The organism is Saccharopolyspora sp. NPDC002376, assembly GCF_053593195.1.
In genome coordinates this window covers 1-42,959 of record NZ_JBSFBZ010000064.1, presented here as the reverse complement: position 1 = coordinate 42,959, position 42,959 = coordinate 1, and the positions used below count along the sequence as shown (strand labels likewise).

42 protein-coding genes and 3 pseudogenes are annotated in these 42,959 nt (G+C 68.7%); 16 read left to right on the top strand and 29 right to left on the bottom strand.

Features of this window, described 5'->3' with window-relative positions:
* Positions 1–435 precede the first annotated feature (435 nt).
* The 3 genes and pseudogenes from ACWCO2_RS31235 (at position 436) to ACWCO2_RS31225 (ending at position 4,528) form a co-directional block, all read left to right on the top strand.
* Positions 436–1,654 (top strand): annotated as a pseudogene (locus ACWCO2_RS31235) (IS110 family transposase).
* Positions 1,655–2,564: 910 nt separating this feature from the next.
* Positions 2,565–3,572, top strand: coding sequence for a sporulation protein (locus tag ACWCO2_RS31230; protein WP_450131377.1), 1,008 nt, complete (start codon positions 2,565–2,567; stop codon positions 3,570–3,572).
* A 290-nt stretch (positions 3,573–3,862) separates the two neighbouring features.
* Positions 3,863–4,528 carry an ion transporter gene (locus ACWCO2_RS31225; protein ID WP_450131376.1) on the top strand — a complete coding sequence of 222 codons (666 nt, stop codon included), beginning with the start codon at positions 3,863–3,865 and terminating at the stop codon, positions 4,526–4,528.
* A 146-nt stretch (positions 4,529–4,674) separates the two neighbouring features.
* Here the strand turns inward: ACWCO2_RS31225 and ACWCO2_RS31220 are convergent, their stop codons facing one another.
* From ACWCO2_RS31220 to ACWCO2_RS31210, 3 genes are all read right to left on the bottom strand, one after another.
* Complete coding sequence (locus ACWCO2_RS31220) at positions 4,675–6,018, bottom strand: MFS transporter (protein WP_450131375.1); 1,344 nt, start codon at positions 6,016–6,018, stop codon at positions 4,675–4,677.
* 215 nt (positions 6,019–6,233) lie between these two features.
* A complete protein-coding gene (locus tag ACWCO2_RS31215) occupies positions 6,234–6,779 on the bottom strand; it encodes an N-acetyltransferase family protein (protein ID WP_450131374.1) in 546 nt (181 codons plus the stop codon).
* A 208-nt stretch (positions 6,780–6,987) separates the two neighbouring features.
* The gene (locus ACWCO2_RS31210; RefSeq protein WP_450131373.1) at positions 6,988–7,479 is read right to left on the bottom strand and encodes a copper resistance CopC family protein; all 492 of its coding nucleotides are present in this window, start codon (positions 7,477–7,479) and stop codon (positions 6,988–6,990) included.
* A gap of 155 nt (positions 7,480–7,634) precedes the next feature.
* On the opposite strand from ACWCO2_RS31210, the gene ACWCO2_RS31205 reads away from it, so the two are divergent.
* Complete coding sequence (locus ACWCO2_RS31205; RefSeq protein WP_450131372.1) at positions 7,635–7,991, top strand: ArsR/SmtB family transcription factor; 357 nt, start codon at positions 7,635–7,637, stop codon at positions 7,989–7,991.
* 305 nt (positions 7,992–8,296) lie between these two features.
* Here the strand turns inward: ACWCO2_RS31205 and ACWCO2_RS31200 are convergent, their stop codons facing one another.
* Genes ACWCO2_RS31200 through ACWCO2_RS31190 form a run of 3 tightly spaced genes read right to left on the bottom strand, consistent with a single transcriptional unit; the run spans position 8,297 to position 10,422 of the window.
* A complete protein-coding gene (locus ACWCO2_RS31200; RefSeq protein ID WP_450131371.1) occupies positions 8,297–8,650 on the bottom strand; it encodes an arsenate reductase/protein-tyrosine-phosphatase family protein in 354 nt (117 codons plus the stop codon).
* 33 nt (positions 8,651–8,683) lie between these two features.
* Complete coding sequence (locus tag ACWCO2_RS31195) at positions 8,684–9,427, bottom strand: ABC transporter permease (RefSeq protein ID WP_450131370.1); 744 nt, start codon at positions 9,425–9,427, stop codon at positions 8,684–8,686.
* A 41-nt stretch (positions 9,428–9,468) separates the two neighbouring features.
* Positions 9,469–10,422: a S1C family serine protease gene (locus ACWCO2_RS31190; protein WP_450131369.1), complete on the bottom strand. Its 954-nt coding sequence runs from the start codon at positions 10,420–10,422 to the stop codon at positions 9,469–9,471.
* A gap of 137 nt (positions 10,423–10,559) precedes the next feature.
* On the opposite strand from ACWCO2_RS31190, the gene ACWCO2_RS31185 reads away from it, so the two are divergent.
* Both ACWCO2_RS31185 and ACWCO2_RS31180 read left to right on the top strand, forming a co-directional pair.
* Entirely contained in the window at positions 10,560–11,120 is a 561-nt protein-coding gene (locus tag ACWCO2_RS31185) for a GNAT family N-acetyltransferase (protein WP_450131368.1), read from the top strand.
* 187 nt (positions 11,121–11,307) lie between these two features.
* The gene (locus ACWCO2_RS31180) at positions 11,308–12,957 is read left to right on the top strand and encodes a multicopper oxidase family protein (RefSeq protein WP_450131367.1); all 1,650 of its coding nucleotides are present in this window, start codon (positions 11,308–11,310) and stop codon (positions 12,955–12,957) included.
* 363 nt (positions 12,958–13,320) lie between these two features.
* On the opposite strand, the gene ACWCO2_RS31175 is transcribed toward ACWCO2_RS31180, so the two are convergent.
* The 4 genes from ACWCO2_RS31175 to ACWCO2_RS31160 all read right to left on the bottom strand — a co-directional run bounded on the left by ACWCO2_RS31175 (position 13,321) and on the right by ACWCO2_RS31160 (position 15,893).
* On the bottom strand, positions 13,321–13,485 hold the full coding sequence (locus tag ACWCO2_RS31175; protein ID WP_450131366.1) for a hypothetical protein: 165 nt from the start codon (positions 13,483–13,485) through the stop codon (positions 13,321–13,323).
* Between the two features lie 218 nt (positions 13,486–13,703).
* On the bottom strand, positions 13,704–13,952 hold the full coding sequence (locus ACWCO2_RS31170; protein WP_450131365.1) for a hypothetical protein: 249 nt from the start codon (positions 13,950–13,952) through the stop codon (positions 13,704–13,706).
* Positions 13,952–14,425 (bottom strand): oxygenase MpaB family protein, encoded by a 474-nt coding sequence (locus tag ACWCO2_RS31165; protein ID WP_450131379.1) that lies wholly within the window; start codon positions 14,423–14,425, stop codon positions 13,952–13,954. Before ACWCO2_RS31165 ends, ACWCO2_RS31170 begins: the two co-directional genes overlap by 1 nt.
* Before the next feature lie 265 nt (positions 14,426–14,690).
* Complete coding sequence (locus tag ACWCO2_RS31160; RefSeq protein ID WP_450131364.1) at positions 14,691–15,893, bottom strand: dipeptidase; 1,203 nt, start codon at positions 15,891–15,893, stop codon at positions 14,691–14,693.
* Between the two features lie 103 nt (positions 15,894–15,996).
* Between ACWCO2_RS31160 and ACWCO2_RS31155 the strand changes: the two genes are divergently transcribed.
* Positions 15,997–16,236, top strand: a complete 240-nt coding sequence (locus tag ACWCO2_RS31155; protein ID WP_450131363.1) for a hypothetical protein — start codon at positions 15,997–15,999, stop codon at positions 16,234–16,236.
* Here the strand turns inward: ACWCO2_RS31155 and ACWCO2_RS31150 are convergent.
* Positions 16,223–16,705, bottom strand: coding sequence for a MarR family winged helix-turn-helix transcriptional regulator (locus ACWCO2_RS31150; RefSeq protein ID WP_450131362.1), 483 nt, complete (start codon positions 16,703–16,705; stop codon positions 16,223–16,225). The two genes, ACWCO2_RS31155 and ACWCO2_RS31150, sit on opposite strands and share 14 nt — an antisense overlap.
* A gap of 99 nt (positions 16,706–16,804) precedes the next feature.
* Between ACWCO2_RS31150 and ACWCO2_RS31145 the strand changes: the two genes are divergently transcribed.
* On the top strand, positions 16,805–17,209 hold the full coding sequence (locus ACWCO2_RS31145; protein ID WP_450131361.1) for a DUF5313 family protein: 405 nt from the start codon (positions 16,805–16,807) through the stop codon (positions 17,207–17,209).
* A gap of 2 nt (positions 17,210–17,211) precedes the next feature.
* On the opposite strand, the gene ACWCO2_RS31140 is transcribed toward ACWCO2_RS31145, so the two are convergent.
* The 9 genes from ACWCO2_RS31140 to ACWCO2_RS31100 form a co-directional block, all read right to left on the bottom strand.
* Positions 17,212–17,505: a hypothetical protein gene (locus ACWCO2_RS31140; protein ID WP_450131360.1), complete on the bottom strand. Its 294-nt coding sequence runs from the start codon at positions 17,503–17,505 to the stop codon at positions 17,212–17,214.
* A 34-nt stretch (positions 17,506–17,539) separates the two neighbouring features.
* Complete coding sequence (locus ACWCO2_RS31135; RefSeq protein ID WP_450131359.1) at positions 17,540–18,493, bottom strand: pyridoxal-phosphate dependent enzyme; 954 nt, start codon at positions 18,491–18,493, stop codon at positions 17,540–17,542.
* Between the two features lie 46 nt (positions 18,494–18,539).
* Positions 18,540–19,661 (bottom strand): zinc-dependent alcohol dehydrogenase family protein, encoded by a 1,122-nt coding sequence (locus ACWCO2_RS31130; protein ID WP_450131358.1) that lies wholly within the window; start codon positions 19,659–19,661, stop codon positions 18,540–18,542.
* A complete protein-coding gene (locus tag ACWCO2_RS31125) occupies positions 19,661–19,951 on the bottom strand; it encodes a putative quinol monooxygenase (protein WP_450131357.1) in 291 nt (96 codons plus the stop codon). Before ACWCO2_RS31125 ends, ACWCO2_RS31130 begins: the two co-directional genes overlap by 1 nt.
* A gap of 241 nt (positions 19,952–20,192) precedes the next feature.
* Positions 20,193–20,810, bottom strand: a complete 618-nt coding sequence (locus ACWCO2_RS31120; RefSeq protein ID WP_450131356.1) for a glycerol-3-phosphate responsive antiterminator — start codon at positions 20,808–20,810, stop codon at positions 20,193–20,195.
* Between the two features lie 28 nt (positions 20,811–20,838).
* Positions 20,839–22,392: an FAD-binding oxidoreductase gene (locus tag ACWCO2_RS31115; RefSeq protein WP_450131355.1), complete on the bottom strand. Its 1,554-nt coding sequence runs from the start codon at positions 22,390–22,392 to the stop codon at positions 20,839–20,841.
* The gene (locus ACWCO2_RS31110; protein WP_450131354.1) at positions 22,389–24,062 is read right to left on the bottom strand and encodes an FAD-dependent oxidoreductase; all 1,674 of its coding nucleotides are present in this window, start codon (positions 24,060–24,062) and stop codon (positions 22,389–22,391) included. The genes ACWCO2_RS31115 and ACWCO2_RS31110 overlap by 4 nt, the downstream gene beginning before the upstream one ends.
* Entirely contained in the window at positions 24,056–25,573 is a 1,518-nt protein-coding gene (locus ACWCO2_RS31105; protein WP_450131353.1) for an FGGY family carbohydrate kinase, read from the bottom strand. The genes ACWCO2_RS31110 and ACWCO2_RS31105 overlap by 7 nt, the downstream gene beginning before the upstream one ends.
* A gap of 12 nt (positions 25,574–25,585) precedes the next feature.
* A complete protein-coding gene (locus ACWCO2_RS31100) occupies positions 25,586–27,010 on the bottom strand; it encodes an MFS transporter (protein WP_450131352.1) in 1,425 nt (474 codons plus the stop codon).
* Positions 27,011–27,200: 190 nt separating this feature from the next.
* Between ACWCO2_RS31100 and ACWCO2_RS31095 the strand changes: the two are divergent.
* Positions 27,201–27,290, top strand: a pseudogene (locus tag ACWCO2_RS31095) (transposase); the annotation flags it as partial.
* 235 nt (positions 27,291–27,525) lie between these two features.
* Here ACWCO2_RS31095 and metX read toward each other — a convergent pair.
* The 4 genes from metX to ACWCO2_RS31075 all read right to left on the bottom strand — a co-directional run bounded on the left by metX (position 27,526) and on the right by ACWCO2_RS31075 (position 30,587).
* Positions 27,526–28,662 (bottom strand): homoserine O-acetyltransferase MetX, encoded by a 1,137-nt coding sequence (metX, locus tag ACWCO2_RS31090; RefSeq protein WP_450131351.1) that lies wholly within the window; start codon positions 28,660–28,662, stop codon positions 27,526–27,528.
* Positions 28,659–29,963, bottom strand: a complete 1,305-nt coding sequence (locus tag ACWCO2_RS31085; RefSeq protein WP_450131350.1) for a bifunctional o-acetylhomoserine/o-acetylserine sulfhydrylase — start codon at positions 29,961–29,963, stop codon at positions 28,659–28,661. Before ACWCO2_RS31085 ends, metX begins: the two co-directional genes overlap by 4 nt.
* A 126-nt stretch (positions 29,964–30,089) precedes the next feature.
* Complete coding sequence (locus ACWCO2_RS31080) at positions 30,090–30,152, bottom strand: putative leader peptide (RefSeq protein ID WP_450131378.1); 63 nt, start codon at positions 30,150–30,152, stop codon at positions 30,090–30,092.
* A gap of 60 nt (positions 30,153–30,212) precedes the next feature.
* Positions 30,213–30,587, bottom strand: a complete 375-nt coding sequence (locus ACWCO2_RS31075) for an MmcQ/YjbR family DNA-binding protein (protein WP_450131349.1) — start codon at positions 30,585–30,587, stop codon at positions 30,213–30,215.
* 297 nt (positions 30,588–30,884) lie between these two features.
* On the opposite strand from ACWCO2_RS31075, the gene ACWCO2_RS31070 reads away from it, so the two are divergent.
* Positions 30,885–31,100, top strand: a complete 216-nt coding sequence (locus ACWCO2_RS31070) for a zinc finger protein (protein ID WP_450131348.1) — start codon at positions 30,885–30,887, stop codon at positions 31,098–31,100.
* Complete coding sequence (locus tag ACWCO2_RS31065) at positions 31,097–31,315, top strand: hypothetical protein (protein WP_450131347.1); 219 nt, start codon at positions 31,097–31,099, stop codon at positions 31,313–31,315. The genes ACWCO2_RS31070 and ACWCO2_RS31065 overlap by 4 nt, the downstream gene beginning before the upstream one ends.
* Positions 31,316–31,331: 16 nt before the next feature.
* Here ACWCO2_RS31065 and egtD read toward each other — a convergent pair whose 3' ends face one another.
* Genes egtD through egtA form a run of 4 tightly spaced genes read right to left on the bottom strand, consistent with a single transcriptional unit; the run spans position 31,332 to position 35,635 of the window.
* Positions 31,332–32,303, bottom strand: a complete 972-nt coding sequence (egtD, locus tag ACWCO2_RS31060; protein ID WP_450131346.1) for an L-histidine N(alpha)-methyltransferase — start codon at positions 32,301–32,303, stop codon at positions 31,332–31,334.
* Positions 32,300–33,055, bottom strand: a complete 756-nt coding sequence (gene egtC / locus ACWCO2_RS31055) for an ergothioneine biosynthesis protein EgtC (protein WP_450131345.1) — start codon at positions 33,053–33,055, stop codon at positions 32,300–32,302. Before egtC ends, egtD begins: the two co-directional genes overlap by 4 nt.
* Positions 33,056–33,058: 3 nt before the next feature.
* Positions 33,059–34,384 carry an ergothioneine biosynthesis protein EgtB gene (egtB, locus tag ACWCO2_RS31050; RefSeq protein WP_450131344.1) on the bottom strand — a complete coding sequence of 442 codons (1,326 nt, stop codon included), beginning with the start codon at positions 34,382–34,384 and terminating at the stop codon, positions 33,059–33,061.
* An 18-nt stretch (positions 34,385–34,402) separates the two neighbouring features.
* Positions 34,403–35,635: an ergothioneine biosynthesis glutamate--cysteine ligase EgtA gene (gene egtA / locus ACWCO2_RS31045; protein WP_450131343.1), complete on the bottom strand. Its 1,233-nt coding sequence runs from the start codon at positions 35,633–35,635 to the stop codon at positions 34,403–34,405.
* Positions 35,636–35,843: 208 nt separating this feature from the next.
* On the opposite strand from egtA, the gene ACWCO2_RS31040 reads away from it, so the two are divergent.
* From ACWCO2_RS31040 to ACWCO2_RS31030, 3 genes are all read left to right on the top strand, one after another.
* Positions 35,844–36,455, top strand: coding sequence for a TetR/AcrR family transcriptional regulator (locus tag ACWCO2_RS31040; RefSeq protein WP_450131342.1), 612 nt, complete (start codon positions 35,844–35,846; stop codon positions 36,453–36,455).
* Positions 36,456–36,499: 44 nt separating this feature from the next.
* On the top strand, positions 36,500–38,581 hold the full coding sequence (locus ACWCO2_RS31035; protein ID WP_450131341.1) for an FUSC family protein: 2,082 nt from the start codon (positions 36,500–36,502) through the stop codon (positions 38,579–38,581).
* A gap of 101 nt (positions 38,582–38,682) precedes the next feature.
* The gene (locus ACWCO2_RS31030) at positions 38,683–40,197 is read left to right on the top strand and encodes an alpha/beta hydrolase (RefSeq protein ID WP_450131340.1); all 1,515 of its coding nucleotides are present in this window, start codon (positions 38,683–38,685) and stop codon (positions 40,195–40,197) included.
* A 98-nt stretch (positions 40,198–40,295) separates the two neighbouring features.
* Here ACWCO2_RS31030 and ACWCO2_RS31025 read toward each other — a convergent pair whose 3' ends face one another.
* On the bottom strand, positions 40,296–41,771 hold the full coding sequence (locus tag ACWCO2_RS31025; protein ID WP_450131339.1) for a peptide MFS transporter: 1,476 nt from the start codon (positions 41,769–41,771) through the stop codon (positions 40,296–40,298).
* 253 nt (positions 41,772–42,024) lie between these two features.
* On the opposite strand from ACWCO2_RS31025, the gene ACWCO2_RS31020 reads away from it, so the two are divergent.
* Together ACWCO2_RS31020 and ACWCO2_RS31015 are read left to right on the top strand one after the other, a co-directional pair.
* The gene (locus ACWCO2_RS31020) at positions 42,025–42,585 is read left to right on the top strand and encodes a TIGR03086 family metal-binding protein (protein WP_450131338.1); all 561 of its coding nucleotides are present in this window, start codon (positions 42,025–42,027) and stop codon (positions 42,583–42,585) included.
* Between the two features lie 194 nt (positions 42,586–42,779).
* Positions 42,780–42,959: pseudogene (locus tag ACWCO2_RS31015) on the top strand (hypothetical protein); the annotation flags it as partial.

Below are 42,959 nucleotides of genomic sequence, written 5' to 3'. Positions count from 1 at the left end.
TCCAGCACCACACGATCGCCGTATTTGCGCTGCCTGCCGCCCTTTTCCCGAGCCCGCACCGGCATCAACGGTCCCAGCACGGCCCACACCTCATCACTGAGACCGGACGGCGTGATGCGACCAGGCGGTCGTTTCGTCGTAGAGGGTGCCGGTCTTGAGGCAGCCGTGGAGGATGCCCGAGAACATCGCGGCTTGACATTTCAGCTCCTGGGATTTCCCTAAGGTGGATCTTGTTCGGGGTAAGTGCCCCGAATGCCCAGTGCGACGGGGTGTGGCTGCTGGGATGTTTGCCTCTGTCGTGGCTTTGAAAGAATGGCCGCCCCGTCGCTCTGGACGCCCTGGCCACTGATTCAGATCTGATGCGGACCGTCGCTGTTTAGGGACCTGTTGGCAGGGTTGTCCACGGGGTTGACCTGCAACAACAGGAGAACGTGAGTGAAGGTTCGGCCGCTGATCTGGGTCGGTATTGACGTAGGGAAGACCACGCATCACGCGTGCGCGATGGACATTGACGGAAAGGTCGTGTTCTCGCAGAAAGTGGCCAACAACCAGGCCGCGATCGAGCAACTCATCGCCCGTGCCGGGAAGTCGGCGGCCGAGGTGCGGTGGGCGATCGATCTGACTAGCAACGCCGCTGCGCTGCTGGTCACGGTCCTCGTCACGACCGGCCAGCCGGTGGTCTATGTGCCCGGCCGGGTGGTCAATCGGATGACCGGCGTGTTCCGCGGCGAGTCCAAAACAGACGCTAAGGACGCCCGGGTGATCGCCGAGACCGCGCGCATGCGCGCCGACCTCACCCCGGTCACCGCCCCGGATGAAAAAGTGGTCGAACTGACCCGGCTGACCGCGCACCGCGCACCGCGAAGACCTCATGGCCGACTGGGTCCGCGGGGTCAACCGGCTGCGCGACCTGCTCAGCAGCATCTTTCCCGGACTTGAAAAGGCTTTCGACTACTCCGCCCGCTCGCCACTGATCCTGCTCACCGGCTTCCAAACCCCCGAGTCCATCCGGGCTGCCGGCGAGACAGGGCTGGTCTCCTACCTGCGCGAGCACAAGGCTTGGGCCAAGGGGATCCCCGGCATGGCCGCCGCCGCGCTGGCCGCCACGGAGGCCCAAACCGTCCGCCTGCCGGGCGAAGCGACCACAGCGGTGCTCATCGCCCGCCTGGCCACGCAACTGCTCGAACTGGACCGGCAGATCAAGGACACCGACAAGCTGATCACCAGCCGGTTCCGGGAACACCCGCAAGCCGAGATCATCGAATCGCTGCCCGGCTTCGGCCCGATCCTCGGCGCAGAGTTCGTCGTCGCCACCGGCGGCACCTTGTCCGGATTCGCCACCTCGGGGCGCTTGGCCTCCTACGCAGGGCTCGTGCCAGTGCCACAGGATTCCGGTCGTGTCACTGGGAATCTGCGTCGGCCGAAACGCTACAACCGCAGATTGCGGCGCGTGTTCTACATGGCTGCGCTGTCCAGCATCAAGAGTCGCGGCCCCTCGCGCACCTTCTACGACAAGAAGCGCAGCGAACGACTCATCCACACCCAAGCCCTGCTCGCACTGGCCCGCCGCCTGGTCGACGTGCTCTGGGCCCTGCTGCTCGACAGACGAACCTTCAGCCCAGCCGGGCCACAAAAAGCTACTGCTGCAGCTTGACATGATCATTCAGATTCTTTCAGGCTCGGCGATGGCGAGGTTCTTGGGCAATTTCCATCACCGGCCACCCCGATCCGGGGCGCCGATCACGATGTGCGGTTGGCCGGGACCACGTCCCGGCCCGGTACTGCATCCCGGGATTGTGCCTCGGGCACTGGAGGTGTCACTCCTCATCATCGAAAGGGAGGAAAGGGACACTGAGCTATATCCCGAACGGAGTAGTCCCGCGGGAGCCGAAGTAGATCGAGATCACTGGAACGGGGCATCGAGAGCGTCACCCTCGTAGTCGCCACTTCTTTTCAGGCTCGGTCGATCACCGACCGCTAGGACCGTCCAGGTGGATGATGTTGCGTTGATCACCATAATTGCGGTGTTTGTCCGGAACTCATTGGTCTAGTGTTCCGTTGCTATGTGCACGGATGACGACCCTGGAAGTACCTGCCGCACCCCTCACAGCCGGATGGGTGCGAGGGGTGCGGCGACGCTGGAAAAGCACGTCAGCACGCCGAACAGCCCGATCTTCAGCTGGGGTGAGTTGAGTCCAGCCCACGATGGCGTTGCCGCATCGGCGGACGCGCGCGCACTCCTCCCCCATGGCATTCACCAGCCCCGCTTCCGCGCGCTGCAGCGGCTTTTCACGGTTGCGCGACGCGATGAACACGCGTGCACGAGAGGCCCAGACGTGGCCTTGGCCTTTTCCTCGTCCATGCCAGCGGCCCCGAAGAAGCTCCCGTTGTCCGCGCGACTCGCTCGCGCGGCGCAGACGTGCGCGAGTTCGCGGCTTCCGGGTCCTGCCCGACCGCACTAACTCCTGATCAGAGCAAGAAGCTCCACTACCGCTACCCGCAACCCATCGCCAACTACTCACCGCAACTGATCGACAGCGAAGAGAAGAGGAAGGGCCAGCAGAATGGTCTTCAAGAAGCTCCTGGGCGCGCTCGGCGTCGGCGGCCCGTCGGTGGACACCGTGCTGCACCACCAGCACGTCCGCCCGGGCGAGAACCTCGCCGGGGAAGTCCGCATCACCGGCGGGAACCAGGACGTCACCGTCGAGAACGTCGCGCTCGGCTTCGTCACGCGTGTCGAAACCGAACACGGCGGCCATGACGGGCATGCCGGCGTGGAGTTCCACCGCGCCGTGGTGGCCGGCCGGTTCGAGCTGCGCGAGGGCGAGCACAAGACCATCCCGTTCCAGCTGCCGGTGCCGTGGGAAACGCCGATCACCAGCGTCTACGGGCAGCACCTGCACGGCATGACGCTCGGCGTGCGCACCGAGCTGGCCATCGCCAAGGTCGCCGACAAGGGCGACCTCGACCCGGTGTCGGTGGAACCCCTGCCCGCGCAGGAGAAGGTGCTGGAGGCGTTCTCCCAGCTCGGTTTCCACTTCAAGAGCGCCGACCTGGAACACGGCCAGTTGCACGGCGTCCGCCAGGAACTGCCGTTCTTCCAGGAGATCGAGTTCTACCCGCCCCAGCAGTTCGCGGGGCGGATCAACGAGGTCGAGCTGACCTTCGTCGCCGGCCCGCACGGGCTGGACGTGGTGCTGGAGGCCGACAAGCGCGGCGGGTTCTTCACCCCGAGCCAGGACACCTTCGGCCGCTTCCACGTCTCCCACGAGGAAGCCCTCGGCACCGACTGGACCGGGCGGATCCACGGCTGGCTGGAACAGGCCGCCGAACGCCGCGGCGCGGTGGGCCACGACGGCGGCTTCGGCCACCACCCGGAGTACGGCCACCCGCACGGCTACAGCAACCAACCGCACGGCCACTACGACGACGATCATCACCACCGACGTGGATCCGGGATGGGCGGCATGGTCGCCGGTGCCGCGCTCGGCGCCGGCGCCGGATTCCTCGGTGGCATGGTCGCAGGCGAGATGATCGAGGAAGTTTTCGAGGACGACGAAGAAGAATTCTGAGCGCAGACAGGCACTCTTACAGCGGGCACCGGCGCCGACCGGTGCCCGCTGTGCGCTAACAGTCCGAGGATCGCGTACGACAAGGCGAAGATCTCTCGATATGTTGATCACTGACTTTTCGGCGGTCCATTCGGGAGCCCTGTGTGTTAGCGCGTGAACGCGTCCGGGCGATGGCGGATGCACCACTCACCCAGCGGGTGGTCATCGCGGTCATCCTCGTCAACGCCGTGACGCTCGGCTGCGAGACCTCCCCCGGCCTGGTCGCCAGCCACAGCTAGCTGCTCCACGCGGTGGACCGGGCCGCGCTGGCGGTGTTCGCGGTGGAGCTGGCCGCCCGCCTGTACGGCCACGGCTGGCGCTTCTTCCGCGACCCGTGGAACTGCTTCGACGCCGTCATCGTCGGCATCGCGCTGCTGCCCACCACCGGCGCCTTCGGAGTCCTGCGCGCGCTCCGCATCCTCCGCGCCCTGCGGCTGATCTCGGTGATCCCCAGCATGCGCCGCGTGGTCAGCGCGCTGCTCACCGGCGTCCCGGGGATGGCCTCCATCGCCGCCCTGCTGGTGCTGATCCTCTACGTGGGCGCGGTGATCGCCACCAAGCTGTTCAGCGCGGTCGCCCCGGACTACTTCGGCGACCTCGGCGACTCGCTGTTCACACTGTTCCAGGTGATGACCGGGGAAGCCTGGTCCGAGGTCGCCCGCGCCGTGATGGACGAGGAACCGCTGGCCTGGATCTTCTTCATCGGCTACATCGCGATCACCACGTTCACCGTCCTCAACCTCTTCATCGCCGTCGCCGTGTCCGCGATGGAATCCCAGGTGGGCCGGCAGCAACCCGAGCAGGAAGAACCCGAGACGATGCGGCAGCTGCTCGACGAAGTCCGCCAATTGCGTGCCGAAGTGCGGAGCCTCCACACCGCTCAAGACGAAGTGCCGAGTCGAACCGCTGCGACGTGATCGCTGAGACAACAGCGATCACGCGCGTGGACCGAGGCGCGACGGCACGGGACGCACCTGGAGCGAAGCTCGCCAGCGTCGATCCCAGCCAGCCAACGAGTGTGGCACTTACGTCAGCGGCGTCCCTACGACGACCGGGAACCCGGTCAACGGGGCCAGGTGTGGTGGAGTTCGTCGAGGCGGTAAGGGTGAGTGTGGCGCCACGCGCCGGTCGCGCCGACGAGCTCGGCGTTGTGAAGGTGTTCGTGCCCTTGAGCTAGATCGTGGTGGTCGTGTTCGTGCTCGTCGGGGTCGTGCGCAGGCCAGACGCGCGCGGCTACCACGGTGGCTGCGGCTGCCAGACCGGCCAGCACCGCAAGGGTCCACGTTGTTCCGGCCACGGCGGCGAGCCAGCCCGCAAGCGGGTACGTGATCAGCCAGCAGCCGTGGGACAGGGCGTAGTCCGCAGCGAACAAGGCGGTGCGCTGACCGCTGTCGGCGCACCGGCGCAGCAGGCGTCCGATGGGGGTGAGCACCAGAGATCCGGCCGCACCGATTAGTGCCCAGATCAGCAGAAGCCCGGGCCAGCGCCAGGCTTCGCCGCTGTTGAGCACCGCGATGGCCGTGACGAGGGCGGCTGCGCCGATTGCACTGCCGACGAGCATCAGCGGCCGTTCGGCGAAGCGCTGTAGGGCACGAGGCAAGGCGAGGGCGATCAGCAGCGACCCGATACCGTAGGCGCCGAGGGCCAGGGTGACGTCGGATTCGCTTCCGACGAGATCATCTCGCACGGTGGTGACGGTGTTGACCAGCACCATCGACCCGGTGGCGGATACGGCCATGTGCAGGGCGAGCAGGCCCCGCAGCCTGGGGACAGCGAGATATCGGCGTACACCGAGGGTGGTGCGGCTGAACAGACCGCCGGAGCGCTGAGCCGGGCGAGGACGGGGCAGCACTGTGGAGAGGACCAGCAGCGCCGAGGCTGCGAATCCGGCCGCTGTGCCGAGAAACAGCGTGTTGAGGCCGACGAGTGTCAGGGCTGCGGTGGCAAGGGCAGGACTGACCAGCCTTTCCGAGTCATAGGCCAGCCGGGACAGCGACAGGGCGTTGGTGTAGTCGTCCTCGTCGGTCAGCAGATCGGGAATCGTGGCCTGGAAGACCGGGGTGAACGCGGCCGACGCGGCCTGGAGCAGGAACACCAACAGGTAGATCTGCCAAATCTGGTCCACCCACGGCAACATCACGGCAGCTGCCGCCCGGACCACGTCCAAGGCGACCAGGACCGTCCGCCGGGGGAAGTGGTCGAGCAGGGCGGTGGCCACCGGCGCGATGATCACGTTCGCGGTCATCTTGATGGCCAGCGCGGTTCCGAGGACCACGCCCGCCTGCGCCCCGGCTATTCGATACGCGAGTAGTGCCAGCGCAACGGTGGCCAAGCCGGTCCCGAGGAGGGCGATGATCTGCGCGGTGAACAGGCGGCGGTAGGTCTGGTAACGCAGGACGCGCAGCATGGCTCTCCCCAGTCGTGTCGTCGTGATCGACCACAACATATGTGCTCATGTACGCACGCGACAACGCTGCAACAGCCGATCACTGGCAGCAACAACACCCTGGCGAGCAACCACCGCGGAGTGCCGGCCCCGCCACGAGGACAGGCACTCTGCGCCCCGAACGCTTTCAAGAGCGGGATCTGGCCGCGTACGCGCCCAGATCCCGCATCGGGGCGTCACAGCGGGGTCAACACCATGAGGATCTCGTCCCGATCATCATCCGGCGCCAGGCGCAACGCTCCTGGCCAGCGGCCGATCTCCTTCCACCCCAATCGGCCATAGAACTCCTCCAGCCCCACCCCGGCCCGCGCCGCGAGGTGGAGTTGCTCCAAGCCCATGCCGTCGCGGGCGACCTCCCGCGCGTAGTTCATCAGGGCGGCCCCGATTCCCCGACCGCGGAAATCGGTGTGTGACTGGACGTGGTGAACGGTCCCCCAATGCGCCACCAGTGGATCCATATCGCGGCGGATGTTGAGCCAACCCGCCAGAGCGCCCTCCGCCATCACGAGCACCAGGCGACTGCGGCGCGGATCGAGCGCAGCAATGAGCCGATCCGCGACAGGCCTGACTTGCGAAACGCGGACCGGCGGAAAAGGAAACCCCACCGCCCCACCGGCATTGCTGACGCTGGTCCAGCATTCGACGAGAGCGGTTGCCAGTTCCGGCGTGACGTCCTCCGCGCGGGATATCTGGCGGAGAGCAAGGGCATCACGAGTAGTCATGGCCGCGAAGTGTCGCACTCGGGGCTGACAGCCGGGTGCAACACTTCGCTCGCCTCACTTCCAGCTGGCCGGCATCACCGAGATGATCAATCCACTGTGGACAGTTCTGGTTTGCCGGCACTGCCTGGCATCCGGGATCAGTCCCGGAAACGGCGGATGAGAACGACTCCGACGCCGACCACGACGACAACCGCGATCCCGATCAAGGTCAGCACGACCGTTTGGTTGCGCCCTCATCGGGTGCAGCCTGCGGCGGCTGAGGCTGTTGCGACGGCACGACCGGCGCTTGGCTTGCGGCGGCGCCGGGAGCGGGGGCCAGCGTGAAGGTGCGCTTGCCGGCGACCGGATGCCCGCCGTCGGAGACCACGCGGAAGGCCAGCGTGTACGTTCCCGAATTCACCGCTGGGAGCAGGGGCTGGGACACCACGGTTTCGTTGACCGTGGGAGGGGCGGCAGCGACGTTCTCGCCTGCGGGGCCGGTAACGGTGATGGTGATGATCTTCGGGTTGACCGGCTGGTTGAACTGCAGAGTCGCGGCGGCCGGCAACTCTGCGACCTGGGCACCGTCGGCCGGGTCGGTGGACAGCAGCGTCGCGTCGGCGGCTGCCAGACCAGCAGTGGGAACGGCGCAGGCGCCGGCCATTGCCAAGGCTGCGGCCACACGTCCTGCGCGCACCGAGATCTTTCGCATCTTCGGCATGTGGATGTCTCCTGTTTGCACTGGGAGGCCAGCCCGCTCGCCCGACCCGGTCGAGAGCGAGGCGTGGCCGATTTTGGTGGTCGATGACGTACGGCTCGTGGGGTCCGCCAGCCGCCGATTGCATTGCGGCCGAACAGGCGGCAATGTGTGTGCTTATGTACGCACTTGAGGACGACAAGCTGGACGAGATGTGGCGGGCACTGCCCACGGACGACCACGTCGAGGCGGCCGTGACCGCGTTCCGCATGCTGTCCGATCCCACTCGCGTACGCCTGTTGTGGCTGTTGTGCGGAGCCGAGTACGACGTGACGACGCTGGCCGACCTGATCGGCGTCGCCCGGCCCGCTGTGTCGCAGCACCTGGCCAAGCTCCGCCTCGCGGGCCTCGTGTCCCTTCGACGGGACGGTCGGCGTGCGGTGTACCGGGCTCGGGGCGGACACGTACGCCGCCTGCTGGCCGAGGCCGTGGAAGCCGCTGACCACCACATCACCGGCGCCGCCGAGCACGACTGACCTGACGCCGAGGCACTGCGTGGCGGCTCGCCTTCCGATAGCTAGCCGCCACGCTCGGCGCGGCCCCCGCAGCCCAGCCGCTGGTCGAGAAGCGTCGTCACGAACGCATCAGGCGTCCGGCGAGCCGTTGGCTCCGCTGCTGCGGCGGGACCGCAGCAGCGCTCCGATCGCAACGCCGAGCGCGAGGGCTCCAAGGATCAGCCCGGCGCCACTGAGCCACACCGCGGTGCCGTTCTGCTCGACGTTCGCACCGGGCTCGGCCGCGGCGTGCGATCCGTGACCGTCCTTCGCCGAGCCGGCAAGCTTCAGCGTCGGAGCGGGCGACTCGGGCTTCGAACCGTCCGGGGCGGGCGAACGTCGTCGACGCCCTTTCCTGCTGGGTCGGCGAGTTCCCAGTCGAAGTAGCGCTTGCCGAGGAAGACAGGGCAGGCGTCGCCGCAGCCCATGGAGATGACGACGTCGGCGGCTTCGACAGCCTCGGTGGTGAGCTCCTTCGGGAACTCATGGGACAGGTCCAGGCCGAGTTCGTTCATGACCTCGAGCACGGCAGGGTTGATGCTGTCGACGGGTGCGGATCCGGCGGAACGAACAGTGACGCGGCTTTGGGCGTGGTGGTGCAGGAGGGCGCCGGCCATCTGGGAGCGGCCGACGTTGTGCACACGGTGGAGAACCTCAGGAGACCTCGACGGCGGTCACCAAAGTTCAACCCGGAGATGGGTCAAAAAGGGCCAAGAAGAGCACGAACGTTGCCCACGAGGTGGGGCGACCTGAATACCTTCGACCTGCGGATTTACTGAATGCCACCAGCAGAATCGGCGTAGAACCCACCTCCCCCTATCGGCACCTGGCAACGTCACCGTGCCCACGGTTCGGGTCTGGTCGAGCGCGGGCACCAACGCGCTACCGGCTGACGGTCGGGCGATCTCCAGCCGCGCGAGCCGGTCGGTCATGCCCAACGACAGTGCGGCCTCCACCTCTCCTCGCCGCTGCTGCAACTCGTCCAACAACCGCTTCCCGGCCAGCGCAGTGGCGACCATCGCGCCACCGATCAGCTGCCCCACCAGCGGAATCAGCACCAGGCCGGTCAACGGCACCGCACCGGTGACGACCAGCAACCCCACGGCAGGCGCGACACCGGCTGCGATCGGCAGCCCGGCCCACAGCCAGCTCCGGTCATCGGTGATCCGCCGACCCGCGGTGTACGCCGCCACCACGAACATCAGCACGATGAACAACGCCGCCAGCGCGGTCGACTCGACCAGGTAGGCGATCAGCAACGACACAACGGCCAGCTGCACCGCACCGCGCACCCCGGCGAACAGCACGTGGTGGAAGCGGGCCAGCCGACCGAGCCCGGAAACGGCTGCGGCGGCGATCAGCAGCAGTGCGATGGCAACGCCGAGTGCTGGTGTGACCGGTATGGATCCTGATGACACCGCCTGACCCTAGGCCGCTCCGCGACCGCGACGCCCGGCGGTCAGCGCGGGCTGTCGAGCAGCTCCACCGGCTCGGTGATCACGTCGACGAGCGCCCCGTTGCGGGTCACGGTGATCTGCAACGGGCGGCCGATGGCCTCGGCGAACATCAGCCGTTGCAGCCCCTGCGCGTCGCGCACCGGGTTGCCGCCCGCCGTGAGCACGAGGTCGCCGCGGTGGAGTCCGGCTCGCTCGGCCGGGCTGTGCCGGACCACGTCCACCACGCGCAAGCCGGTCTGCTGGCCGGCGCGTTCGACCAGCTCGTCGGGCAGCGGCGCGGGTGTCGTCACCAGCCCCAGGTAGGCGCGCCGGACCCGGCCGTGTCGGACCAGCGAATCGATGATGCGGCGGGTGGTGGCGTTGATCGGGATCGCCAGCCCGAGCCCCACCCCGGCGACCGCGGTGTTGATCCCCACCACGACGCCGTGCGAATCGGCCAGCGCCCCGCCGGAGTTGCCGGGGTTGAGCGCGGCGTCGGTCTGGATGACGTCCTCGATGATGCGGGCGGCCTGTCCGCTGCGCGCTGGCAGCGACCGCCCGAGCCCGCTGACCACGCCCGCGGTGACCGAACCGGCCAGCCCGAGCGGGTTGCCGACCGCGACCACGAGCTGCCCAACCACCAGCCGGTCGCTGTCGCCAAGCTGCACCGGCGGCGGCGTCTCCCCCACCGCGCGCACCACCGCCAGGTCCGACAGCGGATCGGCGCCGACCACGGAGAACGGCGCATCGGATCCGTCGGCGAAGCGCGCGGTCCCGCCATCGGCCACGCCGACGACGTGCGCGTTCGTGAGCAGGAAGCCGTCCTCGGTGAACACCACGGCCGACCCGGTCCCCTCGCCCCGCTCCCCGGCCAGGTGCAGGCTCGCCACGCTCGGCGTGATCGTGCGGGCCACCTCGGCCACGGTGCGCGAGTAGCCGTCCAGGGCGTCGAACGGATCTTGCGGATTCCCGGCCATCACGACCTCCAACCGGAGTTGTGTGCCAGCGCAACGCCGCAGGAAACCCCCGGATTCCCGCCGTTCGCCGTCGGCTTACCGCGAGACGAAGTCCGAAAACCGCCGGATCGGATCGCTCCAGCAACTAGGGTCACCACGTGCTCCCGATTGCCGACCCGATCATCACCGACCGCCTGCTGCTGCGTCCTTTCACCCTCGACAACGCCGACGACGTCTGGGCCTACCAGCGCAAGCCGGACGTCGCCCAGCACCTGCTGTGGGAGGCCCGCGACCGCGAGCAGACCGAAGCCGCGGTCGAGCAGATGACGCGGGAGAACGCGCTGACCGGGGACGGCGACTGCCTGAGCCTGGCGGCGGTCCTGCCGGACACCGGGCAGGTCGTGGGCCAGGTCGAGCTCGTCCTGCTCAGCCAGGCGAACCAGCAGGGCGAAGTGGGGTACATCTTCAACCCCGACTTCCAGGGCAAAGGTCTGGCCACCGAGGCCGTGCGGGCCGTGCTGCGACTCGGGTTCGAAGAGCTCGACCTGCACCGCATCATCGGGCGCTGCTCGGCGCACAACCTCGCCTCGGCGAAGCTGATGGAGCGCCTCGGGATGCGCCGCGAAGCGCACTTCGTCGACAGCATGATCATCGAGGGGACCTGGCGCGAGGAGCTCGTCTACGCGATGCTCCAGCGCGAGTGGCGCGCGACCGGCTGACCAGGCGCGCTGCTCGCCCGCACCGGTGCTTTCTCGTCACCCCAGGGGTTGGCGGGCTTCAACCCGGGCGGTGAACCTGCCGAATCTCCCGGCGACGGACACGCCTACCCCGGGACCAGATATGCGCGGCAGGAGTGCGGACCACCGGCGGCACGGGAAATCCCCGACGCTCACCAGATTGCTCGGCTTGAGCGGCGCGCTCGCGGTCGGTGCCGGATTGCTGGCACCGACCGGCCACGCGGAGGAACCAGCCGAGTGCGGACCTTCCCCGGTGCCCGCGTTCTTCACCGACGAGGCACGCCAGCTGCCGGTCGCCGAACCCGACGCCCCGGGCCACTACACCCTCACCGCGCGTCTGGGCCGCCACTCGTTCCACAGCGAATGGCCGGCCGTACCGACGCTGGGTTACCACGCTCCCGGTACCCCGGTGCAGTACCTCGGGCCCACGATCGCCACCGAACGGGGCAAACCGATCGACGTGACCGTGGTCAACGGACTCCCGCCGGCCGGTACCGCGATGTTCCCGTTCGACCAGCCGAACAACGACAACACCATCACCGCGCACCGGCACGGCGGCCTTCAACTGCCGGCCAGCGACGGCGTGCCCGAGCCCATCCAGCAGGTGATCCCGCCGGGAGGTTCGAAGACCAACCACTATCCGAACGTCCAGGCCGCGGCGCCGCTCTGGTACCACGACCACGATCACCACAACACCTCGTACCACGTCTACGAGGGCCTGGCGGGTTTCATCCCCAACACCGACCAGACCGAAGGCGCGCTCCCGCTGCCCAAGGGCGACTTCGCCAAGCAGTTCGCCATCCAGGACAAGAAGTTCAACGCCGACGGCTCGCTGTGCTACAGCCACGCCAACCCGGAGTTCCTCGGCGACCTCCCGGTCGTCAACGGCACGGTGGCGCCGAAGCAGTCCGTCGAACCCCGCCGTTATGCCTTCACCCTGCTCAACGCATCCGACACGCGTTCCTACCGCCTCAGCCTCCGGCAGACCGAGGGCCGCTCTGCGGATCGGCCCGCGATGACGGTGGTGGGCAACGACTCCGGCTACCTGCGGCATCCGGCACCGGTCGACGAGCTGCTCATCGCGCCGGCTGAGCGCTACGTGGTGGTCGTCGACTTCACCGGGCGCGAAGGGCAGAACTGGGTGCTGGCGAACACCGCGACGGCGGTGCTCGGCGAGATGAACGAGGTCGATCCCACCGGCGGCGGCATCTCGCAGCTGATGCGGTTCGACGTCGGCACCACTACCAGTTCGCCGGACGGATCCGCGATTCCGTCCGTCCTCGCTGAGGAGGCCCCACCGCCGTCCGCGCTGTTGGACGGGGCCCGGCTCCGAACCGTGCAGGCTGCCGAGGTCGTGAACGGTCACCCGCAGCTTGGCGACCGGGACCGGCTGTTGAAGTACCTCGATCCGCCGACCGAGACCCCGCAGCTGAACTCCACCGAGGTCTGGGCGATGCGCAACCGCTCGCCTGACGCCCATCCGATCCACGTGCACGAGGCCGAGTTCCGGCTGGTCGGACGCTGGCGGGTCGGGCAGTGGGACGACGACGGCAGACCGGTGCCGGGGACGATCGGACCGTTCGAGCCGCCGGCGGCGTACGAATCTGGGCCGAAGGAGACGTTCGTGTCTCCGCCAGGCCACATCACCGCCTGGGTTGGACGGTTCACCATTCCCGGGACCTCGGTGTGGCACTGCCACATCCTGTCGCACGAGGACGACGAGATGATGCGGCCGCTGGCCGTCGGCGACGATCCGCAGACGCAGCTGCCGTTGGTCCGCGACTTCGCGGAGCTTGATCGGTTGGTGCGGGAGCCGTGAGTACTCTGCCGATCTGTTCGCCGATGGCGTTGGGGGAGGTTTTTGCTGGTCTACTGGCTTTGGTGGGTGGTTGGAGCTTTTAGAGGTTTTGTTGTTGGTGGGGTCATCCCCGTGATTGGTGGATTTTGGGGGCTGTGACCCGGATGTCAAGCCCGGCCTGGCGGCCGCTCCTTCGGGGTTTCAGGCTTGACATCCGGACCACAGCCCCGTTTTGGCTTCATGTCACGGGGATGGCGTCGGGGGTTGCGCACTAATGGGCGTCGCCTGGCGCGTTGGCCCGGGGTTACTGGCGGGATTGGTGGTCCATATAGGACTGTTTAATGGGCCTTCGGGCTGGGCTTGAAAAATTTTTGTTTATCCTTCTCAGGTTTTTGCCTCGGGCAGGTCGCCCTCTTGTTTTTCTTGCCGTTGATGATCACACGCCACCGTGCTGGTGAGGTCGGAGAACTGCTGGTCGAGCATGCATTCCGCGAGTGTCCGGGTGACTTGGCCAAACTCGCCGACCGCATCCGCAACGCCCTCGATCACGACGGCGCCGCGCGCGACGAAGAAGCGCAGCGCGAGGCGCAGGACCCGCGCACCGACACGCCCTCCAACGGCTCATCCCCATGCCACGGAGACCAATGGAGGACGCACGGTGACACCCCCCGCGACGGTGGTGCGCTCCGCCGTGCCCGCACCAAGCCGTGAGCCAGGAACCTCAAGCACCTTGAAAACTCAACAGTGGAAGCAAAAGCTCCCTAAGCTCAGGTGGCGACGGGACAACTCCGCACTTGACGTCGAGCCTGCGACCGGTGGAAGGATTCAGGCCCGAGCTCGGAGATCTGGTAGCCGTTCGGATACGTCAGCGGATCCGGCTTGACCGGCCTGGAATCCGGTCGGACGGGACCAACTCTGATCAGCTGAGCGCGCAGCTTGAGACCGAGCTCTGCGGCTTTGCGCCCGGCGTGGGAGACCTGCGGGAATCCGAAGGCCGTCAGCAGGTGCGGATCCATCAGGAATCGCGCCGCGCGAGCAACCGCCGGGGACAACATCGACGGGTACCAGCTGCCGAACAGGTCAGCGTGGCGTCGGCTACTCGGCGACCGCCCTCGTCGAAATCGAAGTGGTCGCGCTCGTAGTCGTCGAAGAGGCGCTCGAACTCCGCGTAGGTCTCGGGGATTTCGGCGATCTCCATCCCCTCGCCCATGCGGCGCATTGTGTTGGTCAGCGCCTTCACCTCGTGCGGGTGGAGGCGTCGCCAGCCGAAGCGTTCGATCCAGCGGACCGGAGTCACCACGAACGTCGACAGGGTGTAGAGGTAGTCCTCGTTGCTGATCCGGTACCGGCCGTGGATGGCGTTGAGCTGGGCCAGCGATTCTCGGCCTCGCTCGCTTTCGGTGCCCCAGTGGAAGATCTCGTAGAGGACCATCAGGGTGTCGTCGTAGCGCTTCTGCGGGCACCTGGTGAACTCGCCGGTCCTGTCCAGCAGCCGGCCGATGCTCGGGACCGCGTAAGTGCGGAACAGCGCGAACTCCAGGGCCTTGGTGATGTCCCAGGGGAACTCGTACTCGGCCAGCAGCCGGTAGATCTCCTAGCAGTCGCGGTCCGCGTCGAGCGCGAGGATCCTTTCCAAGCGGTCGAAACGCCTCATCTTGGGCACACCTCGGCCTCGGGCGGACATTCCGGACTCGTCGAACGTATCGACCGGTGGGACACGTGGTCAACACATGTCCCACCGATCGACCAGGTCGTCACTGGGTGGGGGCGTCCAGCTGTTCGATCGTGGCGATCGACGGGGTTTCGGTGCGCTGCAAGTTCGCCGCCACCGACTCCGCGTCTCGCAGTACTCGGACTGCGTTGCGCCAGGTCAGCTTCGCCAGGTCTGTTTCCGACCAGCCTCGGTTCAGGAGCTCGGCGATCAGATTCGGGTAGCTCGCGACGTCTTCCAGGCCGTCCGGGGTGAACGCAACACCGTCGAAGTCGCCGCCGATGCCGATGTGGTCGACGCCCGCGACCTCGCGCATGTGGTCCAGGTGGTTGGCCACCGTGGACACCGTTGCGGTCGGCCTCGGGTTGGCCTCCTCGTAGGCCTCCAGGATCGCCTTCGCCTCCGGCGACGTGGCCAGGGCGTCGAAGCCTCGCTCTCGGAGGGTCGCTTCGGCCGCCTTCGTCCACTCGACCGCCTCCGGCAGGACGAACTTGGGCACGAAGGTCGCCATCGCCACCCCACCGTTGGACGGCAGCGCGGCCAGGACGTCGTCCGGGATGTTGCGGGGGTGGTCGCACACGGCGCGCGACGAGGAGTGGGAGAAGATCACCGGGGCTCGGGTGGCGCGCAGGGCGTCGCGCATCGTGCTCGGGGCGACGTGCGAGAGGTCCACCAGCATGCCCATCCGGTTCATCTCGCGCACCACCTCGACGCCGAAGGCCGTCAGGCCGTTCGCGGCGGGCTCGTCGGTCGCCGAATCGGCCCACGGGATGTTGTCGTTGTGGGTGAGCGTCATGTACCGGACGCCCAGCTGGTACAGCGCACGCAGGGTCGCCAGCGAGCAGTTGATCGAGTGGCCACCCTCGGCACCCAGCAGCGAGGCGATCCGGCCGGCCGCCCTGACCGCCTCCGCCTCGTCGGCGGTGCGGGCGAGCTGCAACTCGTCCGGGTAGCGGGCGATCAGGTTGTGCACGCAGTCGATCTGCTCGAGGGTGGCGCTGACCGCCTTGTCCCCCTGGTACTCGGCCTTGACGTAGACCGACCAGAACTGGCCGCCGACCCCACCGGCGCGCAGCCTGGCCAGGTCGGTGTGCAGCTGCCCGGACTGGTCCCGGGCGATGTCGCAGCGCTCCAGGTCGTAGCCGACCTTCTCGCGCAGCGCCCAAGGCAGGTCGTTGTGCCCGTCGAGCACCGGGTTCTCGGCCAGCAGCGCTCGGGCCCGCTCCACAGCTGCCACGTCAGTCATCAGAACACCTCAATCCGCGAGATCAGCACCCCGTCGACCCTATCCGCCCCACCCGGGTACAGATCGAATCGACTAATCCGCTTGCTGGCCGCACCATCGGAGAATGAACGAGATTCCCAGGCAGCAGGTCGGCGACGACCTGCCCAGCGTGCTCGCCGAGTACGGCCACCTGGCAGCGCAGCTGCCGGGCGCGTCCCGCCGGGGCGCCGAGGCGTTGCGCGCGCGCCTGGCCGAGCTGGACGAGCTGATCGACGCGCACATCGCCCGGCTTTACGGCACGCAGGAAGCGCCCGGCACCCGGGAGGCGAGCATCCGGGAGACCGACTCCATCAGCTGGTCGTAGCCCCATCGATCGGCCCGTCCAGGGCCTTCTTGGTGGCCGTGATGACCTGGCCGAGGGTGGTGTTCAGCCGCTCCAGGTCGGCCAGGTCCATATCCAGCAGCTCGACCACCCGGTAGGGGATCTTCTCGGCGTCCGCGCGCAGTTCCCGTCCCTTGTCGGTCAGGTCCACGGCGAGTTGGCGTTCATCGCTGCGGCTGCGCTGGCGCACCACGTAGCCGATCGCCTCCAGCCGCTTGAGCAGCGGGGACAGCGTCGCCGCCTCGGCGTGCAGCGCTTCGCACAGGTCCTTCACCGACCGCGGTGAGCGTTCCCACAACGTGAGCATCACCAAGTACTGCGGGTGCGTCAGGCCCATCGGAGCGAGCAGCTGCCGGTAGAGTGCGATGACGTTTCGCGAGGCCACCGACAGCGCGAAGCACACCTGACGGTCGAGGGCGAGCGGGTCCTCCCCCAGGTCGATCTGCTTCATCCGCACCCACCTTTCACCGCGATCCGTCATACGTTAATAATTAGTGTACTAAGCAATGTGGGCGGCGTTCCACGCACCGGAGAGAAAGGTGAGGATGCTGTGACCGGCACCAAACCACCACGCCCCAACCCGCTGCAGTGGATCTGGTACGCCTACGGCGGTCGTCTCCCCGAGCGGTACCGCGAGTGGGTGCTGCATGACATCACCTGCCGGACCTGGGTCCTGCGGCACGTCAGCCGCTGCCTGGTGCAGATCTCCCCCGGCCTGCTGTTCCTGCTGCTGCCCGGACCGCTGTGGATCCGCGCGATGTCGGTGCTCGGCGGGGTCATCCTCGCCGTCTGGTACTCGATGTCCTACATGGAGCACACCACCGAGTACCGGCTCTACAAGCACGGATATCCGCTCGGCGCGGGCAAGGCCACGCGGGAGGAAGCCAAGGCGGAGCAGCGCGCCACCAAGGCTTCCCGCTACGACGAGATCTACCGCAACGCTCCCGAGAGCTGAGCTCAGGCGACCGCTGCGGCGTGCACGGCACGGATCAAGCGTGCGTTCTCCGGAGCAGCACCGCCCGGGAACGCGAAGCGGCGACGGTTGTAACCGTAGGCGAGGCTGCTACGCGGGTCGGCGAAGGCCTGCGAGCCGGCGGCGCCGCTGTGCCCGAACGCACCCTGCCCCAGCACCGGATAGGTGTCGACGAGCGCGGCGAACCCCAGCCCGAACGCCTTGTGCGCGCGGGAAACGACGTCGTAGCCGACCGAGTGCAGCTGCGCGAACTCCGCCGCCGTGTCCGGCTTGAGCAAGTCGCGATCCGGCCCGAGTATTCCTGCTGCGGGCTCACAACCCGAAGCGCTGGGCCCAAGCGGTCACGTCGGCCGTGGTGGCGTTGCCACCGCAGACCATCAGCCCGAGTTCGGCGTCGCCGACCCGTTCCAGCACGCGACGAGCGGCGGGGAGCAGGGAACCCTCAGCGGGCTCGGCCCAGACCTTCGCGTGCTCCGCCAGATCCAGCACGCCCTGGACCGCCTCGGCATCGGAGACCACGATCACGTCGTCCACCAGCGCCGACACGTGCTCGTAGGTGATCGGTGAGACCGCCGGGGCGCTGAGCGTGGACACGATGGACGACAGCTCGATCTCGGTCGGCGCACCGGCCGCCAGCGCCGCCGACATGGCGTGCGCACCGGCGGTTTCCACGCCCCAGATCCGCACGTCGGGGCGGCGGGCCCGCAGGGCGGCGGCGATCCCGGAGATCAGACCGCCACCGCCGATGCTGACCAGCACGTCGGTCACGTGCCCGGCGTCTTCGGCGAACTCCAGGCCGACCGTGCCCTGCCCGGCGATGACGGTCGGATCGGCGAACGGGTGGACCAGCGTGAGCCCGCTGGCCTGCAGGTCCGTCATCAGCGCGAACGCCGCGGCCATGTCGTCGGTGAGCCGGACCTCGGCGCCGGCCGACTCGGCGACCGAGACCGCGCGGGCGGGTGCGGAACGCGGCATGATCACGGTCGCTTCGACGCCCAACACCCCGGCCATGACCGCCAGCGCGATGCCGTGGTTGCCGCCGCTGACCGCGACCACCCCGGCCGCGCGTTCAGCCTCGCCGAGCGACAGCAGCTTCGCGGCAGCCCCGCGCACCTTGAACGAACCGGTGCGCTGGAGCAGCTCCAGCTTCGCCGTCACCGGGACGCCGAGGAGGTCACCCAGCCCGGGGCTGGGCACCGTCGGCGTGCGCAGGACGTGTTCGGCGATGCGCTCCGCCGCTGCTTCGATGTCGGTGATGCCGATCAACTCGCTCGCCTCCGCCTGGACGTTTGATTCCCCGGAATCAAATCATCTAGAGGACCACGACCTGACGGACGGCGCTTCCACCGTGCAATCTGTCGAAGCCCTCGTTGATCTCGTCCAGCTCGATGCGGTGCGACAGCAGCCGGTCGACCGGGAGCGCACCGGAGCGGTACATCTCGATGAACCGGGGCACGTCGCGGCGGGGCACGCACGAGCCCAGGTAGCTGCCGCGCAGCGTCCGTTCCTCGGCGACCAGGCTCAACGCGGGCAGCGTGAGCTGGGCTTGCGGGCCGGGCAAGCCGACGGTGACCGTCGTACCGCCGCTGCGGGTCGCATCGTAGGCCTGCCGGAGTACCGGAGCGACACCGGTGGTGTCGATGACCTTCTCCGCTCCTCCGCCGGTGAGCTCGCGGATCTGCTCGACCGCGCCGATCCCGCCTGCCACGGCATGCGTGGCGCCCAGCTGGGTGGCCAGTTCCAGTTTGTGCGGCACGACGTCGACGGCGACCACAGTGGACGCTCCGGCCGCTTTGGCCATGAGCAGCGCGGCGAGCCCGACCCCGCCGAGCCCGAACAGTGCGACGCTCTCGCCTGGCTGGACCTGGGCGGAGTACCGGGCCGCGCCCGCACCGGTCAGGACTGCGCAGCCGAACAGCGCGGCGATCTCGAAGGGGATGTCGGGGTCGATCTTCACCGCCGACCGCGCCGACACCACGATGTGCTCGGCGAACGCAGACACCCCGAGGTGGTGGTAAGGCCGCGTTCCGTCGTCGGCGCGGAACCGCATGCCCCCGCTGAGCAGGGTGCCCTTGCCGTTGGCCGCCGCCCCCGGTCCGCACAGGGCGGGGCGTCCGGCCACGCACCGCTCGCAGTCACCGCAGGACGGCACGAAGGCGAGGACCACGTGGTCGCCGGGAGTGAACCCGGTCCCCTGCCCGGCTTCCACCACCTCGCCGGCAGCCTCGTGCCCGAGGGCCATCGGCAACGGGCGCGGGCGGGATCCGTTGATCACGGACAGGTCCGAGTGGCACAGCCCGGCGGCGCGGACCCGCACCAGCAGTTCGCCGGGGCCGGGCGGATCGAGGTGCAAGGTCGTGACCTCGATGGGTCGCGACTCCGCGTAGGGCTCGGGCCCACCGGATTCCCGCAGGACGGCCGCGCGAACCCGCATCACGCCTCCACCGGGGTGCAGCGGGTGACCTGCCGGTCGGCCACCAGCGGTACCACCTGACCGAGCACGATCCGCTGGAAGTGCTCGGATTCGCAGTGCCGGGCGAAGTCGGCTTCGCCGTCGTACTCCTCGACGAGCACCACCACGTCGTCCTCGACGCCGGCGTGCACGTCGTAGCGCCGACAGCCCGGTTCGGCCCGCGACGCCGACACCATCGGGGCGAGCAGTTCCAGCACCCGGTCCCGCTCGCCCGGTTGGACGACATAGCGGGCCACCACGACGAAACTCATGATTCTCCCAATCCCAGTGCCGGTCTTTGATCTTGGTTATTGGTCGTTGTCTTCGATACGCCGGAGGCGTTTAGCCCACCTTCGGCGCTTGCACCACCGCGGGTTCTCAGACGTCGCCTGGTGAGGACGGCCCCACTGCCGTGTATTGGCACATCAAGTTGGGCACCCGCAGTCCAGGCGGCGTTCCGACCCCCGCACCACTACGCAAAACGAGTACGTCAGACAGGCTCTCGACGGCTTTTCAGCCCCTCAGCTGGTCCCGGCGCAGGGACCAGAGCGTGTGGTCGGACGTCGCTGCCGCCACCGCACCCATCGCCAGGGAGTGCGCGACACCGGCGGCGTCCGTCACGAAACCCGCCGCCACGAACGGCGAGAGCACCCGGCGCGCCTCGTCCGGCATCCACGGGATGATCGGCGCGGGCATCACCTCGACCAGGTCCGGACTGCTGCGCCCGACGCCTTCCAGGCTCCGGTTGAGGTTGGACCGGTCGGTGACGAACACCTTCTGCATGGTCAGCATGTCCAGTGCCCGGGCCCGGTCGATGAGCGCGGCCCGGGTGCTGACCACGCCCTGCGCGCCGATCCCGGTGAGGAAGTCGATCGCGCCCCGGTCCTGCGCCAGACCGGGGCACGAGTCGATGTTGACGAACACGGTCTTGCCCAGGTGCACCAGGACGCGCACCGCGTTCGACAGCTCCCCCACCGGGATCGACGCCAGGACGCAGACCTGCGATGCCGCCGAGGCGAAGTCCTTGACCCGCGCGAGGCCCACCACGGATGCGCAGACCGGGACGTCCTGGAACGCCGCGGCCAACTGCGGCTTCAGCGGTCGGGGCTGCAGTGCGGCACGTTCGCTCATGACGGCAACTACTACTCCTCGGCTCAGCTCAGTCCAACGGTCCGGTCCCGAACGGGCTCGGCAGTCCGAGCTTGCCGGGGTTGAGCACCCCGCGCGGGTCCAGCGCGTTCTTGACCGCCTCGAACACCCCGAACCCGGTGCCCAAGGCGTCGGCCAGGTACGGCCCGCGCAGCAGGCCCGACCCGTGGTGGTGGCTCAGCGCCGCGCCGTGGCGGATCAGCACCGCGTTGGCCGCGTCCCACGCCGCCCGGTACCACTCGCGCCGGTTCTCCGGTTCGATGTCGCCGCGCAGCGAGAAGTACAGGCAGGCTCCGTCGGTGTAGGCGTGCGACTGGTGCGCGGAGGCCGCGAGGGTGCCCGGGACGCTGTTGATCGCGGCGCACACGTCGTCGTAGATGGCTGGCAGCTTCGCCCACGACCCGGCCATCTCCAGGGTGTCGGCGACGAATCCCGGGCCGGGTTTGAACCCGTCGGAGGACTTGCCGACCAGCATCCGCTCGTCCAGCCAGCGGTCGAAGATCGCCTGGCCGTCGAGCTCGGTGCCGATCGCCGCGCACACCTCGGCGCTGACCGCCATGCTCGCCTCCACCACGAGCGGGTCGCCCTCGTCGGCGATCAGCAGCAGGTTGGTGTCCGGGTGGCCGAAGTGGGTGCCGCTCTCCAGCTGGTCGTAGAGCCGCAGGACGGCCGGGGTCGCGCCGCGCTGCATGATCTGCCGGCAGGCTTCCAGGCCGTCGGCGAAGGTCTCGAAGCCGTAGGCGATGGCCTTGGCGTGATCCGGGAGCCGGTGGGTGCGCAGCCGGACCGAGGTGATGATGCCCAACATGCCTTCCGAACCGACGAACAGCTGCCGCAGGTCCGGACCGGTGGCCGCGCGCGGGTAATCGCCGAAGGTGACAAGGGATCCGTCGGCGAGGACCACGTCGAGCCCGACGACCATGTCCTCGATCTTGCCGTAGCGGGTGGACAGCTGCCCCGCGCCGCGGCAGGCGACCCAGCCGCCGACGGTGGAGATGGCGAACGCCGAGGGCCAGTGCCCGGTGGTGGCGCCGTGGGTCTCTTGCAGCTCCTGCTCGAAGAGGTCGCCGAACATGCCGGCCCGCACCTCGACGATCTGCGATTCGGCGTCGAAGGAGGTGATGCCGGTCAGCCCGCACACGTCGAGCACCACGCCGCCGAACACCGGCAGCGCGGCGCCGGTGACGTTGCTGCGTCCGGCCGAAACGGTCAGCGGAATGGTGTTGTCGTGGCAGAGCTTGGCCACCGCTTGGATCTGCTCGACGGTGCTGGCTTCGACCACCACCGCATCCGGAGTCGCCGGGCTGTCGGCGGTTTCACCGATCATCGAGCCCGCCCACCAGTCGCGGGTGCGCAGCACGACCTCGTCGTGGTCGGTGTGGACGGCATCGACGACGCTGCGCAGTTCGGTGACGACGGCAGCCGGCACTTCCACCGCCTTGGTCTGCAGCGACGCCGGGCCCTGGCCGATCTCGGTGCGCGCCGCGTAGCGGGGCGGAGTCGGGGCTCCGACGACGTAGTTGCCGCGGTTGAAGGGGTGGGTGATGGTTTGACGGCTGATCATGCCTGGTCTCCCAACAGGATCGACTTCTCGCGGGCGATTTCGGTCTGGTAGCTGCGAACCTGCTCGGCGACTTGCGCTTCGGTGAGGCCCAACTCGGCGCCGAGCAGCTCGCCGACAATCGGGGCGACGGCAGCGGAGGCGTCGCGGGCGAACAGCCGCAGGCGGGTGCGGCGGGAGAGCACGTCGTCGACCGAGCGCGCCATCTCGCAGCGAGCCGCATAGACGACCTCGGCCTTCAGGTGCGGCTGACCGGACAGCAGTGGTTCGCCGAGCTCGGGGTTCTCGTCGATGAGCGCGCTGACGAACCTGGCTTCGGTGCCGTAGCGACCGCCGAGGTGCGCAGCGGTGCCACCGGAGGCTCCGACGGCTTCGGCGTCGTAGCCCGCCCCGCCCAGCAGCGGGAGTTTCGCCGTGCGGCTGCGGGTCTTTCGGCCGAGCAGTCCGGCGACCTTGTTCACCACGAGTTCGCCCATGTGGCGGCTGGTGGTGAGCTTGCCGCCGGTGACCGTGACCATGCCGCTGGCGCCGACGTCGACGTGGTGGTCGCGCCGCATGTCCAGGGTCGCGCCCTCCTTGCCGCCGACCAGCGGTCGCAGGCCACCGTAGCTGCCGAGCACGTCGTCAGGACCGAGGTCGACGTCGAAGGCGACGTTGGCGCCGTCGAGCAGGAACTGCATCTCGTCGCGGGTGCAGTGCACGTCGTCGACGGAACCGTCGTAGTCGGTGTCAGTGGTGCCGAGCACGACCACGTCGCCCCAGCGGGTGCAGGTGGCGCGGCGGGCGCGGCCGGGGATCGGCACGGTGACCGTGCAGTCGTTGCGGATCTTCGACCACGGCACAACGATGTGCACGCCCTTGGCCGGGCGGACCTGCGGTCGGTGCGCGTCGTCGGCCATCGCATCCACGCCATCCGTCCACACCCCGGTCGCGTTCACCACGACGCGCGCCCGCACGTCGATCTGCTCGCCGTCGGCGTGTACTTCGGCGCCGCGCACCCGGCCGCCGGTCTTGAGCAGCCGCTCGACCTTCGCGCCGTTGGCGACGACCGCGCCGAGGTGGGCGGCGGTGCGCACGACGGTGAGGGTCAGGCGGGCGTCGTCGGCGCGGCTGTCGTAGTACATGAACCCGCCCTTGAGGTTCTCGGCGCGCAGCGTCGGCGCGTGCGCGAGCACCTCGTTGCGGGACAGACGCTGGTGCAGGCGGCCGATTCGCCAACCGCCCACCAGGTCGTATGTCCACAAGAGACCTTCGAAGGCCTTGGCGATGCGGGCGTCGAAAACGCCTTCCTTCTCCAGGATCGGGAACAGGAACGGCAGCCGCTGCACCAGGTGCGGGGCGTTGCGGCGGAACCGGTGGCGCTCCAGCAGCGAGTGCCGGACCAGGTCGACGTTGCCCTGCTCGATGTAGCGCAGGCCGCCGTGCACCATCTTCGACGACTTCGACGATGTACCGGAGGCGAAGTCGTCGCGTTCCACCAGCGCCACGGACAGACCGCGGGACACCGCGTCCAGCGCGGTGTAGGCGCCGGTGATGCCGCCACCGATCACCAGGACGTCGAACTCGGTGTCGCCGAGGCGCCGCAGCGCCCGCTGTCGGTCCAGCGTCACCGGCGCGCCGGGAGTTGCCTTGGCCGCGGCCGAATTCGGCCGCCTGCCCGGGATTTTCAGCATTTCGTTCCTTCTTCTGGCAGTGACTTCCGGAGCACGCGTCCCCATTGCGCGCGCAGCTCCTGCCGTTCGTCCTCGCCGATCGCAGGCTCGAAGGTGCGACCGGCGGGGAGTGCGTGGAGTGCTTCGTCGAGCGAGCCCCACAGGCCGAGGCGGACCCCCGCGAGGTAGGCAACGCCGCGCAGGCTCGCCGTGGCCGAATCCGCGGCCCGTTCGATGGCGACGCCAGACAGGTCGGCTTGGCTCTGCAGCAGTGCGTCGCTGGCCGCGAGACCACCGCCGACCCGTAGTCGGGTCAGCCCTGAAGGCGTCGCCGAGCCGACCCCGTCGACGGTGTCGCACACCGAGTGCGCGATGCCTTCCAGGACGGCGCGGGCGATCCCGGCTCTGCTGGTGGCCAGGCTCAACCCGGTCAGGCTGGCCCGCGCACCGGGCACCGCGACGGGCGTGCGGAGTCCGGCGAGAGTGGGCACGAACCACATCTCCCGTTCGCGCGGGTACTTTCCGGCGAGTTCGCTGACCTGCTCGGCCGAATCGAACAGCTGCAGGTCCTCGACCAGCCAGCGCAGCGCCGACCCGGTCGTGGCGGTGTAGGCCTCCAGGCTGAAGCGGGTGCGCCCGCCGGAGCGCCAGCCGGGCAACGCGAGCACCCCGGCCGCAACCGAAGTCGCGTCAGCGGGCTCGTCACCGGTCAGCGCACCGACGAAGGTGCCGGTGCCGTGCACGCACATGCCCTGCCCGGCTTCGAGAGCGCCCAACGCGATCAGGGATGCGTGCTGGTCCCCCATCGCCGCGGCGATCGGCACCCGAACGCCCAGCACGTCCGGGTCGGTCCAGCCGAAGTCGCCGTCGTCGTCGACCAGCGGCGGGGCCAGGCCGACCGGACAGCCCACCGCATCCAGCCACCCGGCGTCCCAGGCGTGATCGCGCAGCCGGTAGCCGCCGAGCGCGGCGGCGTTCGAGGTCGCGACACCGTGGCGGGTGCCTCCGTTGAGGTTCCAGCTCAGCCAGGTGTCGATCGGACCGAACAGCAACCGCCCGTCCGCCGCAGCGGCGGCCACCTGCGGGTTCTGCTTGATCTGCCGCGCTGCCCAGAGAAAGGGCGAGCGGCTGCCGACGGGACGACCGGTGCGCGCCAGCAGGACCGGATCCCACTGCGCCGCCAGCTCGTCGAGTTCCGCTGCGTAGCGGCGGTCCTGCCACACCACGGCCGGGGCCAGCGGCCGGCCGGTCTCGCGATCCCACAGCACCGCTGTCGCGCGCTGGGTGCACAATGCGACGCCGATGATCTCGACCGCGTTGTCACCCGCCCACCGCACCGCCTGCTGCGCTACTTCCAGGGTTCGCCGCCACAGTTCGTCGGCGTCCTGCTCGACGCGCAGCGGATCGGGGTGCAGTACCGCGATCGGCTGGTAGAAGGACTGGCCGCTGGCGCCGTCGGCGGTGACCACCGCGGCTCGGGTGCCGGTGGAACCTTCGTCGATGGACAGCACGCCTCGTTGCGTTCCGCTCATGTTCCGGCCTCCTCAGCGACCCGCGAGTGCGGGCGTCTTGAAGTCGATGTCCTCCTCGTCCGGGTCGATGCTGGAGCGCGTCGGGTCCCACTTGATGATCAAGCAGGTGATCAGGCCCAGCAGCGGCACCACGGACAGCAGTGCGATGGTCGGCCCGAGCCCCAGCGACTCCTTGATCTGCGGGAAGATGTAGAGGCCGATGACGCTGCCGAAATTGCCCAGCATGCCGGTGATCCCGGTGCCCAGGGTGCGGATGTCGCTGCGGTAGGACAGCGCGGCGATCGACTTGCCGTTGGCGCCGGGTCCGGCGGAGTGGAAGAAGATGAACAGGAACGGCACCGTGAAGGCCAGCACCGTGGGCAGGCTGCCGAAGCCGAGGCCCAGCGTCAGCAGCAGCGCGAACGCCATCGCGTAGCCCACCGCGGAGCTCAACCGCAGCCCCATTCGGCGGCCAACGTAGGCCGAGACCGCACCGCCGATGATGCCGGCCGCGTTGAACACCATCGATCCGACGGTGGCCTTCTCAAACTGCTCGCCGAAGATCGCCAGGCTGATCACCGGCAGGTACCAGCCGATGGCGAAGTACTGCATAGACTGGGTCAACGAGATCATCGTGGACAGCACGGTCCGCGGCAGGTACGGCTTGCGGAACAGCACCCCGGTGTGCCGGAAACCGATGGCGGGCTGCTCGGACCGCGTCTCGTCCCGCTCTCCGGCGACGACGTCGAATCCGTAGATGCGGCGCAGGCACTTCGCTGCTTCGGCGAGCCTGCCCTGGGAAGCCAGCCACGCCGGGCTCTCCACCAGGAACAGCAGCTGCAGGACGAACAGCGCAGCGGCGAACACCGCAGCCGAGCCGACCGACCAGCGCCAGATGTCGGTGCCGATGCCGAACTTGAAGAACACCAGCGTCAGCGCCAGGTTCATGGTGGTGGCGATGTACCAGACGCACTGCCAGAGGTTCAGCCGTCCTTTGAGCTTGGCCGGCGTGTACTCAGCGAGCATGGCCATCGCCACCGCGAAGTCGATGCCGTAGGCGATGCCCACCAGCGCGCGGCCGGACCACACGGTCGCGAAGGTGCCCGCGTAGGCAGTCAGCAGGGCACCGGCCACCGCGACGACCTTGGCCAGCAGCAGCGGTTTCACCCGGCCGATGCGGGCCGCCAGCCAGCCGCCGATCGGGTTGAAGAGGATCGCGATGGCCGGCGCGGTCGCGGTGAGGAGCCCGACCTGAGTGGCGGTCAGGCCTAGCTCCTCCACCATCGGCGAAAGACCCGCGCTCAGCGCGGCGTTGGAATAGGCGTCGAGGAACAGACCGCCCAGGATCAGATACCACAGCAGGTTCGCCTTGCCGGGCAACCGCTCCAGACCGTTGATCAACGCCGCCACGTGCGGGACGCCGGAGATTCTGTGCGCCGGATTCGAAGGTGCGGCCACGGATCGCCACCTCTCGGAGGTGAAGGCCGCTGACAGCGATCCAACGCGATGAAGGCACGACGAAGTCCGCTGACAGTGGCTCTTCGTCTATGCCTGTCGTTGAGGCGAGAGACTAACCCCGCCGCAGCCCGAACGTCAAGCAGATCCCCAAGCACCCTCTGGCACCGGGTTTTGTCGACCCACGCGCACCGTGCTGACGACCTTCCCACCCAAAGTCGCGGTCTCACGGCTGGTCAACAACCTCAAAGGCGTGTCGTCTCGGCGCATACGCAATGAGTTTCCCGAGCTGGAACACCACTGCCGGCATGCAAAGCGGTCCCAAAGCCATCCACCCGGCCTCGCTGGCCGAAGGGAGCAGCACCGGTCCGATGCCCTGCCAGTCGAAGTTCACGCCGCCAGCTCCTCGATCTCGGAGATCAGCGTGTCCACATCCAGCACAGCCGACTCGAAATCGTTTCAGAGTCTGGGTGGAAAAAACGGAATTTGCCTGCGCCCCAACGGTTGTGCTACGCGCGTCAAGCCAGCAACTCGCCGACGATTCGGCCTACCTGGTCCACCTCGATCAGGAAACCGTCGTGACCGTACGGCGAAACAATCGTGCGCACCGGAGCGGCTGCGGGAGTCTGCTCGGCCAACCATCGCTGCTGCTCCAGCGGGAAAAGCCGGTCGCTGTCCACTCCGGCGACGAGGGTGCGCGCCGTGATCCGGCGCAGCGCAGCTTCCACCCCGCCGCGACCGCGCCCGACGTCGTGACTGGACATGGCTTGCGCGAGCAGTACGTAGCTCGCCGCGTCGAACCGGCGCGCGAGCTTGTCCGCGTGATGGTCCAAATAGGATTCGACGGCGTAACGCCCGCCGAGCCAAGGGTGTTCGCCGTCCTGGGGCTGAGCGCCGAACCGCTGCTCCAGCTCCTGCGGGCTCCGGTAGGTGATGTGCGCGATCCGCCGCGCCACCCCGAGCCCCGCGTGCGGACCGCGACCGTCCGGAAGATCGTGGTAGTGGCCGTCGAGCCAGTCCGGATCGCTGCGAATCGCCTGGACCTGCACCCCGGACCAGGAGATCTGCTCAGCGGAGGCCACCGCGCAGCTGCTCAGCACCAGGGCCGCCGCCACCCGTTCCGGATGCCCAACAGCCCACTCCAGCGCGCGCATCCCGCCGAACGAACCGCCGAGCACGGCAGCCCACCGCCGGATGCCGAGCGCGTCGGCGAGCTGAACTTCCGCCTGCACCGAGTCCCGCACGGTGATCGCCGGGAACCGCCCGCCCCACGGCCGTCCGTCGGGCGCGGTCGATGCCGGACCGGTGCTGCCCTGGCAGCCGCCGATGACGTTCGGCGCGATGACGAACCAGCGATCGGTGTCCAGCGCGCGACCGGGGCCGATGAGCCCGTCCCACCAGCCGGGGCTGGGGTGTCCTTCATCGGCCGGACCCGACACGTGGCTGTCGCCGGTCAGGGCGTGCAGCACCAGCACCGCGTTGGAGGCGTCCGCGTTGAGCTCTCCCCAGGTCTCGTAAGCTAGGGAAACCTGCGGGAGCGCGCCGCCCGCCTCCAGCACCAGCGGCTCGGGCAGCTGGAACCAGCGGCGGCGACCAACAGGGCTCCCCTCCCGCCACGCACCGGTGGCGGGAGAGGCGCCGTGTGTCTGCGTCATCGCTCCAGCGCAGCCTTCGCTGCGCGGAAACCGGCTTCGAGGTCGGCCTTGAGGTCCTCGACCGCCTCGATGCCCACCGAGAGCCGCACCAGACCCGGGGTCACGCCCGCCAGCTTCTGGTCATGCTCGTTGAGCTGGCCGTGCGTGGTGCTCGCCGGGTGGGCGATGAGGCTGCGCACGTCACCGATGTTGACCAGGTGGCTGAACAGCTCCACGCCGTCGACGAACGCCCGTCCAGCGTCCACTCCCCCGCGCAGCTCGAACGCGACGATCGCACCCGCGCCGCCCGGCAGGTACTTCTGCCCGCGCTCGTACCACGGGCTGCTGGGAAGTCCCGCGTAGTGCACGGATTCAACCTCGTCGCGGGCGCTCAGCCACTCGGCGAGGTCCTGCGCGTTGCGGACGTGCCGCTCGAGGCGCAGCGACAGCGTTTCCAGGCCCTGCAGGATCAGGAAGGCGTTGAACGGCGAGATCGCCGGGCCGAGGTCGCGCAGGCCCTGCACCCGCAGCTTCGCCGCGAACGCGCCGTGGCCGAGGGCCGGCCAGTACTGCAGGCCGTTGTAGCTGGGGTCCGGGTCGTGGAAACCGGGGAAGCGGTCGGCGTTCGCGCCGAAGTCGAAGGTGCCGCCGTCGACGACGATGCCGCCGACCGCGGTGCCGTGGCCGCCGAGGTACTTCGTCGCCGAGTGCACCACGATGTCGGCGCCGTGCTCGATCGGCTTGAGAAGGAACGGCGTCGTCACGGTGTTGTCGACGATCAGCGGTACGCCGACCTCGTGGGCGACGTCGGCGACCGCGCGCACGTCCAGCACGTTGGAGCGCGGGTTGCCCAGCCCCTCCGCGAAGAACGCCTTGGTGTTCGGCCGCGCGGCGGCCCGCCACGACTCGATGTCGTCGGGGTCCTCGACGAAGCTGACCTCGATGCCGAACTTCGGCAGCGTGTGTTGGAACAGGTTGTGGGTGCCGCCGTACAGCGACGAGCTGGACACCACGTGGTCACCGGCCCCGGCGAGGGTGAGGATGGCCAGCGTCTCGGCGGCCTGCCCCGACGCCAGCGCCACCGCCGCCACGCCGCCTTCCAGCGCGGCCACCCGGTTCTCCAGCACCTCCTGGGTGGGGTTGTTGATCCGGGTGTAGATGTTGCCGGATTCGCTGAGGTTGAACAGGTTCGCCGCGTGCTCGGTGTCGCGGAAGACGTAGGAGGTGGTCTGGTAGATCGGCACGGCGCGCGCCCCGGTGGTGGGGTCGGGCTCGGCTCCGGCGTGCACCTGCAGGGTGTCGAAGGACCAATCGGAACTCACGGGGCAATCTCCTGTGCTGAAAGCGTGAACCTGCCGCGGCGAAGACGTGCAGGCGAGTACGGCGACGGGCGGAACCGCCGAGGAAAGTGCGGGGGTGCGACGCTCAGCGCGCGCGGCGAGTACGGATCAACAAGCCGAAGCGGTCACGCGGACGAGATCGACGTAGCGGCGAGCAACCAAGTGGATCACGCCCCGAAGCGTAATGCCTAGGCAACGCGGCGCAAGCACTGTTCACTAGGTGGGATCGGCTCAGCCGCGTTCGCTCAAGCCGCGCCAGCGCAGCTTCTCCTGCTCCCGCTTGGGCAGTCCGGCGACGACGAGGTCGTAGGAGTCCTCGATCATGTCCCGGACCAGCTCGTCCGGGACCGAACCGTCGAGCAGCACGGTGTTCCAGTGCCGCTTGTTCAGGTGGTACCCGCCGGTGATCGCCGGGTAACTCATGCGCAGCTGCACGGCCAGTTCCGGCTCGCACTTGAGCGACACTCGCAGTGGTTCGGCGCCCAACCTGCTGATCGCGAAGATCTTGCCACCGATCTTGAAAACGCTGTTGTGCTCGTCGAACGGGAACTCCTCGCGCGCACCGGTCATGCGCAGACAAGCGGCTTCGAGCTCCTGCGGCGTCATGCCGAGAACCTATCCGACCGCGATATAACGCGCGTATACCCGGCGCATGCCGGGGTGTAGCCTTGATCTCGCTGGCCGCGCGCCGAGGCACCTCCCCCCAGTGGCCAACGCGCGCGGCCAGCTTCACGGCCATTCTCACGGCGATCACGCAACGTGCACATTCGTCTGATCACTACGCCGTCCGAGTGGCCACCAGGTCCGTTTTGTCCGTGATCGTTGGGCCGAACGGGTCAACGTCGATGGATTGCTCGTCACCGATTCCGCGTGGACCAGTCTCAATCCGCGGAGGTGGGGAGAATGATCCAACTCGAACATCACTGGCAGCCGGCCGGCCAGCACTGCCACGCGATCGACGGGACCGTGCCGTCCGGACAGCACCACGAGGGCGAGCTGATCACGACGCTGTGCGGGAAGCAGATCGACGCCGCCGAACCAACGGCGTTGAACTGGTTGTGGCCGACGTGCGGGGATTGCCTGCGGGCTGCAGAGCGAATGCCGGGGGGCCCGTCATGAACAGAACCGTGGCCGTCCGGTACACGTTCGGCATAGTCGGCGAAACCCGCCGCGAGGCGCACCTGGCGACCACGCCGGGCACCGGGATCCCGGCCGAGTGGATGACCTTCTGCGGCGTGGAGATCCCCGCGAACCAGGCGGAGGTCTCCGAGAAACCAGCCGGGATGCCCTGCGTACGCTGCCTCGCCGGCGTCACCCGCTCGATCACGTCGTGAGAGCCCATCCTTCAACTCATCGCGCCACTGCCAGGGACAGGGCGAAGTCGCCGGCGTCGTCGAGCCACCAGTGCCGCAGCTCGAACCCGGCGGCGGTGAGCTCGTCCTGGACTCGTTCCCGCCGGAACTTCGCCGAGATCTCGGTGCGGATCTCCTCGCCCTCGTCGAAGTCGGCGGTCAGCGCCAGATCGGCCAGCTCCACGCGCATCGGCCGCTGGGCGCGCAACCGCATCTCGATCCACTCCTGCTCGGCGTTCCACAGCGCCACGTGCCGGAACGCCCCGGGGTCGAAGTCGGCGCGCAGTTCGCGGTTCAGCACGCGCAGCACGTTGCGGTTGAACTCCGCGGTCACCCCTAGCGAGTCGTCGTAGGCGCTGACCAACCGGCCCGGGTCCTTCACCAGATCCGTGCCCAGCAGCAACCATTCCCCCGGTCGCAGCGCGGAGCGGACCGAGGTGAAGAACCCGGCTCGTTCGGCGGGCAGCAGGTTGCCGATCGTGCCACCGAGGAACGCCACCAGCCGATCAGTACCCGCATCCAGCGCACCGAGCCCGCTGGTGAAGTCGTCGACCACACCGCGCACGAGCAGCTCCGGGTAGTCCAGCGCGATGGCATCCACTGCGGCCAGCAGCGCGGAAACCGACACGTCCAGCGGCACGAACCGGCGCAGCGTCCCGTGCTTGCGCAGGGCGTCGAGCAGCAGGCGGGTCTTCTCCGACGATCCCGATCCGAGCTCCACCAGCGTGGCCGCGCCGGTGGCCTCGGCGATGTCCATCGCGTTGCGCTGCAGGATCTGCTGCTCGGCCCGGGTCTGGTAGTACTCCGGCAACGTGGTGATCTGCTCGAACAGCTCGCTGCCCTCAGCGTCGTAGAACCACTTGGGGGACAACCACTTCGGCTCTTCGGTCATCCCCTCGCGAACGTCGGCGCGCAGCTCGCGGGCCGCGTCCTCAGCGGTGAATCGCACGATCAGTTCCGGTTCGCTCATCGCTCCCCCATCTCGGCCAGCGGCCGCACCTGAACGTCGTCGACATCTGCGACGACCACATTCCGGTCCGGGACTTCGCGCCACCCGACCCGCGCGCCGAACGGTTCGGACGCGACGGTCACAGCGGTGGAGCCCTGTCGCACCCACAGCGAGTGCGTCCACGTCGTGGCCACCAACCGGGTTCCGTCGCTGAGCAGCAGGTTCAGCCGCGAATCCGGTGCTGCAGCGACCACCTCGCCGACCAGGTCCGACACCGCCACCGCGGGCTCGGCCCCGGCGAGGAGCCGCTGCCGCAGCACCGCCCACAGCAGCGCCGAGTCGGTGACAGCCTCCAACGTCAGCAGGTCGACCACTTCCAGCCGCGCGGCCAGCTTGGCCACCGAGTCAGGCCAGCCGCTGACCCGCCCGTTGTGGCTGAACAGCCAGCTGCCGTCGGTGAACGGCGCGCAGGCACCGGGCACCACCGGCATCCCGATGGTCGCCGAGCGTACTGCCGCGACCACCGCACCGCTGCGCACTTCGCTCGCGGTGTCCCGGAAGGACTGGTCCGTCCACATCGGAACCGCCGAGCGGTAGCGGGCAGTGGAGCCGTCCGCCCGGTACCAGCCGACGCCGAAGCCATCAGCGTTGATGGTGCCGCCACCGCGCATGTCGGCGGGCGCCCACGTCTGCTCCAGCAGCGAGTGCTCGGGTTCCAGCAGCAGGTCGGCCAGCGCGACCGCCGGTCCCAGGTATCCCACGTGTCGGCACATGGTTCAGCCGTGCTCCCCCGCCCGCGGGGTGCGGGCGCAGCGGAACCCGGCGAAGATCTGCCTGCGGATCGGGTAGTCCCAGTTGCGGAAGGTGCCCCGGCAGGCGGCCCGGTCGGTGCCGAACGAACCACCGCGCAGCACCTTGTACTCGGGACCGAAGAACACCTCCGAATACTCGCGGTACGGAAACGCCGCGAACCCCGGGTACGGCAGGAAGTCGGTGGCCGTCCACTCCCACACGTCACCGATGAGCTGCCGCGCGCCGCAGGGCGCAGCACCGGCCGCATAGGCTCCGGCGGGCGCTGGCTGCAAGTGCTGCTGACCGAGGTTGGCGTGCTCCGGGCCCGGATCGTCGTCGCCCCACGGGTATCGCAGCGACCGGCCGCTGCTCGGGTCGAAGCGCGCCGCCTTCTCCCACTCCTGCTCGGTGGGCAGCCGCTTTCCGGCCCACGCCGCGTAAGCCTCGGCCTCGTGGAAGCTGACGTGCACCACAGGTTCCGCTTCCGGCACCGGTTCGACATGACCGAAGCGGCGGCGCAACCACCGGTCGCCGTCGCGCTGCCAGAACCGGGGCGCCTGCAGCTCGGCGCGCTGCCGGTACGTCCAGCCCGCCTCGCTCCACCAGTGCGGGTCGGCGTAGCCACCGGCGCCGATGAAGGCCAGGTACTGGCCGTTGGTGACCGGTGCGCTGTCGAGGTAGAAGTCGTCCACGTGCACCTGGTGCGCCGGGCGTTCGTTGTCCAGCGCCCACGGCTCAGTGGAAGTGCCCATGGTGAACGGGCCGCCGGGCACGAACACTTCGGACGGCAGGACGTCCACATCGGATGGTGGCGGTTCGGCGGTCAGCGCGGGTGCTCCGCTGCGCAGCTGGTGGGTGGCCAGCATCGTCTCGTCGTGCTGCTGCTCGTGCTGCACGATCATGCCGAAGGCGAAGGCCTGGTCGACCAGCCGCCGTCCCTCCAGCGGGGTGCGCTCCAGCAGGTCGAAGACCTTGTCGCGCACCGTTCCGACGTAGTCGCGGGCCTCGGCCGGTCCCAGCAGCGGTAGCCGCGGGCGGTCGGAGCGGGCGTGCTGGAAGGCGTCGTAGAGGTCGTCGATGTCCGGGCGGATCGCCTCGGCTCCCCCGACGTCGCGCACCAGCCACAGCTCCTCCTGGCTGCCCACGTGCGCCAGGTCCCACACCAGCGGGGACATCAGCGGCGAGTGCTGCTTGACCAGGTCCTCGTCGTCGACGGAGTCGGTCAGCTCGGCGCTGCGCTGCCGGGTGCGCGCCAGCTCCGCGGCCACGTGCGCGCGCAGGTCTTCATCGCTCAGTTCTGCCAGGTTCACCGGATACCTCCGCAGTGATCAGCGATCGCCGGTCGCGGCGATGCGCCGCGCCACGAAGTCGGCCAGCTGACCGGACAGCCCCGCCGGGACGTCCGGCCCGTCGAGCAGTCGGCAGGCCAGCTCGAAGACGTCCTCGGCGACGTGCGCCAAGGTCCGGTCGAGCAGGCCGTGCCGCGCCGCGTGCACCCAGCGGCCCACCGCCGGGGACGTCAGCGCCAACACCTCATCCACAGTGGACTCGTCGCGGAACAGCGCGATCAGCGCCGCGGCCGGGAGCATCCAGCCGTCGCCGGGCTGGGCGTCCAGGTAGCGGACCTCCAGGTAGCCGCGCGGCCGAACCGGCGGGAACACGGTGGTGAGGTGGTAGTCGAGGTCGTCGTGGGTGGGCGGGTCCGGCAGGGTGCCGTGGATCCACTCCGCGAAGCTGATCCCGCTGGGCACCGTCCAGTCGTCGCCTTCACGCCGCCGGCAGACCAAAGCGGTGTCCAGTACACGCCTGGCCCAGCTCCCGGCCGGATCGGCGGTGATCGAGCCCGGACGGGTGCGCGGCGGATCGGTGCGCAGCAGCGCGCGGGTGCGGGTCGACACCCAGCCGGTGCGCTCGCCGAACAGCTGCGGTGAATTGGCGAAGGTCGCCATCATGACCGGCCCGAGCGCGTGCAGCGCGGCCCAGCGAGCGGCCACCCGATCCGGTTCACCGGCGTCCAGACACACCTGCACCCCGGCGGTGCTGCACATCATCAACCGGCCGTCCAGACCGATGCGGTCGAAGGCGGTTTCCATCGCCGCATAACGCGGCACCCGCAGGATCCGCCGGGGATGCCGACACGGGTCAGTGCCCTGCTCGCCGAGCACCAGACCGGCACGGCCCAACCGGCGCGCCACGTGCGCGGCATCGGCGGCGACCACGGTGAACAGCGAGCGCATGGAAGTCGTGGGGAGGCTGGAGACCTCGACCTGGCCACCGGGTTCGACGGTGAGCACCGAACCGTTCGGCAGCGTGCGGTGCGGGCTGTCCGGGACCAGGGAGCGGGGCGCGTGTTCGCCGAGCGCGTCGATCAGCGTCGCGGCGTCGAGCGGTCGAGCTGGGTCGTCCTGATGGTGCACGGTCCATTCGAGTTCGATGCCCATCAATTTCGGTGGGCCGTGCTTGAAGCACACCGAGGCGACGTAGGCCTCGGCCTCCGCTCTGGTTCGAACGCGGGAGGTCGGGAAGTCAGCGGCGGCAGGATCGATCGAGACCGGCAACATGATCACCGTCCGTAATTGGCCGGTCACCGACGCTACCGCGCCCCCTTCATGGTCGCGACCCTTGTTCTCGATCGCGCCAAGTGTTAACAGGATTCGGGTTTTCCAGGGTCCATCCACCTGATCGGACGCGTGCCCGATCAGTGGGAGCTATATAGCAAAACGTACGTACGGATTGCAATCCTCTGGTGCGTCCTGGGACGATCAGGATATGCCTCGGGTCAGCCAAGACCACCTCGACGCCCGGCGCCGTCAGATCCTCGACGGCTCCCGGTCGTGCTTCGCGCGCTTCGGCTACGAAGGCGCCACCGTGCGCCGCCTGGAAGAAGCCACCGCGCTCTCCCGCGGAGCGATCTTCCACCACTTCAAGGACAAGGAGTCGCTTTTCCTCGCCCTCGCCGAGGACGACGCGACCCGGATGGCCGACGTGGTGGCCGAGCAGGGTCTGGTGCAGGTCATGCGCAACCTGCTCAACGCCTCCAGCACCGGCGCTCCTGCTCTGGGCGCGGACTGGCTGGGCACCCGGCTGGAGGTCTCCCGGCGACTGCGCACCGACGAGGAGTTCCGGGAGCGCTGGGCGCAGCGCTCCGAGCAGCTGACCACCGCCACCCGGGCGCGTCTGGAGTGGCAGAAGCAAGCCGGCAACCTCCGCGACGACGTCGACATCGACGTGCTGACCGCCTACCTGGAACTGGTGCTCGAGGGCCTGCTCTCGCACCTGGCGATGGGTCTGCCCGCGCAGCACCTGACCCCGGTTCTGGACCTGGTCGAGGAGAGCGTCCGGCGCCATCGCGCGCGCCCGCTGAGCGGAGATCCGGCGTAATCTCGCAGGCCTGATCGGCTGAGCGCGAAGGAGCCCGCGGCGCTATGTGGAGCGAGTGGTGGAATCGCTTCCTCGCCTCTGACCCGTCCATGCGCAGGCTGCGCACCGCGACGCGGGTCACCCTCTCGGTCGCGCTGACCATCGCGGTCCTGCTCCCGGTGCTGGCCTGGTGGGGTCAACCGCTGCCGCTGGCGATGCTCGGCGCCGTGGTGGCGATCAACTCCTCGCTCGGCGTCAACGATCCGCATCGGCGCCAGCAGCAGATCACCACCCTGCTGATGCCGCTGCCGGCGACGGCCGCGCTGCTGCTGGCGATCCTCACCGCGCGCTGGCCGCTGGTGCACGTCCTGGTGTTCCTGGTCGTGATCTTCGTGGCGGTCTACATCCGCCGCTTCGGCCCGCGGTTCTTCCCGCTGGGCATGGTCGCGTTCATGGGCTACTTCTTCGCGATGTTCCTGCCCCCGAAGCTGGCTCAGCTGCCCGCGCTGTTCGCGGCGGCGATCGCCGGTGCGCTGGCCGCGTTCGTGCTGCGGTTCCTGGTGCTGCGCGACTATCCCGAAGGCGTGCTCGAACGCGGTCGCCGGACGATGCAAGCGCAGGTGCACGGCCTGCTGCACGCCGTTCGGGACGTCGCCGAACAGCCCGAATCGGTGGCGCGGCGGCGCGAGCTGACCAATCGATCGGTGCGCCTCAACGAGACGTCGCTGATGTTGGAGAACGCCGTCGGCCAACTCGACTCGCTCGACGAAGCAGGTCGCGACCGCCTGCGCCAGCGCATCCTCGACGTCGAGCTCGCCGCCGAGAACCTGCTCACCCCGCTGCTGCGGCTGGTCGACCACCCCAGCGGCGGCGACACCGTGCCGCAGGCGGTCGGTGCGCTGCTGGCGGTGCTGCACGCCGACCCGCAGGACCTCCGGGTGGCCACCCGGAGCGTAGCCGAAGGGATCGAGCAGCAGGGCTCGGTGGCGGTCGCGATGGCGGTGCGACGGCTGGGCACCTGCCTGGCCGAGCTGTCCGACGCCACCGGCGAGCTCGACGAAGACCGCGCCGAGCCCGAACCCGAACCCGCCGAGGACTCGGATGCCGAACCCGCTGAACCGGTCGAAACCGGGTTGCAGCGCCCAGAAGTTCGGATGGCCGTCCAGGTCACCTGCGCGACGGCGCTGGCGATCGTGTTCGGCCAGCTGGTCTCGCCGAACCGGTGGTACTGGGCGGTGATCACCGCGTTCGTGGTGTTCATCAGCACCAACAGCCGCGGCGAACTGCTGGTGCGGGCGTGGCAGCGCACCGCGGGCACGGTGCTGGGCGTGGTGGCCGGGATCCTGGTCGCCGCGCAGATCTCCGGGAACCTGGCCGCCGAGATCGGCATGATCCTGATCTGCGTGTTCCTCGGTTTCTACTTCGCCGGTTTCTCCTACGCGGTGATGACGTTCTTCATCACCACGCTGCTCGGCGCCCTCTACGGCATGCTCAGCATCTTCGACGCCACCGTGCTGGAGACCCGGCTGTGGGAGACCGCCGTCGGAGCCAGCGCGGGCGTGCTGGCCTCGGTGTTCGTCCTGCCCACTCGCACGCGGTCCCTGGTGCGCACCAACACGGAGGACTTCCTTCTGGCGCTGCGGGACTTCCTGCGCGGCACCGGGACCGAGATCAGCGAGCGGGGCGAGGTCACCGGACTGCAGGAGTCGATGCGCGAGCTCGACGACGTCCTGCAGAAGGTCGTCCGCAGCACCCGGCCGCTGACCTCCTACCGGCTGCGGTCCCGCCGCAGCCAGGTGCAGCGGACCGTGACGATGATCAGCGGCTGCGCCTATTACGTGCGCAACCTGGCGGTGGCGCTTTCGGCCACCGCGGACATGGTCGACGACGACACCCGCACCCGCCTGTCCGAGCTGCTGTGGGCGCTGGCCGACGCGGTGGAGTCGATGACCGGCGAAGCGCAGGTGGACTTCACCTCAGCGATGGACTCCGCGCACCGCACAGCCGACGAGCTTCACGACATCGCCGAGTCGCTCACCGACGGCCCGACCTCGCTGCACCGCACGATCCGCTGGCTCGACCGCACCACCCAGATCATCGAAGACCTCGCCCGCGAACTCGGCACCGCAGCAGAACAGCGCGTTTGAACACCTCCGGGGAATCCCGAAACGGCGAGGTGCCGGGACCCGCGGCAGCCGATCGAATACGCTCCGGATCATTCCGATTCCGCTCCGTGAGGAGAACTTCAGTGAAGCGCTCGTTCGCACTCGGTCTGGCCGGTGCCGCAGTGCTCGCCAGCACCGCGGTCACTGGGACGACCGCGCAGGCCGCACCGGGCCTGCAGTTCGGGCCGTGCCCGGAAGACGTCAGCAAGCCCTACCCGCAGCTGCAGTGCGCCGAACTGCAGGTCCCGCTGGACTACCGCGACCCGTCCGGCGAGCAGCTGCGACTGCTGGTCTCCAAGCAGCCCGCGCGCAAACCCGAAGCCCGCCGCGGATCGCTGCTGATCAACCCCGGTGGCCCCGGCGGTCCGGGCGTTGGCTTCGCCGGATCGCTGGCCGCCCAGCTGCCCGCCGCGGTGCTCGACAACTACGACCTGATCGGCTTCGACACCCGCAACGTCGCGCACAGCACCCCGATCAACTGCGTCGACCCGGGCACCTACTGGAAGACGCCGCTGCCCGACCCGGACGCCCCGCAGGCCCGCGAGCAGAACTGGCAGCGCGCCCAGCAGTACGCCGACGGCTGCCAGCAGCGCGCCGGGAAGTACCTGCCGCACCTGAACACGCCGACCAACGCCCGCGACGTGGACCGGATCCGGGAAGCCCTCGGCGAGCAGAAGATCAGCTACCTCGGCTACTCCTACGGCACCTACCTGGGCGCGGTGTACGGGCAGCTGTTCCCGCAGCACGTGGACCGGATGATCTTGGACAGCATGGTCAACCCAGACACCTCGGAGATCTGGTATCGCAACAACCTCAACCAGGGCATCGCTGCCCAGGAGCGGGTGGGTTTGTACTTCGACTGGATCGCCCAGCACGACGACGTCTTCCACCTGGGCACCGAGCGCGGCCAGGTGCAGGCGGCGTGGGACGGCGTGCAGGCCGAACTGCGCAAGGCGCCCCACGGCAAGCTCGGCCCCTCGGAGTTCATCGACCTCACCTTCAACGTGCTCTACGGCGAGACCTCCTGGAAGCCGCTGGCCGAGGGGCTGGCCGACTTCCACCTCCGCAACGACGACAAGAAGCTCGTCGACCAGGTCAAGCCCAAGGACGAGCTGGCGGAGAACGGCAACGCCATCTACAACGCGGTGGAGTGCGCGGACGCGCCGTGGCCGACCCGGCAGCGCGAGTGGGAGCGCGACTCCGAGCGGCTGGCCGACGACTACCCATTGGCCGCTTGGTACAACAGCTGGACCGTGGCGCCCTGCCGGTTCTGGCAAGCGCCCCGGCAGGAGCCGCTGAAGATCACCGGTGCCGGCCTGCCGCCGGTCCTGCTGTTCAACTCCGAGCACGACGTGGCCACCCCGTACGAGGGCGCGCTGGAGATGCACCACTCGCTGCCGTCCTCGGTGCTGGTCACCGAGCGGGACGCGGGCAAGCACGGGGTGTGGGCGCTGGCCGGCAACGCCGAAGCGGATCGCATCGGCACCGACTACCTGGTCAACGGGACGCTGCCGTCCGACGACGTGGAGATCCCCGGGCACCCGGCGCCGGACCCGACGGCCCCGGCGACCAAGCAGAAGACGCTCGACCTGCCGTGAAAGCGCGGAAGGCCGGGCCCGAATCCGGACCCGGCCTTCCGCAACGCGAACGGCTCAGTGCCTGTCTTTGATACGCAAACCAGCCGTCAGACAGGTACTCAGAGCACGCCGTGCATCTTGCGCTTGATGCTCTTGGAGAAGACCAGGAGCAGCGCGGCGCAGCCGATGGTGGCCAGACCGACGATGCCGAAGTAGATCTCCTGGTTTTCCACCGAGTACGCCTTCACCAACTGGGCGCCCAGGCCCTGGCCCATCGCCGGGGCCAGGAAGTACAGGCCCATGGTCTGGGAGGTGAAGACCTTCGGCGCCAGCTTGGTGCTGGCCGACAGGCCCACCGGGGAGAGCAGCAGCTCACCGACGGTCATGATCACGAACACCAGCGCCAGCATCAGCGGCAGGTGCTTGTCCTCGCCGACGACGACCTTCGACAGCACGACCCACAGGAACGCGACGCCGACGAAGAACAGGCCGCCGACGAACTTCTGCGGGGTGGTGGGCTGACGACTGCCCAGCTTCATCCACAGCGCGGCCATCACCGGCGCGAGGATGATGATCGCCAGCGAGTTGATCGACTGGAACCACGAAGCCGGGACCACGAACCCGAGGACGTTCAGGTCGGTGTCCGCCTCGGCCAGGTTGGCCAGGGTGTTCGGCTGCTGCTCGAAAAGCAGGAAGAACAGCGCGGTGGCCAGGAACAGCGGGATGTAGGCGATCAGCCGGTCGCGCTCGACCTTGGTGATCTCCTTGCTCGACAGCATCACCGCGAAGTAGATGATCGGCAGCACCGCGGAGATGATGCTGACGACGTTGACCAGGCCGTCCAGGCCCAGCACACCGCTCACCGACATGCCGCCGAGCACCGCGATGAACAGCACGGCGATGCCGATCGCGCGGCCCAGCACGCGGCCCTTGTGCGCCGCGGGCAGCGGGTTGACGGGCTTGAGCCCGACCGAACCGAGGTTCTTGCGGCCCAGCGAGTACTGGACCAGACCGATCGCCATACCCACCGCGGCGGCACCGAAGCCCCAGTGCCAGCCGACCCGCTCACCGAGCGTGCCGGCGACGAACGGGGCGAGGAAGCCCCCCAGGTTGATGCCCATGTAGTAGATCGAGAAGCCGGCGTCGCGACGTACGTCGTCGTCGCTGTAGAGGCCACCGACCAGGCCCGACACGTTCGGCTTGAGCAGACCGGTACCGATGGTCAGCAGCACCAGGCCGAGCACCACCGTGGAGGCACCACCGGGCAGGGCCAGGCAGATGTGGCCGAGCATGATGACCACGCCGCCGTAGAACACCGCTGCCTGCGAGCCCATCACGCGGTCGGCCAGCCAACCACCGACCACACCGGTCATGTACACCGAGGCGCCGTAGATGCCGACCACCGACAGCGCGGTGGATTCCGGGATTGCCAGACCGCCGTCGGCGATCGAGGCGTACAGGAAGTAGGCGAGGATCGCCCGCATCCCGTAGTAGGAGAAGCGCTCCCACATCTCGGTGAAGAACAGCGTCGACAGGCCACGGGGGTGTCCGAAGAACCCCTTCTGCGGTGCATCCGTAACCGTGGGTGAACTCACGATCACGTCCTCTCGTTGACCAGGCGGCGATGGCCGCCTTCGGTTGGTGCCAGCCGGTGGTTACCGACACGTAGAAACTTGTTCGGCAGGTTACGACTCCCCCAAGTGGCCCAGACCACCGGGGCGTAAACCCGCCTCGCCGCGCACGACGCACGACGGCGATCGAGCCACACTGAGGGCCGTTAGCTGCGGGTCAGCCAGCATCTGAGAACGTTGCGGTGACCTGATTCACACCACTACGCCAGGAGGAATCGTGCAGCTGTTGACGGCTCACCGCACCGCGATGGCGGAATTCGACGCTCGGGTGCAACGCATCGAAGCGGAGCAATGGGACAACCCTACGCCGTGTTCGGAGTGGAACGTCCGCGACCTGCTGAATCACCTCGTCGGCGAGCAGCTGTGGGCACCGTGGTTGCTCGACGGCGCCACCCTCGACGAGGTCGGCGACCGTTTCGACGGCGATGTGCTGGGCAGCGATCCGATCAGCGCGTGGACCGAAGCCGCCGACGCGGCGCGGCGGGCGTGGGACGCGCCGGGCGCGACCAGCGGTGAGGTGCATGTCACCGGCGGAGTCATCCCGGCCGAGGACTACGGCTGGCAGATGACCGCGGACCTGGCAGTGCACGCTTGGGACTTGGCCCGCGGTATCGGCGCTGCTGAGCAGCTGAACCCCGAGCTGGTGGCGGAGCTGCACACCGTGTTCGCCCCGCAGGTACAGGCTTGGCAGGACCTGGGAATCTTCGCCCCGCCGCGCGAAGTTCCTGCGGGCGCCGACGAGCAGACGAGGCTGCTCGCGCTGCTCGGCCGAGCGTGACGCTGCTTGTGTTCTCCTTGCCACGCAATCGATCACGGTACAATCGGGCTCGTATCTTTCCCTTTTCGAGGAGTGACGGCTTCAGTGCCTGCGGCACAATCCCCCGACGGGGGTAGTACCGAGCCGGGTTGTTGTCCCGGCGTTTCTGATCTTGCGCGCGGCTGCCCGCGGGGTGGCCGGTGATAGAAATCTTGATGGCCGTTCTCGGCCTTGCACTCGTGGGTGTGCTCACCATTGGCACGGGTCTGGCGGTGGCTGCCGAGTTCTCGTTGACCTCGCTGGAGCGCAGCACTGTTGATGCCCACGTCAATGCGGTGGGTGACAAGCGCGCGAAGGCCGTGCAGCGGGCGCACCGGACGTTGTCGTTCCAGCTC

Bases quoted from the DNA above. Each gene is read 5' to 3' on its own strand.
- ACWCO2_RS31230 (WP_450131377.1), top strand. From the start codon at position 2,565: ATGGTCTTCAAGAAGCTCCTGGGCGCGCTCGGCGTCGGCGGCCCGTCG.
- ACWCO2_RS31220 (WP_450131375.1), bottom strand. From the start codon at position 6,018: ATGCTGCGCGTCCTGCGTTACCAGACCTACCGCCGCCTGTTCACCGCG.
- ACWCO2_RS31215 (WP_450131374.1), bottom strand. From the start codon at position 6,779: ATGACTACTCGTGATGCCCTTGCTCTCCGCCAGATATCCCGCGCGGAG.
- ACWCO2_RS31210 (WP_450131373.1), bottom strand. From the start codon at position 7,479: ATGCCGAAGATGCGAAAGATCTCGGTGCGCGCAGGACGTGTGGCCGCA.
- ACWCO2_RS31205 (WP_450131372.1), top strand. From the start codon at position 7,635: ATGTACGCACTTGAGGACGACAAGCTGGACGAGATGTGGCGGGCACTG.
- ACWCO2_RS31190 (WP_450131369.1), bottom strand. From the start codon at position 10,422: ATGGCCGGGAATCCGCAAGATCCGTTCGACGCCCTGGACGGCTACTCG.
- ACWCO2_RS31170 (WP_450131365.1), bottom strand. From the start codon at position 13,952: ATGGATCCGCACCTGCTGACGGCCTTCGGATTCCCGCAGGTCTCCCAC.
- ACWCO2_RS31160 (WP_450131364.1), bottom strand. From the start codon at position 15,893: ATGACTGACGTGGCAGCTGTGGAGCGGGCCCGAGCGCTGCTGGCCGAG.
- ACWCO2_RS31155 (WP_450131363.1), top strand. From the start codon at position 15,997: ATGAACGAGATTCCCAGGCAGCAGGTCGGCGACGACCTGCCCAGCGTG.
- ACWCO2_RS31150 (WP_450131362.1), bottom strand. From the start codon at position 16,705: ATGAAGCAGATCGACCTGGGGGAGGACCCGCTCGCCCTCGACCGTCAG.
- ACWCO2_RS31130 (WP_450131358.1), bottom strand. From the start codon at position 19,661: ATGCGGGTTCGCGCGGCCGTCCTGCGGGAATCCGGTGGGCCCGAGCCC.
- ACWCO2_RS31125 (WP_450131357.1), bottom strand. From the start codon at position 19,951: ATGAGTTTCGTCGTGGTGGCCCGCTATGTCGTCCAACCGGGCGAGCGG.
- ACWCO2_RS31120 (WP_450131356.1), bottom strand. From the start codon at position 20,810: ATGAGCGAACGTGCCGCACTGCAGCCCCGACCGCTGAAGCCGCAGTTG.
- ACWCO2_RS31115 (WP_450131355.1), bottom strand. From the start codon at position 22,392: ATGATCAGCCGTCAAACCATCACCCACCCCTTCAACCGCGGCAACTAC.
- ACWCO2_RS31110 (WP_450131354.1), bottom strand. From the start codon at position 24,062: ATGCTGAAAATCCCGGGCAGGCGGCCGAATTCGGCCGCGGCCAAGGCA.
- ACWCO2_RS31105 (WP_450131353.1), bottom strand. From the start codon at position 25,573: ATGAGCGGAACGCAACGAGGCGTGCTGTCCATCGACGAAGGTTCCACC.
- metX (WP_450131351.1), bottom strand. From the start codon at position 28,662: ATGACGCAGACACACGGCGCCTCTCCCGCCACCGGTGCGTGGCGGGAG.
- ACWCO2_RS31075 (WP_450131349.1), bottom strand. From the start codon at position 30,587: ATGACGCCGCAGGAGCTCGAAGCCGCTTGTCTGCGCATGACCGGTGCG.
- ACWCO2_RS31070 (WP_450131348.1), top strand. From the start codon at position 30,885: ATGATCCAACTCGAACATCACTGGCAGCCGGCCGGCCAGCACTGCCAC.
- ACWCO2_RS31065 (WP_450131347.1), top strand. From the start codon at position 31,097: ATGAACAGAACCGTGGCCGTCCGGTACACGTTCGGCATAGTCGGCGAA.
- egtD (WP_450131346.1), bottom strand. From the start codon at position 32,303: ATGAGCGAACCGGAACTGATCGTGCGATTCACCGCTGAGGACGCGGCC.
- egtC (WP_450131345.1), bottom strand. From the start codon at position 33,055: ATGTGCCGACACGTGGGATACCTGGGACCGGCGGTCGCGCTGGCCGAC.
- egtA (WP_450131343.1), bottom strand. From the start codon at position 35,635: ATGTTGCCGGTCTCGATCGATCCTGCCGCCGCTGACTTCCCGACCTCC.
- ACWCO2_RS31040 (WP_450131342.1), top strand. From the start codon at position 35,844: ATGCCTCGGGTCAGCCAAGACCACCTCGACGCCCGGCGCCGTCAGATC.
- ACWCO2_RS31035 (WP_450131341.1), top strand. From the start codon at position 36,500: ATGTGGAGCGAGTGGTGGAATCGCTTCCTCGCCTCTGACCCGTCCATG.